Source organism: Pseudomonas sp. MN1F (assembly GCF_009391885.1).
Lineage (GTDB): Bacteria > Pseudomonadota > Gammaproteobacteria > Pseudomonadales > Pseudomonadaceae > Aquipseudomonas.
Map to the genome: position 1 here is coordinate 113,761 of NZ_VZII01000047.1, position 50,490 is coordinate 164,250.

A 50,490-nucleotide genomic window follows, 5' to 3' on the forward strand; every position below is an offset into this window, starting at 1 on the left:
AGCACTGGGATGTTTGTTGATATGGCTGCCTTCACGCCGTGGTCGGCATTGGCAGGCGGAGGACTGATCGGCCTGGCCGCCGGGCTGTTCGTGGTGGCGAACGGGCGCATTGCCGGCATCAGTGGCCTGCTTGGCTCGCTGTTGCAGCGCGAGGGGGAAGGGCGAGGCGAGAAGCTGTCGTTCTTGCTGGGCATCATTGCGGCGCCACTGTTGTGGCGAGTGTTCTCGGCGATGCCGCCGGTGCATTTCAGTACGGGCCCCTGGTTGCTCATGGTCGCGGGGCTTCTGGTGGGCCTGGGTACCCGCTATGGCAGTGGCTGCACCAGTGGCCATGGGGTGTGCGGCCTGTCTCGCCTGTCCCCGCGCTCGGCGGTGGCGACGTTGTGCTTCATGGTGGCCGGCTTTGCCACCGTCTTCGTGGTTCGCCACCTTTTCCAAGGAGCCTGAAATGACCCGCATCAGCGCATTCATCGCGGGGTTGCTGTTCGGCATGGGGTTGTTGCTGTCGGGCATGGCGAACCCCACCAAGGTACTGGGGTTTCTCGACCTCGCCGGGCAGTGGGACCCGTCGCTGGCACTGGTCATGGTGGGCGCCATCGGAGCTGCTTTGCTGCCCATGGCCTGGGCGCGTCGGCACCCTGTGGCCTTGTTCGGCGGCGCAATGCAGTTGCCTGCCCGGCGTGACATCGACCGTCGCCTGGTCGGCGGCAGCCTGGTCTTTGGCATAGGCTGGGGGCTTGCCGGGGTGTGCCCGGGGCCGGCCCTGGTGCTGCTGGCCGGCGGCTTTTGGCAAGGCTGGCTGTTCGTCGCTGCGATGCTGGCTGGGATGGCGTTGTTCAATGGCTTGGAGGCGCTTGGCAAAAGCCGCCAGGCTTGAAACGGCCGGCGTTTGATGTTGATCGATGCGCCCGCGTCTGCAGGCGGCCTGCCTGTATGCATGGGTCTTCAGATTCCCTTCAGATTCGCCACGGATACTCGCCCTGACCAACCCAGTCGGGGGGAGCTTCATGACTCAAACCCTATGGAGCAGCCTGCTCCCATTACCCATCGGCACCCATGCTGAGCACCACGCCCATTTATCCCTGCACCTGCAGGACGATCAGGGGCGTGGCGAGCTGGAGCACTTCATTCATCAGTGTTTCGCCAACGTACACCAGGCCGACGTCCACCACTACCTGCCGGAGCTACTGGCCCTGCGCGACCATCATGGGCGGCTGATGGCGGCGGCCGGGATGCGCCCAGCCAGTAGCGGGCCGCTGTTTCTCGAGGGCTATCTGGATGAGCCCCTGGAAAACGCGGTTTCCAGAGTGGCGGGCGTGACGTTGGGGCGCGAGTGCATGGTCGAGGTTGGCAACTTGGCCTCGCTCAGCGCCGGCAGCGCCCGGATCATGATCACCACCGTGACCTGGCTGCTTGCCACTCGGGGGTTGCAGTGGGTGGCGTTCACCGGCGCATCGACACTGATCAACAGTTTCCAGCGCCTGGGGCTGGTGCCGACGGTGGTGGCCCAGGCCGACCCCGCCCGCCTGGACGAGTCGGCGCAGCATTGGGGGCACTATTACGACCAGCATCCGCAGGTGTTCGTCGGCAATATCCAGCATGGCTTCGAGCGCCTGGAGTCGGCAGGCGTGTTCCGGCGCCTTGGGCTGCCTGCGCTGAACAAGGAGGCCGGCCATGCCGCATGAGCTGGAGCGTTTCAAGCAGTTGCTGCTTGCCCTCGGCCGTGAGCGCGGCGATGCGCTGGCCGTGGAGGGCGTCAATGAGCGGTTCACCTACAAGCAATTGCTGGCCGAGGTCTGGCTGCGCGCCAAGGCCTTGAGCGCGCACCCCCCTGGCGTGTTGGCCCTGGCGCTGGATAACGGCCCTGAACTGCTGTTCTGGGACCTGGCGGCACTGGTTTCGGAGCGCGCCTGCGTGATCGTGCCAACGTTCTTCAGTACGGCGCAGGTGCACCACTGCATCGAACAGTGCGGCGCAAGCCTGGTGCTTTGCCAGCCTGCCTGGGAGGGTGTGTTCAGCCAGCTGGGCTTTGTGCAGCAGGAGGCATTCTGGACGCGCGATCTGGCAGCGCCGGTGGTGCTGCCTGAGGGCACCGCCAAGGTCACCTATACCTCTGGCAGCACGGGTACGCCCAAAGGCGTTTGCCTGGGCGCCGATGCCATGCTGCGTGTCGCGCATGAACTGCAGCTGGCCAGCCGGCCTAGCGAGCCCCAGCGCTACCTGGCGGTGTTGCCGCTGGGCGTACTGCTGGAAAACCTGGGCGTTTACGCCGCACTCATGGCAGGCGCCAGCGTGTTGCTCTACCCGCAGGCGCAACTGGGTATGGGCGGCGCCAGCCAGGTCGATTTCAAGCGCTTGCTCGGGGCCATTGCCTTGAGCGGCGCGCAGAGCCTGATCCTGGTGCCGCAGCTGTTGATGGGCCTGGTCACGGCGATCGAGCGGGGGCTGATGCGGGTTGGCCCACTGCGCTTCGTCGCGGTCGGCGGGGCACGGGTATCGCCCAGCCTGCTGGCGCGGGCCGAGGCCATCGGCTTGCCGGTTTTCGAGGGCTATGGGTTGTCGGAGTGTGCCTCGGTGGTGGCACTGAACCGCCCGGGGGCGATGCGTCGAGGCAGCGTCGGCCGGCCATTGCCCCATGTTCAGGTGCGCATCGCCGAGGATGGCGAGGTACTGGTTAACGGTTCCGTGCTGCTTGGCTACCTGGGGGAAGCCCCTGCCTCGTCGGACTGGTGGGCCACCGGAGACCTGGGTTACTTCGATGACGACGGCTATCTGTATCTGAACGGGCGCAAGAAACACCAGTTCATCACCAGCTTCGGGCGCAACGTCAACCCCGAATGGGTGGAAGCCGAGCTGACCCAGAGTGGCGTGATTGCCCAGGCGTTCGTGCACGGCGAAGGGCTTGCACGCAACCTGGCATTGCTTTGGCCGCTTGACCCCGAAGCCTGCGACGAGGCCATCGAGCAGGCCGTGCAGTGCAGCAATGCCACCTTGCCTGACTACGCCAGGGTGCATGCCTGGCGGCGCCTGCCAGGCCCGCTGACGCCCGGCGAAGGCACCCTGACCGCCAATGGCCGCCCGCGACGCGAGGCGATCCTGCAGCGTTATCACACCCTGTTGTCCGACATTCTGTTGTGAGGTCCGTCATGTCATTTTTCGACACCCTGCAGTTGCAAACCAGCCACGAACGCCAGGCCCTGTTCGCGGTGCCGGTGATTCGTGAAGCCTTGGCCGGCCAGGTCAGCCGGGACAGCTACATCGCCTTCCTGACCCAGGCCTACTACCATGTGCGCCACACCGTGCCGCTGATGATGGCCTGCGGCGCGCGTTTGCCTTCGCGCCTGGAATGGTTGCGCGGCGCCGTCTGCGAGTACATCGAGGAGGAATACGGCCACGAGCAGTGGATCCTCAACGATATCAAGGCCTGTGGCGGTGACTGGGAGGCGGTGCGTGACGGCCGGCCGGCATTGCCGATCGAGCTGATGGTCGCCTACCTGTACGACCTCATTGCCCGGGGCAACCCGGTGGGGCTGTTCGGCATGGTCAACGTCCTCGAGGGCACCAGCATCGCCCTGGCCACCCATGCCGCAGGTTCGATCCAGAGCAGCCTGGGGCTGCCGGACAGCGCGTTCAGCTACCTCAGCTCCCACGGTGCGCTGGACCAGGAGCACATGGTCACCTACAAGCGGCTGATGGACCGGCTGGACGAAGTCGATGACCATCAGGCGGTGATACACGCCGCCAAGGTGGTGTACCGGTTGTACACCGAGATGTTCGAAGGCTTGCCGCGTGCGGGCCAGGCCGAGGTGCAACATGCGCTTGCCTGAGTCGGTGGTGGTATTGACCGGCGCCAGTGGTGGCATCGGGCTGGAGCTGGCCGAGCAACTGTGCGCGGCCGGGGCCAGGGTGCTGGCGGTAAGCCGGCACCTGGGCAAGCTGGCGGGCCTGATGAACCGTTATCCGGACCGCCTGCGCTGGCAGACCGCCGACCTGCGTACCTCGCAAGGCCGCGAGCAGGTCGTCAGCCGGGCCCGGGAGATGGGTGGGTTCAATGTGTTGATCAACGCCGCCGGGGTAAACCGGTTCGCCTTGCTCGACCAGCTGGATGAACACGCACTGGACGAGCTGCTGGACATCAACCTCAAGGCACCCCTGCAGCTGACCCGCGCCTGCCTGCCGCTGCTGCGCGAGCAACCCAAGGCGCTGGTGGTCAATGTCGGGTCCACCTATGGCTCGATCGGCTACCCCGGTTACGCCACCTATTGCGCCAGCAAATTTGCCCTGCGGGGGTTCTCCGAAGCGCTGCGGCGCGAGTTGGCCGACACCACGGTGAATGTGCTGTATGCCGCGCCGCGGGCCACCCGCACAGCCATGAACAGCAGTGCCGCAACGGCGCTCAACCAGGCGCTGAAAGTCGGCATGGACGATCCTGCCGATGTCGCCCGTGCCGTGCTCCAGGCCGTGCAGTCCGAGCGCAGCGAACTGTACCTGGGTTGGCCAGAGAAGCTCTTCGTACGCATCAACGGCATGTTGCCGGGGGTTGTCGACCGTGCGCTGCGCAAGCAACTGCCGGTTATTCGCCGCTACATCGGTGGCCATTCCAAGGAGTCGAACAAATGAAGCGTCTGTTCATCGCCAGCTTGCTGGCATTCGCCCCCTTCAGTTGGGCACTGGACACCGCAGGCACGCAACACCTGAGCGATCTGCAACAGCGCTGGGCGCAGATCCAGTACCAGTTACCCAAGGAAAAACGTGCCGATGCGTTCGAAAAGCTGGCCGCTGATGCCACGGCGTTCGTGCATCAGTACCCCGGCACGCCTGAGCCCCTGATCTGGGAGGGCATCATCAACAGCAGCTGGGCAGGCGCCGTCGGCGGCCTGGGCGCGCTGGGCAAGGTCAAGGCGGCCAAAGCCAGCCTGGAGCAGGCCATGAAGCTGGACCCCAACGCCCTGCAAGGCTCGGCCTACACCAGTTTGGGCACGCTCTACGACCAGGTGCCAGGCTGGCCGATCGGTTTTGGTGACAGTGAAATGGCCGACAAGATGCTGCGCCAAGCCCTGCAGATCAACCCCAACGGGATCGACAGCAACTACTTCTGGGGCGATCATCTGTATCGGCAAAAGCGCTACCCTGAAGCCATCGCCGCCTTGCACAAAGCCTTGCAGGCGCCGCCCCGGCCAGGGCGTGAGCTTGCTGACCAGGGCCGGCGTGCCGATATCGATGCTTTACTCAAGGCCATCAAGGACAAACAGGACTGAACATGCGGCTGCTGCTGGTTGAGGACGATACCGCGCTGGGTGAGGGCATCTGCGACGGCTTGCGCCAGGCGGGCTACACGCTCGATTGGCTGCGTGATGGCGTGAGTGGCTTGCATGCGTTGCAGCATGAGGTGTTCGACCTGGTCATTCTGGACCTTGGCTTGCCGCGCCTGGATGGCATCGAACTGCTGCGCCGGGTGAGGGCAGGGGGCAACAGCCTGCCGGTGTTGATCCTCACCGCGCGCGATAGCCTCGATGATCGCATCACCGGCCTGGACGCAGGCGCCGATGATTACTTGGTGAAGCCTTTCGACCTCAACGAGCTGAAGGCCCGTTTGCGGGCCTTGCTGCGGCGCAGCGCCGGGCGTGCGACGGTGCTGATCGAACATGCCGGTGTCAGCCTCGACCCTGCCACCCAGCAAGTGCACTACAACGGTGTGGAAGTCATCCTGACCCCCAAGGAGTATCGACTGCTGCATGAGTTGCTGGCCCAACCTGGCAAGGTCTTCACCCGCGAACGCCTGACCCAGCTGCTGTACGGCTGGGATGAGGAGCCCGAGAGCAATACGCTGGAGGTGAACATCTACCACCTGCGCAAGAAACTCTTCAATGGCCTGATCCGCACGGTCCGCGGTATTGGCTATCTGGTCGAGGGCAAGGCATGAGTTCGCTGCGCCAACGCACACTCTGGCGGGTGATGTTCCTGTTGTTGGTCGGCACTGGCCTGCTGGTGCTCTACAACTACCACGACAGCCGCCATGAAATTAACGAAGTGTATGACGCGCACCTCGCCCAGAACGCGCGTTTGCTGCAGGGTGTCATGAGCATGCCAGTGCAGGATGACGCGCGTGAGGCCATGTTCCGCGCGTTCAACGAAGCGTTGGGGCAAGCCGGTCGCAGTCGGGTCGGCCACCCTTACGAAAGCAAGCTGGCATTTCAAGTCTGGGGGGAGGGTGGTGTGCTGCTGGTGCATACGCCGAGTGCCCCCCGGCTTGATCCGTTGCCGAGCGCCCCGGGTTTCTACGACTTTGCCAGTGGCGACAAGCAATGGCGCGGTTTCGTCTTGCCGGTACCGGAAAAGAACTGGGTGATCTGGGTCGGCGAGCGTGACGATGTGCGTTACGACCTGATCGACCGGATCGTACGCCACACCTTGTTCCCCTTCCTGCTCGGCAGCCTGGCCCTGGCGCTGTTGGTCTGGGCCGCCATTGGCTGGGGGCTGCGGCCGTTGCAGAACATGGCCAATGTCATCCGTGGGCGGCACGCCAATTCGCTGGAACCGCTGCAACTGGTACCTCTGCCATCGGAGCTTGAGCCCATGCAGGCGGCCATCAACCGCCTGTTGGCGCAGATCGAGGACTTGCTGCGGCGTGAGCATCGCTTCATTGCCGATGCCGCCCATGAGATGCGTACGCCGCTGGCGGTACTGCGCCTGCACGCGCAGAACGCGCTCGAGGCCAGCCACGAGGCGGAGCGTCACAAGGCCTTGGGTTTTGTCATTGGCGGGGTCGACCGCTTGACCCGGGTGGTCAATCAACTGCTGACCCTGGCCCGTGTCGAGCCTCGCCTGGGGCAACGCGCTACCGCTCCGGTCGACCTTGCCGAGGTGGTGACCGAGACCATGGCCGAGCTGACCCCCTGGATACTGGACCGTGGCCTGGAGCCTTCGCTGGATATTGGCGAAGGGGATCATCATCTGGCCGTCGATGCCGGTGCGCTGACGATCGCCCTGCAGAACCTGGTTTCCAACGCGGTGGAGCACTCGCCACCCGGTGGGCGCATCACGGTGCTGCTCAGGCGTCTGGACAATCGCTTCGAACTGATCGTCGAAGATGAGGGGCCGGGTATCGAAGAGGCGCAGTTGTCGCGCGTTTTCGAGCGTTTCTACAGCCGTAACAGCCCCAATGGGGCCGGCCTTGGATTGTCCATCGTGACCACCATCATCGACCGGCTTGGCGGCCACGTGCATCTCGAAAACCGTGTCACTGGCGGATTGGCTGCCACCTTGTCGCTGCCCCTGGCCTGAGGCAACCGGCGCGCTCACTTCTGACTAGACTCACTTGCACCTGCCCTTTCAAATCTGGGCCACCGCACCTCCCCCTGTTGCGAGCGGTGGTACGTGCGCCAGGAAGACTGTATGGAAAATCCGAAAGACAAGACAGCGTCTGACGCAGACCTGGCCCAGATGATCCTGGGTGTGGGGCCGTGCACCAATCTGTTGCTTCTTTTGATTGGCCTGATCCTCGTGTTCCCGCACCTGGAGGAAGGGCTGATAGCGCGTACGCTGCTCGGTGTCATGTTCTCGGGTGTATTGCTCGTGGGCGCTTTCGCTACCCCGCAGACTCAGCGAGCATTCAGCCTCAAACTGGGCCTGGCAGTGCTGGGTATCAGCCTTCAATGGACGGCATTGTGGACGGTGAATCTGACCATCCTGAAGCTTGCCGGGATAACGTATGCGGTGTCTTTGATCATCACGATCGCAGGGGTTCTTCGCTATGTGCTCAAGCGGGGGCAAATTACCGCTGACAAACTGCACGGTGCGCTCGCGGGCTATATCATGATCGCGTTGGCCTGGTCGTTCATTTACGCTGTGACCGAGCTTTCGAAGACCTCTTCATTCGGCCCTGGCCTGCTCGATTTCACGCAGCCCGGCACGCTTTTCAAACTGATCTATTTCAGCTTCACGACCCTGACCACCACCGGGTTCGGTGATGTTGTGCCATTGACCAATAACGCCCGTTCATTAGTCATGGTCGAAGAGTTCACAGGCGTTTTCTACGTTGGCGTCCTTATCGCCCGGCTTGCCGGTCTCTACCCGTCGCCTTCGGTTCAGTAGCGCTTAGCGACTGTCGACCGTTTACGGTAAATCTCACGTTGCAAGTGAGGTGAAGGTCACCGGGATGCCTGGGTTTGCAGCTCGTACGCACTCAGCAGGTCGTCAAACCGCGGAAATATTGCATCCTCACCCAGTAGTTGCTTGATGTTGTATTGCGAACTGCTTGCAACATCCGGCATGACGTTGACGAGCACCATGCGTACGCCCTGAGCCTTCAGCGTGGCAGCGAGGCTGCGGATCATTTCGGCTGCCGAATAGTCGACATCATCGACCGCCGAACAGTCGATGCAGAACCAGCGCAATCCAGATACTGCCTGGGCGACCAGTTGGGTGACTTCTTCAGCCAATTGGCGGGTATTGGCGTAGTACATGCTGTGGGTGAAGCGGTAGATAAGCAGGCCAGGTCGTGCCTGGGCGCCACTGGACAAGACTTCGGGGTGCAGCTTGCCTGCATCGGTAGATGCCAGCAGCACGTTCTTCGGATGATAGCCTCTGCGCAGATGGTCAATGATCGACAGCACCATCGCCAGAATGATGCCCTGTTTCACCCCGACGAACACCACAGTCAAGAGGGTAATCAGGGCAACCCAGAACTCATTGCGGCGCTCCACATAGATATTCTTCAGGCCTTTGAAGTCGGTCAGCTCGATGCCGATCATGAACACGACGGCTGCCAGGACCGATTCCGGCATGTAAGCCAAGGGCGCCGTAAGGAACAGCAGCACCATCAGTACAATCAGCGCGGTCACCAATAGCGACAGTTGGCTGCGCCCGCCTGCGCTATCTACCATCTGCGTCTTGGTCGGGCTGCCATTGACCACGAAAGTCCCCGACAGCGCGGCCCCTACATTGGCCAGCGTCAAACCGACCAAATCGGTGTCCTCACTGAAGGCCTCGTTATAGCGGCTGGCATAGGCGCGCGAGGTGGCAGCGCTTTGCGCAAGAATCACCACGAACATGGCAAAGGCCGTTGGCAGCAGCCGGCTCAGCAGATCCAGGCTCCATGGCACATTGGGTATCCCGATGTGCGGAAGCCCGCCAGGTACCGTGCCAAGGACTGGCATATAGGCGGCGAAGTTCAGCAGCCAACTGAGCGTAATCGCACCAACGACGGCAATCAGCGCTCCAGGAATTTTATGGGACAGTTTCCGGCTCCCGAGAATCACGACCAGCACCAGCAGGGCCACGGCAATTGCCTGTCCGTTGAGCTGATTCAGCCGTTGCAACGTTGACCAGAGCTTACCCAGCACACCATGGCCCGCTTCCTGCAAGCCAAGCATTCCCTCCAACTGTCCGAGCGCGACTTGAATGCCTACGCCTGTTAAAAAGCCTACGAGCACGGTGCGCGACAGGAAGTCCGCCATGAATCCCAGGCGCACCAGTCGGGCCAGAATCAACAGGCCGGCAGCCATCAGTGCAAGCAATTGGGCAAGCGCCAGGTATTCATCCGTGCCAGTCGCTGCGAGTCCGACCAGTGCTGCCGAAAGAATTGCTGCGGTCGCCGAGTCGGCGCCAACTACCAAGTGTCGTGACGAGCCAAACAGGGCAAACAACACCGTCGGGATGAGCATGGTATAGAGCCCGGTAACGACGGGTGTACCGGAAATCTTCGTGTAACCCATGACCTCTGGGATCGCCAGTGCTGCCAGGGTGAGACCGGCGACAACTTCAGCGGGAATCTGCTTCAGGTCTAACGGCAGCAAGCCTTGCAGAACGGGCAGGTGGAATCTTTTGCGCGCAGTGGTTTCGGCCATTTCTCATTCCTCCTCAACCAGCACTTGCACGCGTCCGCTGTGCGCTGCCTTGACCAGTAGCGCATGGTCGCGGGCTGTCTGGTCTGCATACAGCAGGGCGAAGTCGCCCACGGACCGGTCAAAGGCGTCGCCCTTGCCCAGGTAACCGCTGATGGTTGCGGCGTCGCCGGACTTGGCGTGCGCGCGCGCCAAAGTCAAACCGCAGATGTCGGCATAGCGCTCCAGCTGGTGGGCAGTGACGCTCTCGACCGGGACGGACAGCTTCATGTCGCGTAGCTGGCGGACGAAATAGTCGCGTCCGCGGTGGCTGCGCGTCCAGCCGAGGAAGATGTCACTGGAGGACTGCATCAGGCGCTGGCCCATGACCACCCGTTGCCCTTGGTTGTGGTACTGGCTCCTGCCCGCATACGGCGCTAGCACCGAGCGACAGGACTCCTTGAACTGCAGGATCAGTGGGGCATTGCCTTCGGAGAACATCAGCACGATGAAGCAGCGAGTGCCGACGCTACCGATGCCCACGACCTTCAGCGCAGCGTCCACCATGCGGTAGCGGTCGAACAGTACACGGCGTTCATCGGAAAGACTGCCACGGTAGTCGGCCAGGTTCTCCTGCACGCGGTCCATGAAGTCGGCCTCGGCGACATGGTGAATGATCGGCGGTTGGTCGACGATGCGTGGATTGCCGGCGACCTGCTCAGCGATTTTCGGGAAGGTGTTTTCCACCACCCGCTCGTGGGCGCGGTCGATCAACTGCTGGCGGAACTTGCGGACCTTGTCGTCTGGCGCCATCTCCAGCAGCGTCTGGGTGTCCAGGCGCGAATACCAGACCTCCAGCGGGCTCATTTTCGAATAGACGCGCAGATTCTCGCGGTAGGCGCAAACGCAGGCGATGGCCGTGTCGCGTGCAACGGTGTCGGAGATGCCATTGTCGCGCGCGGCCACCGCGAAGCTCACGGCCAGGCGCTTGATATCCCATTCCCAAGGCGCCGGCAGGGTTTCGTCGAAGTCGTTGAGGTCGAACACCAGGTTGCGTTCGGGGGTGGCGAAAAGGCCGAAGTTGAGCAGGTGGCAATCGCCGCAGGCCTGCACCTTGACGCCGATATTGGGGCCCTTGGCCAGGTCATGGGCCATGAGCGCGGCTGAGCCGCGCAGGAAGGTGAAGGGGCTGCGCAGCATGCGTCCGTAGCGGATTGGCACCAGTTCCTTGAGGCGGCCACGGTTGGACTTTTCCAGGATGGCCATGACATCGCGCTGGCGGCCGGGCGATTTCCAGATGGCATGTGTTTCGCGAGGGGTGTCGTTACGCAGCTGTTGTCCGTTGGCGATGCGCTCTTCGCGGGTGCGGAACTGCGAGGCAGGTTCGGCCTTCGCGAGTCGATTGCTGGAGGCCTTTTTGTCGGAGCCCATGATGCTTTCATCCCCGAAGTGATGTGGACGTGGAGGCCGCGCACTCACTGCGTGCTACAGCATTCGCAGAGTGTTCGCTGCTCGCCAACTACCCATGGTTGGAATGGCTCACACTTCAATCATTGAAAAGGACCTGCCTTGCACTAACTTGATCGACATCAAAAAACCGTCGATCAGGCGCCCGTCGACGGGTCACGGTATCAAGGCGGTCAGTGCCGAAGTCATGTTCGGCCCTGAACGCTAACCTGTCGGTAGGCGGCGGGGCGCTCGCCTACCGTCTCCACGCCTACGGATGGGCCGGATAGTCTATGTAGCCGTGTTCGCTGCCGCCGAAGAATGTACTGGGGTCGGGTGTGTTGAGTTGCAAAGCCTCCCGGATACGCCGTGGCAGATCCGGGTTTGCCAGGAACGGCCGACCAAACGCCACGACATCCGCACGCCCGTCCCGAATGGCTTTCTCTGCGGACGCAGCGTCATAGCCGCCGGCGATGACCAACACGCCTTTCCAGGCGTCCCTCAACGTGAGGATGATCTCGTCCCAGCGAGGGTCGTAGTCGTCATCCCTGACCGTACCGACGACTGCAGGCTCCACCAGGTGGAGATAGGCCAGCCCGTACCGATTCAATGATTCCACGATGTAGCTGAAGGTCTCGATGGGCGTGTCGTCTCCCATGCCCATGAAACGCCCCATCGGGGTAAGACGCACACCGACGCGGTCTGCACCGATCTCCTGCGCCACAGCCTGGACGATCGCCAGGAGCAGGCGCGCCCGGTTCTGGTAGGTGCCGCCGTATGGGTCGTTGCGCTGGTTACTGTTGCTGTTGATGAACTGGTCGAGCAGATAACCGTTGCCCGCATGGATTTCCACACCGTCCATACCGGCCTCGATGGCGTTGAGCGCAGCGTTGCGGTAGTCATCGATGATCCCGGCGATTTCTTCGACCTCCAGGGCGCGCGGCACCGGCACATCACCCCAGACCCCATTGCCGGCTTCATCGACGATGAATGTCTTGCCAGGCGCTGCGATGGCACTGGGGGCCACAGGCAGCCCATTGCCTGGCTGAAAGCTGGGATGCGAAACGCGCCCGACGTGCCAGAGTTGCATGAAGATGCGGCCATCGTGTTCATGTACCGCATCGCTTACCCGCTTCCAGGCCTGGATCTGTTCAGGCGTATGGATACCCGGGGTCCATGCGTAACCTTGCCCTTGCTGGGAGATTTGCGTGGCCTCGGTAATGATCAGGGCTGCGCTTGCGCGCTGAGCATAATATTCAGCAGCCATGGATGTCGGCACATTTCCCGGTTGCCCGGCACGCGAGCGGGTCAGTGGGGCCATCGCGATGCGGTGGGGAAGTTGCACAGCGCCCACGCGAATGGGATTGAACAGATAGCCAGTCATTGCTCGGTTCCTTTTAAAGTTGACAGTGAATGCTGCCTGGAGATGAAGCGGCGTCGCGGTTGTTTGCTGAAACGAGGTTAATGGCCAGGGCCGAATCTGATAATCGGCAGAAGCGGAGCAAGTGCATTGCGCAACTCGCAAAACATCGGGCCTGAACCTAAAGCGCGCGTCGCGCTTTACCTCGGTAGACCCGCAGCACATCGGCCATCACCGACAAGGCGATTTCGGCCGGGGTCCTGGAGCCGATATCCAGGCCAATGGGCATGTGCAGGCGCTCTATGTCAGCAGGCGACAAGCCGCCGATCCGCCGCAGTCGCTCTGCACGTTTTTCCGAGGTCCGCTTCGAGCCCATGGCACCGATGTAGAAAGCAGGGGTGTGCACAGCCTCCAGCAACGCGAGGTCGTCGATTTTCGGGTCATGGGTCAGCGCAACCACCGCAGTGGCCTCGTGGCAACCGCCGTTGGCGATATACAGCGAGGGCAACACGGGAATCAGCGTCACCCCCTCGATCGGCATCGCGGCCGCCTCTTCGCGCGGATCGCAAGCGATCACTTCGAAGCCCAGGGCCTTGGCGAACTGCCCGCAAGCCTGTGCCACGGGTGAAAGGCCGGCGAGCAGCAAGCGAAGGGCAGGGCCCAGGTTGATCTCAAGATGGCCTGCGCTGCGCACCACGGTGTCGGCACCGCCAGCGTAGGGCCTGGTGCTGCACAGGCCGCTCTCAAGGTCGATCACCCGTGTCAACCGATGTTGGCCACGCAGCGCATCCAGCAACTGGCCCAAGTGGGCGCGCCATTGCTCGGTGGGCCGTCTGTGCTCGACCAGCACATCCAGGCTGCCGCCACAGGGCAGTTGCAGGCGGCTGCGCTCTTCAGCGGTACGCCCGTAACTGACCACTTGCACGTTGGCAGCGTGCTCGCCACGGCCCAGTGCTTCGAGAAACGCCTCCTCGACGCAGCCGCCGGATAACGAGCCGCTGTGCGCGCCGTTCTGCACCGCCACCAGCATTGCACCGGGTGATCTGGGCGCCGATCCGAAGGTCGACAGGACCGTGCACAGCCATACCGTTTGCCCTTCGTCAGCCCAGGCCAGCGCCTGCTCAAGCACTGTCACATCAAGATGTTGCATCTAACGTTACCCTCTCAAGCGCTGGCCCCGGGTCGTCTGCTGCCCCTGCTCACGCCTTGCGGGCAAGGGGCAAGGCAAGCCGGCGGTGGCCAGTGGCGTCGGCCACCGCATTGCCGAGGGCTGCTGCCATCGGGCCCTGGACGATTTCCGCAGCGCCGAGAAACGGCTGCCCCGGCTGATCGATCATGTACACGTCTACCTGTCTGGGAAGCTGCGGGAAGCGCAGGATCGGATACCCGCTCCAGTCGTAGCTGCGTACCCCACCGGCGTCGTAACTCAGCGCTTCGTAGAGCGTCCAGCTGCTGGACTGGACGATGCCGCCTTCGACCTGGTTGCGAAGCCCGTCGGGGTTGACGATCTGGCCCACGTCCACCGCCGTGACCACCCGCTGGATCTCGATCTCGCCGGTTTGCGGATGCACCTGGATTTCCACCGCCACTGCGCAGTAGCCCATGATGTTCTTGTAGCGGGCGAAGCCCATGCCGATGCCGGTTCCCGGAGCCGGCGACCGGCGTGGCCAGCCGAATTCGTCCCGAGCCCTTGCGACCACCGCTCGAGCCCTGGGGTCGGTGAGGTGGCTGAGGCGGAACGCGACGGCATCAACCCCCGCCTGATCGGCCAGCTCGTCCAGGCAGGCCTCGATGGCGAAGACATTGATATGCGCCCCCAGCGAGCGCATCGCCGAAGTCCGGAACGGCATCTGGGTGATGAAGTTCATGTCGATGCTGGTTGCGCCCGTTTCGTACAGGGGGATCGCGTTGCGGTCGCCATCCCCTTCGGGCTGGGCAATCGGCACGGACGGCATCGAGGTGAACGGCCGGGCCAGCATCCGCGCCGGCACCAGGCGGCCGGCATTGGTGATGCGCTCGTTGTGCGGGGTGGTCCACAACTGGTACGTCCAGTTGTTGATCCGACCGTCGCTGCCCAGGCTGGCCTCCAGTTCTGCGAGCATGGCCGAGCTGTATGGCTCCCAGAGATTTTCCTGTTCACGCATCCACTGCACCCGTACGGGTACGCCTGGCAGGCGCATGGCGATCAGCGCTGCATCGGCCGCAGCGTCATCGGCGCCGTTATGCCCGTAGCATCCAGCGCCTTCAACATGGATGCAGCGGACGGCGGCTGGCGGCAGGCCGACCATCTCGGCGATGCCGGCCCGCAGGGGGAACACGCCCTGGGTATGGGTCCACACCGTCAGCAGGCCGTCCTTGAGCCAGGCAACCGAACAGGACGGGCCAATTGTGCCGTGCATCAGGTACTGCTTGGTGACGCGTGCACGGTAGGTCTTGCCGCTGGAAGGCGCTGCAACGCCGGCATGCTTGATCGGGTAGCGCCTGGACTGCAGCCTTGGCAGCACCTGGTGAATCACGGCCTGGTCGGGGATCACGTCGCCACCGGCCCAGGTCGCGGCCTCGTAGCCCGCTCGCATGGCCTTGACGGCTTGCCACTCATCCTTGGCCACCACGGCGAGGTAGTTGCCGTCCTCGATCACCTTGACCACACCTGGCAGGCCTTCGATGGCCCGCTTGTCGAAGCCGGTGAGCTGGCTGCCTGGGCGCGGGGGGCGGATCAAGCGGGCATGGACCATGCCCGGCAAGCGCATGTCCTGGACAAAGGCTGCGCCGCCGGTGACCTTTGCAGGGATATCCAGCCGCGGCAGCGCATGGCCGATGAGTTTGAACTGTTCGGGTGAAATGTCTGGCGAGCTGGCAGTGGCGTACTGGTGCAGGTCCACCCCGGCCACCGCCTCGGCGTAGCTCATGCGCGCACCGGACGGGGCAGTGACCATCGCATCGCCGGTGCTCAGCGCGGCGACGTCCACCCCCCACGTGCGTGCGGCGGACGCCATCAGCATCTGGCGAACCTGCGCGGCCGCATTGTACAGCGCCGTGCCGCTGTCGAAGATCGTATGGCTGCCGGCCGTATAGCCTTCGTTCGGGGTCAGGGCCGTATCGGCGGTGAGAAAAGTGATAGCGGCAGGGGGAACGTCCAGCCGCTCAGCCGCAATTTGCAGCAGCGCGGTCTTCACCCCGGTGCCCAACTCCACCTTGCCGGTGTACACCGTGATGCCTTCGGCGCCGACCTTGATCCAGGCGTCGAGATAAGGGTTGGTACGCAGGCTCCCCGGCAGGTCGGGGGCGAGCACGACAGTACCTAGCGTATCCACTTCGGTATCGGCCAGAGCCTTGCGTGCTGCCGGCATCAGCGTGAAGGCCATCAGCAGGCTGCTGCCCTGAAGGAACGCGCGGCGGCTGAAGTCGCTGTTAGCCATGCAGGCCACCGTTTTCGATGACGCGGGTGATGGCTTCGATGATCCGCAGGTGAGTACCACAGCGGCACAGGTTGGTCGCCATGTGGGCGCGAAGGGTCTGCTCATCGGGCTGCGGATTTTTCTCCAGCAGGGCCTGGGCGCGCATGATCATCCCGGCGATGCAGTAACCGCACTGGGCGGCCTGGGTATCGATGAAGGCCTGCTGCAAGGGGCCGGGGCGTTCTGCCGTGCCCAGGCTCTCGAGGGTGCGCACCTTGCGCCCTTGCATACCTGCGCAGGGTGTCACGCAGGAAAACACCGGTTTATCGTCGACGATGACGGTGCAGGCGCCGCACTGGCCCAGCCCGCAGCCATATTTGGCGCCATTGAGTGCCAGGTGGTTGCGCAAGGCGTAGAGCAACGGCATGTCCGGATCGATATCCAGGCTGTGCACCTGGCCGTTGACGGTGAGATTGACGTTACTCATGGGGTCTCCTGGCGCAGTGCCCGAACAGTGGCGTCCACATCGAGCCACGGCTGGTCCGGGCTCGCCTGATGGCGGATGAATTGGGCCAGTGCTGCGAGTTGCTGGTCGTTCAGGCTGGCAGCGAACGGCGGCATGGCAGGGCCCGGCTCACCGGGCATGGGCGCGATGCCTTCGAGCACCGTCTTAATGAAGTTGCGTGGTTCAGCGGCCAGCACCGCAGACGTGGCGGTCAGTGCAGGCCTGCTATCGATGGCACGCATCGGCGCTGCGGCGCCGTGGCAGCCGGCGCAGGCACCCTGGAAAAGGTCCTGACCCAAGCGGGCCGATTGCGCCGGTAGCGCAGTGCTGACGCCACCGGCGCTCGGCCTGGCAGCGCCCGCGGGCAGGCTCAGCAAATAGTGCGCGATGGCTTCGACGTCGGTCTGCGGCAGCCGCGCGAGCTCCTGGCTGACCGGGCGCATCGGGCCGGCCGGCGTGCCGTGGCTGTCTGCGACCTTGGCCTGCAGATAATCCACCAGCTGGGCCTCGGACCAAGGCTTCTCGCGACTGGCCAGGCCAAGCAGGGAAGGGGCTTGCCAGCCATCGACCACGCCACCTGAGAGTGCCAGGCTGTCTTTTTCGGCGCCGAGGAAGTTCAAGGGAGTGTGGCAGCCCCCACAATGGCCTGCACCTTCGACCAGGTACCGACCACGGTTCCACGGTTGCGACTGCTCGGCCGTCGGCGCGAAAGGCGCCGAGTGCAGGAACAGCAGATTCCAACCCGACACCAAGGGGCGGATGTTCATGGGGAACTTCATGCGGTTGGGTGTGGCCGGCTCGTACACGGGTGGGCCGCTCATGAGGTAGGCGTAGGCATCGGCCAGGTCTTCTTCGCTGAGCAGGCGGTAGTGCTTGTAGGGAAATGCCGGATACAGAAAATGACCGTCTCTGGAAACCCCGTCGCGCATGGCACGCTTGAATGCCTTGAGCGACCACGTGCCGATGCCGGTGGTGGCATCGGGCGTGATGTTGGTGCTGTAGAGCGTACCGAACGGCGTGACCAGTGGCAGGCCGCCTGCCAGGTACTTGCCGCCAGGGCGCGTATGGCACACTGCGCAGTCGCCGGCTGTTACGACAACGGCGCCGCGCGCTACCTGCGCGGGGTCGAAGGCCGCAGGCCTTTCAATCGCGCCGATCGCAGGTCGCCACATCAGGCCGGTAGCTACAGCCAAGCCGCCGATGCCCAGAGCAACCGCTGCCGCACTCCAAAGCTTCCTAGCCGACATTGATACCCTCCTCGCGCTTGAACCAACGCGCCGACTGGCCCGGACTCATCAGCGTTTTCCTCATCTTTTGCCTCGACTCATGGGTGCCGATTGGATGGTGGGAGCCTAGAGGAGCATGAGCGGTAGGGGTATAAGTACCTCACGCAACGAAGCTTTGCTTGTCACGCAACGCTGCCGGTTTGCGCAATTTGCAACCGGTGCGTGATCGACAGCACACCTGTCATATCTTGAGGCCTTGCAGGAGACTATGATCCAGACTGGCACCTCGATGGGTGGCGGCAAGGGTCGCCATTGCCGATTACCAGCTGAGTCGAATACATGGATAAGTTTCTCGCCTTGAGCATGTTTGTAGAGACCGTTCGTTGCGCAGGATACTCCGCGGCAGCGCGAAAGCTTGGCGTGGCCACTTCGTCTGTAGCGCGGCAGGTCGCCGCGCTTGAATCCGAGCTTGGCACCACGCTCATCACGCGCAGCACGCGCCAGCACAGCCGGACCGACCTCGGCCAAGCCTATTACGACCATGCCGTCGCCATCCTTGATGCGCTTGCCAAGGCAGACAGCATGGTCACCGACAGGGGCAGCGAAGCGAAAGGCAAGCTGCGGGTCAGCGCACCTGTCGAGTTCGGTCGGCGCTTGATTTCGCCTCACCTTGGGCGGTTCCTGGCAGCCCATCCGGAGCTGGAAGTGAGCTTGAACCTGAGCGATGAAATGGTCGATCTCTACAAGGATCGCATCGATCTGAGCATCCGCTTGGGGTCAACGGTCTCCAGCGAAGAGGTTATCTGCACCTCTATCGGTCATTTTCAGCGTTGGCTGGTGGCAAGCCCTGCCTACCTGGAGCAACATGGCGCGCCAGGGCACCCCAGCGAGCTCTCCAAACATTCGTGCATGCGCTTCGATTATGGTGGCCCCATGAGGGACTGGCATTTTGAGGTCGAAGACGAGACTGTGCCCGTTGCGGTAAAGGGCCGGATGCAAAGCAACAACGCCGACATCCTCAGGCATGCGGCGGTCGCGGGACAGGGCATAGCACTGTTGGCTGACTGGTTGGTTGCGCAGGATGTGCAGCAGGGGCGGCTCACCCGCTTGCTGCCGCAATACGAGGTAAACCCGACCTCGGTGAATGCCTCGATCAACATCATCTACCTGCCGATCAATCGCGAGTCGACGCGCATTCGGGTCTTCGCGCAATTCATGAAAGAGCTGCTGAACATTGCATAGCCACTGACGCAACGCTCCCTTGCGTGGCATGGCACTTCTGTCGGCGTGGGCAACTCCCTACCCTTGGAGGAACGAAACCTCAAGGGGCCTGAAATGCACACTCCACCGATATTGGCGTTTGACTTCCTCGATCCCTGGGGATGGGTCGCGTTGCGCCGCCTGGCGATAGCGATGGCCATGGCAGGAAAGGACTTCAATGTCACGTTCCAGCCTTGTCGTTCTGCACAGGGGCAAGCAGCCACAGGAACGGCCTACACCGAATTCCTGGCGCTGCGCTTCGGGACTCACGCAGTGGTTCATCAATCGCTCGTGGCAGCGCAGATGCAAAAACTGGGCGTCGAGCCTGCGTTCAGTGAAATCCGAAGCGTCCCAGACACCCGTCCCGCCCTTGCCACTGTGCTGTGGTTGCAGCATAGCGCCAGGCCTGCCCAGGCGTTCGTGCAACGCGTGTTCGAGGCGCTGTATTGCGAAGGTCAGGACATCGGTGACGAGGCCGTTCTGCAACGGCTGCTGAGCCAGGAGACGGTGTCTTTCGGCGAGCTGAAGGCGTTCATGCACAGCGACGCGTTCAGCGAGGCGCTTCAGCGCAGCGAAAACGCTGTATCAGGCTGGGCAGGGCGGGTGATCCCCTCTCTGCGCATTGAAGGTACCGTGGTATTCGGTGCGCAGCCGCCTGGCATATTGGCCCGTATGTTTGCCTGGCAGCCATTGAGAACCGGCTTTCTGGCACGGCAATCACCCACTTGCGGCCCTTTGAACTGAGCCCCGGCGTCGCACGCTGTGCTGACAGTGTTCGCCCCGAGCATGATGGGAACCGTTCAACCTGGCTACCCTGCCTGCCTGTCAAAGGCGTAATCCTTGAAACCAGCCACCCGATTACATGGAAGCACTGTTCATGCCCATCGACTTCAGACCTGCCCAAGCCTCGGACGCGCACGATATTGCGCGCTTCTTTCAACTGACATCGGAGGGCATGGCCGATTACATATGGAGCAAGCTTGCCGCACCTGGAGAAGCATTGCTGAGTGTCGGTGCGTCTCGCTATGCCAGGGAGCAGGGCGACTTCTCCTATAAGAACTGCCTGATGGCCACGTCCGAAGGGCGCGTGATCGGCATGATGCACAGCTATGCCTTGCGCGAGGCGCCTGGCCGGCCTGTCGAGACAGACCCGGTCCTTGCGCCTTATTCCGACATGGAAATACCCGACACCTTGTACATATCCAGCCTGGCCCTGGATGAGGGCTGGCGCAGCCAGGGGCTGGGCGCCCAGTTTCTTCGCCATGCCCAGCAGCGCGCCGAGGACGCTGGCCTGAATGGGCTGTGCCTGATCGATTATGCAGAAAACCACGGTGCACGCCGCTTCTACGAGCGTCACGGTTTTCAGATTGTGAAAACCTGCCAGATCGTTGCGCACCCCATGCTGGGCGTCACCGGTGACGCCTATTTGATGTACCGCCCTAACCACCACGTGCTCGAGAAAAAACCATGAACCAGAAACTCACCGTGTTCCGCGAACTGGATATCCAACCGGTGCGCGACCTTCCTTTTTTTGCAGAGGTCGTGGAAGGCAGCCCCCATACGCTGACGTCCAAGTACTATCACGATGAACAGCAAGGTCGCATTTCCGGCGAATGGGAAGCCACTACCGGAGCGTGGCGCATCGACTACAAAGTCTGGGAGTTTTGCCATGTCCTCAGTGGCTGCTGCGTCATCGAGCTTGAGGGTTGCGCCCCCGTCACACTGGCCGCTGGCGACACGTTCATCATCGAACCGGGCGCCCAGGGCAAATGGACCGTGCTGGAAGACATGAAAAAGAACTTCGTGATCCTCGTGCCCACGAACTAGGACCGTTCACCTCGGTTGACAGCTGGCTGCATCACGCCAGCTAATAACGGTATGGCCGGCATCTGAATCCTGTATTAGGCCTGCCCGCGCACGGCTGTTTAGCATCGTCGAAGTCTTCCTGTCGACGAGAACAACAACGTGAACCTTGGAACGATCATCACCCGTAGTGCCCACTACTGGCCGGACCACATCGCCGTGGCCGACAGCCACAACCGTGTGACCTACGCCCAGCTGGAACGCCGCAGCAACCGCCTGGCCTCAGGGCTGGGGACGTTGGGCGTGGCCGCAGGCGAGCACGTGGCGATCCTTGCCAGCAACCGCGTGGAGCTGGTTGAAGCGGAAGTCGCGCTGTACAAGGCGGCGATGGTCAAGGTGCCGATCAATGCGCGGCTGTCAGTGGATGAAGTGGTTCGGGTGCTGGAAGACTCCTGCAGCGTCGCCGTGATCACCGACGCCAGCTTTGCCCAGGCCCTGGCCACGCGGCGTGGGCAATTGCCGCTGCTGCGCCAGCTGATCGTGCTGGACGGCGAGGGAGGCGACCTGAGCTATGGCGCGGTGCTCGAGCGCGGCAGCGAAGCACCGCTGCAGCTGGACCCGGCCGACGACGCACTGGCCGTGCTGCACTACACCTCCGGCAGCTCGGGCGTGCTGAAGGCTGCCATGCTGTCGTTCGGCAACCGCAAGGCCTTGGTGCGAAAAAGCATTGCCAGCCCCACGCGGCGTTCCGGGCCGGGCGACGTCATGGCCCACGTCGGGCCGATCACCCATGCCAGCGGCATGCAGATCATGCCGCTGCTGGCGGTGGGCGCCTGCAACCTGCTGCTGGACCGTTACGACGACCGCCTGTTGCTCGAGACCATCCAGCGTGAACGGGTCACGCGGCTGTTCCTGGTGCCGGCGATGATCAACCGGCTGGTCAATTATCCCGGCGTCGAACGCTTCGATCTGTCCAGCCTGAAACTGGTGATGTACGGCGCCGCACCGATGGCGCCGTCGCTGGTGAAAAAAGCCATCGAACTGTTCGGGCCGATTCTCGCGCAAGGTTATGGCGCGGGTGAAACGTGCTCGCTGGTGACGGTGCTGACCGAGCAGGACCACCTGGTGGAAGACGGCGACTATCAGCGCCTGGCCTCCTGCGGGCGCTGCTATTTCGAAACCGACCTGCGGGTGGTCAACGAGGCGTTCGAGGATGTGGCGCCCGGCGAGGTCGGCGAAATCGTGGTCAAGGGGCCGGATGTCATGCAGGGCTACTGGCGCGCACCGGAGCTCACCGCCGAAGTCATGCGTGACGGCTACTACCTCACGGGTGACCTGGCCACGGTCGATGCCCAGGGCTACGTGTTCATCGTCGACCGCAAGAAGGAAATGATCATTTCCGGTGGCTTCAACGTGTACCCCAGCGAAGTCGAGCAGGTGATCCATGGCTTCCCCGAAGTGTTCGAGGTGGCGGTGGTCGGCGTGCCCGACGCGCAGTGGGGCGAAGCGGTGCGTGCGGTGGTGGTGCTCAAGCCAGGCGCGCAGCTGGAGGCCGCTGAACTCATCGAGCGGTGCGCGCGCGCGCTGGCCGGTTTCAAGAAGCCACGCGGCGTCGACTTTGTCAGCGAACTGCCGAAGAACCCCAATGGCAAGGTGGTGCGCCGCCTGGTGCGGGACGCCTATTGGCAAAACAGCGAACGTCGTATCTGACCAGGGAGCATTACTCATGTATCAACCAAGTGCAAAGGCTGCGCAGATCATCGAAGCGATCGAGGGTTTCGTCCGCGACCAGGTTCGCCCGCTGGAACGCCAGGAGCAGCTGGACTGGGCGCGCCCGCACCCGCAGGCGGTGCTGCAAGAGGTGTGGAAGCGCTCCAGCGAGCAAGGCCTGTACACCGTCATGCTGCCCGAGAGCATGGGCGGGGCCGGCCTCAATGTGGCCGACCTGTGCGCAGTGAAGGAGGCAACGGTGCTGACCGGCTCCATGCTCGCGCCACATGTGCTGGGCGAGCTGTCGGGGCCGCCGCGGGTCGGCCATCTGTTCAAGGTGGCCAGCCCCTATCAGGTCGAGACCTTTCTGAAACCGGTGTGTCGGGCCGAAAAAGCCGTGTGCTTTGCGCTGACCGAAGCCGAGGCCGGCTCGGATGCGACGGCCATCGGCACGCAGGCCCGCCGCGACGGTGACCACTATGTACTGAGCGGCAGCAAGCGTTACATCTCCGGCGCCACCTACGCCGACCTGGCGGTGTTGCTGGCAGTGACCGGGCCGGGGCAGGGCGCCCAGGGGATTTCAGCGTTCTTCGTCGACCTCAAGGCCCCCGGTGTGCGAATCGAAAGCGATTATGCGGTGATGTCCGGTGGTGGGGCCCATGCTGACATCGTGCTCGATCAGGTGCGGGTGCCAGTGGCCAACCTGATCGGTGAAGAAGGGCAGGGGTTCAAACTGGCGATGGGGCGCATTACCCTCAACCGCCTGCTGCATTGCCCGACATTGCTGGGCATGGCCGGCCTGGCGCTGAACCTGTCGATCGATCATGCGCGCAGCCGCAAGCAGTTTGGTCAACCGATCGCCATGTTCCAGGCGGTCAACCACATGATCGCCGACATGGCCACCGAACTGCACGCTGCGCGCAGCATGGTGTACGCCACGGCGCAGGTGAACGACGCCGGCGGCGATATCCGCACCCAGGCGCCGATGTGCAAGCTGTTCGTCTCCGAGGCCGCCTTCCGTATCGCCGACAAGGCAGTACAGGTGCATGGCGGCGCCGGGTTGATGCAGGGTCACCCTGTGGAATGGATTTTCCGCGCCACACGGATGATGCGTATCCTCACCGGCACCAGCGAGATCCAGCGCAACACCATCGCCAAAGGCGTGCTGATGCCTGCCTGACCGACAGGCCGCTGTTGCAGCGGCCTTTTGGCACTACCCAAAACAATAACAAGAGTACTCGCCATGACTGCGGATTCCTCCCTGCCCAACCCCCGGACTGCCTGGCTGGTGGCCGCGCTGCTGGCGCTGCTGATGCTGGTCAATTTTCTCGATAAAGTGGTGATCGGCCTGGTGGCGGTGCCGATGAGTGCCGAGCTGGGCCTCACGGCCACCGAGTTCGGCCTGATCGGCGGCGCGCTGCACTGGTTTTTCGCCGTCTCCGCCGTGATCGGTGGCTTCATGGCCAACCGCCGCCCCAGCCGCACCTTGCTGCTGGGCATGGGCCTGTTCTGGGCGCTGATCCAGCTACCGATGCTGTTTGCCACCTCGCTGTGGGCCATCGTCGCCTGCCGGGTACTGCTGGGCATCGGCGAGGGGCCGGCCTCGCCGGTTGCCACCCATGCGCTCTACAAGTGGTTCCCCAACGACCGGCGCAATTTGCCGGTGGCCCTGTTGCATGCCGGCAGTGCCATGGGGCTGCTGGTGGCCGGGGCGATGATCCCCTGGGTCAGCCTGCATTACGGCTGGCGTAGCAACTTCATCATCCTGGCGCTGATCGGCCTGGTCTGGTGCCTGTTGTGGTGGCGGCTCGGACAGGAGGGTACCCTCGAGCGCCTGCGCGCCAGCCAGCACAAGACCGATGACGCAACAGTCCCCTACCGCAGGCTGTTGAGTGACCCCAGTGTGCTGGGCAACTACCTGTGCCACTTCGCCGCCAACTGGTCGTTGGCCTTGACCCTGACCTGGGTGCCCAGTTACCTGCAGGTGGGCCTGGGCATCGACCCGCTGCAGACCGGGCGCATCTTCGTCATGTTCGTGGTCGTGACCACGCCGCTGAGCTTGCTGCTGGCCTGGTTGTCCCAGCGCCTCATGCGTCGTGGCCACCCTTCACGGGTGGCACGCGGCGTGTTCGTTTCGGTGTGCCTGATACTGGGCGGGCTGCTGTCGGCGTCGCTGATACTGCCCGGGCTGAGTACCGCCCTGCGGGTGGCCGCGCTGACCTTCAGTGGTGGGCTGGCCTTGGTCATGTATTCGGTTGGCCCGGCGATGCTCGCCGAGTTCACCCCGGCGGCCCAGCGCGGCGGCATTCTTGCCATGGGCAACGGCATCGCTTCACTGGCCGGGTTGGCCGCGCCGGTGGTGACCGGCTTGCTGGTGCAAGGTGCCGGGGCTGAACACCCGGTGGGTTATGCCCAGGGGTTTGCGGTATGCGGCGCGGTGTTGGTCGTGGCCGGGCTGGTCGGCCTGGCTACCTTGAACCCGCAACGCACGCTGCAGCGCTTGCGTGGGGCGGTTGCAGTTGGCCGCCAGGCGCGTGCTCAGACCGCCAGCTGAACACCCAGTACGGACTCCAGCGGCTCCGCCTCTTTGCCGATCAGCTCGCCACGCCAGCGGCCACTGTTGACCACGTCGATGAGCACCCCGCGCACCAGGTCGCGCAGGCAACCGGCGGCGAACGACAACGGCTTGTGCCGTGAGTGCGCCAACGCGATGGTGCGGCTGATACGCGGCTCGACGATACGCCGTGCTGCCGTGGGTTCGAGCAGTTCGCTCAGCGGCGGCCAGTTGCTGATGGTCGCCGCCAGGCCGGCGCGCACCAGGCTGGCGATACCGGGCGCCGATTGCTGTTCGTAGGCTGCGCTCAGTGGCACGCCAGCTTGCATGGCGGCTTGCTCGATGCGCCGCCGCAAGTGCAGTGCCCGCGGCGGCAGCACCAGCCGGGTGGCGGTGGCTTCGGCCAGGGTGATGGTGTCGGGGGCGTCCGGAGCTGATGCACCCACCCAGTACAGCGCCTCGGTGAAGATCGGCTCGGCCTCGACATGGTCGAGCTCCTCGGCATTGGGCACCACGCCGAAGTCCACCTTGCCCAGTTCGATGGCCTGGCCCCCTTCGCGGCTGAGGCCGTCCCACACCGTCAGGATCACCCCGGGGAAGCGCTGTTCGGCGCGCCTGACGATTTCCGGCAGCAGCAGGTCGGCGGCGGTGGCCGGGATGGAGATGGCCACATGGCCCTTGGGGTCGCCGCGGCTGGATTTCAGCTCGTCCTTCACCGAGTCGAGCTTCTGCACCACCTGGCGGGCGACTTCGTAGAGCTGGCGCCCGGCATCGGTCAGGGCAATGCCGTCGTGCTGGCGGTCGAGCAGCTGCATTTCCAGTTCACTTTCAAGCAGGCTGATCTGCCGGCTCAGCGCCGGCTGGGCAATGTAGGCGCGGCGCGAAGCCGAAGAGAAGCTGCCAGCCTCGACGATGGCGATCAGGTAGCGGAGCTGTTTCAGGGTCATTGCAGCGGTTCCAAGGGTATGCCGAACTGATATGGCACGTATCCGAACACGTTATTTGTGGGGTTCGAAGCGCGGCTCCTAGTATCACCCCGAAAGGGCGGGCCAAGGCAAGCCCGGCCGCGACATCACAACAACAAGAGGCCAAACCCGATGAAACCTGCCGACCTGCTGCGCAGCATCCTGCTCATCAATGCCAGCCTGCTGGCCCTGCACGTGGGGGCCACGCCGATGCTTGCTGGCCTGACGCCGGTGGGCGCCGAACGCGGGCCCAGCAGCGACGGCCGCATTCCGGCCTGGAGCGGCGGTCTGCAGGCGGGGCAGGTGTCGCTGGCGGTCAACGGCACACCCCTGGACCCGTACGCCGATGAGCAGCCGCTGTATGTCATCACCGCCGACAATTACACCCAGTACCGCGAGCAGCTCACGGCGGGGCAGGTGGCCTTGCTCAAGCGCTACCCGCAGTCGTTTCGCCTGCCGGTGTACCCATCGCACCGCAGTGTCGCGGTGCCGCCCCAGGTGGATGAGTGGGCCCGGCACAATGCTGTCAGTGCCCGGCTGGTCAATGATGGCAATGGTGTGCAGGGCTTTTCCGGCGTGCTGGCCTTTCCACGGCCGCAGAATGGCTTGCAGGTGCTGTGGAATCACCTTACCCGTCCGCGCAATGGCAGCTTCAGCCTGGCCTCGGACAGCATTACCCCGCGTGGCGATGGGCGTTACGTCACGATGAGCCTGCAGCAGACATTTGCCCGCCCCGACGTGCTGCACGATGGCCATGCGAGCAATGTGCTGTATTACCTGAGCTACCGCATGACCGCGCCGTCGCGCCTGGCGGGTGATGCCGTGGTGCTGCACGAAACCCTCGATCAGGTGGCGCAGCCACGCCTGTTGTGGCTGTACAGCAGCAGCCAGCGGCGGGTGCGGCGCGCCCCGGCGTTGGCCTATGACAGCATCACCCCGGGCACGGCCGGCCTGCGTACTGCCGACAGCCGCGACATGTTCAATGGTGCCCCGGACCTCTATGAGTGGACCCTGGTGGGCAAGAAGGCCCTGCACGTGCCGTACAACAGCTATCGCCTGGCATCACCGCTGCTCGGTTATGCCGCGTTGATCGGCCCGGGGCATGTCAATCCGCAGCCGACGCGCTATGAGTTGCACCGGGTGTGGGAAGTGGTGGGTACGCTCAAGCCTGGGGCCAGGCATATCTATGCCAGCCGCCGCTATTACCTGGACGAGGACAGCTGGGCCATCGTCGAGGCGGACTTCTTTGACCGGCAGGGGCAACTGTGGCGCACGGCCCAGGCCCACAGTTACTACCACGTCGCGGGGCAGGCGCTGGTCAATGCCATGGAGGCGATCTACGACTTGCGCAGTGGCCGTTATCAGCTGTCGGGCCTGACCAACGAACAGCCAAGGCCGTACACCTTCGATGTGCGCACCAGCGCGTCCTATTTCTCCCCCGGCGCGCTGCGCAGCCAAGGGCTGCGCTGACGACGCGGCGGTGAGGGTGGGGCTGGCCTGGATCAGGGCGTCACGATATTGAAGCGCCCGTCCGCTTCGTCCAGCCCCGCCATGAAGCGCATGAACTGGATGCGCTCGCCACTGATGTCGATATCGCCCACGGTCGCTTCCTTGAGAAAACCGGTCTGCTTGAGCGCGATGCGGTCCAGGGTGGCCTTGCTCATGCTGACCTCGACATCGGCCTGCCCATGGCGCGTCAGGTCGCGGTGGGTAAGCACACCGTTGCGCAGGGTCAAGGCGTAGTCTTCGTTCAGGTCGGTGAAGTGCCAGTTGATGGTCAGATCCTGCGCGGCGGCTTTGTCGGCATCCACGCGTACCCCCAGGTAGTCGAAGAACAGCGTTGGGGTCAGGGCGCGCACCAGGTCATCCGCACTGCCGCCCTTGCTGGCGGCTGGCGCGACACCGTTGCGCAGCTCCTGCGCGCCGGTCAGGTAGGCGTTGCGCCAGGTGGCATTCTCGCTCTGGTAGCCCAGTTGCTCCAGGGCATCGGCCTGCAGCTCGCGCGCCGCGCTGTTGTCGGGCTGGGCGAACACCAGGTGGCGGGTGAGCTCCGCGACCCAGCGGTAATCGCCAGTGCCATAGGCCTCGCGGGCCAGGGTCAGCACCCGCTCGGCACCGCCCAGGGCCTTGACATAGTGCGCCCCCGCGTCGCTCGGCGGCAGCGGGTTGAGGGTCGCCGGGTTGCCGTCGTAGAAGCCCATGTAGCGCTGATACACCGCCCGCACATTGTGGCTGAGCGAGCCATAGTAGTCGCGGCTGTACCATTTGCTGGCCAGCCGTGGCGGCAGGGTGGTCAGCTCTGCGGCAATCTCGGTGGGGCCCAGGCCGCGGTTGATCAGGCGCAGGGTCTGGCTGTCGATGAACGCGTACATGTCGCGCTGATCGGCCAGGTACTCGCGGATCGCCGCGCCGCCCCAGGTTGGCCAGTGGTGCTGGGCAAACACCACTTCGGCCTGCTCGCCATAACGCAACAGCGACTGGTCCAGGTAGTGCGCCCACACCTTGGCATCGCGCACCTGGGCGCCGCGCAGGGTCAGCACGTTGTGCTGCACGTGGGAGGCGTTCTCGGCCATGCACAGGGCCTTGAACCGGGGCAGCCACAGGTTCATCTCGGCGGGGGCTTCGGTTCCGGGGGTGAGCTGGAATTCGATATCGACGCCGTCGATGCGCAGGGTCTCGAAGGGTTGTTCGATCAACCGGGTCGGGGCAATCAGGCTGACCGTCGCATTGGCCGGCACACCCTTGCCCAGCCCGGCATCCACCTGGCCGCGGGGCCCGCGTGGCAGCGGTGCGCCATACATGTACTGGGCGCGGCGCTTCATGGCAGGGCCGGCCAGCACGTTCTCGCTGACGGCATGCTCGAAGAACCCCTGCGGGGCAATGACCTGGACCTTGCCGGCCTTGACCTCGGCTTCGTCGATCACCCCGCGCACGCCACCGAAGTGATCGACGTGCGGGTGGGTATAGATCACCGCTACCACCGGCCGTTGCGGGCGATGGCGGAAGTACATCGCCAACCCGGCCCTGGCGGTTTCCACCGACAGCAGCGGGTCCATCACGATCAGGCCATGCTCGCCTTCGATCAGGGTCATGTTGGCCAGGTCCAGGCCGCGAACCTGGTAGATGCCGTCGGTGACCTTGAACAGGCCGGCAATGCTATTGAGCTGGGCGATACGCCACAGGCTCGGGTTGACCGTGGCCGGCGCCTCGCCGCTGAGGAAGGCATAGCGCTGCAGGTCCCAGACGGTCTTGCCATCGGCATTGACGACGGCGTGGTCGACGGCTTCCAGCAGGCCCCGGCGGGCATTGTCGAAGTCGCTGCGGTCGGCGAAGGGCAGGCGCTGTAACCATTGCTGATTGCTCTGGCGGGTGAGCTCGGTGGCGTCCTTGGCCGGCGCTTCGGCCAGCGCCGGGAAGGGCAACGCCAGGGCCAGCAGGTAAGGCAGTGTTCGTAGGCGCATGGAAAGGTCCTTGTTGTTCTTAGGGCGAACACTCTAAGGACAGAGCTTGCCGGCGAACCAATACCACTCTTGCATGGCTGGCCATGCTGCAATGCGATGGCTCAGCCGCCGCCAACGTCCATGATCCGCGCCACCAGCCAGGCCAGTGCCGGGTCGTGCTGGCGATGGGCAAGGTACACCAGCTCCAGCCGGAACGGCTCCAGGGCGAACGGCAGGTCGAACACCTGCAGTGGCAGCAGCCGGGCGAAATGGCGCGCCAGGGCAGTGGGCAGCACCACGCAAAGGTCGGAGCTTGCCGCCAGGTGCGCAGCCTGCAGGTAATTGGGCGTGGTGTAGGCGATGCGCCGGGCCAGGCCTTGTTCGCCCAGCCATTGATCGACCATGCCCCGGGTCTGGCCACCGTGCACCCACAGGTGGCGCAGGGCGAGAAAGGCCTGCAGGTCGAGCGTGCCCGCCACGTCGGGGTGCCCTTGGCGTACGGCCACGTGCAGGGTTTCGCTGCGCCAGTGGCGCCGCTCGTAGCGCGCGGGCACTTCGTCGAAGCGCCCCAGCACCAGGTCGAGCTCGCCACGGTCCAGGGCTTCGGCCGGCAGGTTGGGTGTCAGGTGCTGCACGTCCACGCGCAAATGGGGCGCCTGGGTTTGCAAGGTGGCCAGCAAACCGGGCATGCACAGCTGTTCGGCGAAGTCGGTGAGGGCGATACGCAGCTGCCGGTGGCTGAGCTGCGGATCGAAGCGGTCGCCGCCGCCGAGGGTCTGCTCGATCTGTTGCAGGGCCGCGCGGATCGGGCCTTCAAGGGCCAGGGCGCGCGGGGTGGGGCGCATGCGCCGGCCCACGCGCACCAGCAGTGGGTCGCCCAGCAGGTCGCGCAGGCGCGCCAGGGCATTGCTCACGGTTGGCTGGGTCAGGGCCAGGCGCTCGGCAGCACGCGAGACGTTCTGTTCACGCAGCAGCATGTCCAGCACGCGCAGCAGGTTGAGATCGAAGTTGGCTATATTCATGCGAAAAATACATGGGATGGAAAATGAGAATTTCAAAAATAGTAGGCGCCTGACTAGGGTGGGGGCAATGCCTTCCCAACATCGATCAGGAGCGTCACCCGTGAGTACTCCCTACAACCTTCAGCAGGCGGCGGTGATCGGCGCCGGCACCATGGGCCGCGGCATCGTCATCAGCCTGGCCCGAGCCGGCCTTGCGGTGCTGTGGCTGGATAACGACCCCAGCGCCACCGAAGCCGGCCTGGCGCTGCTCGCGCAGACCTGGGCACAGCAGGTGGCCAAGGGGCGTATCGACCAGGCCGAGGCCGATGCCTGCCTGGCCCGGGTGCGCCAGGTAAAGGCCTTTGCCGACCTCGCAGAAGTAGACCTGGTGATCGAAGCGGTTTATGAGAACCTGGCGCTCAAGCAGCAGATCTTCCGCACGCTGGATCGCACCCTCAAGGCCGAAGCCATCCTTGCCAGCAACACCTCGGCCCTGGACATCGATGCCATCGCCGCCCTGACTCGTCGGCCAGAACAGGTGCTGGGACTGCATTTCTTCAGCCCGGCCCATGTGATGAAGCTGTTGGAGGTCGTGCGCGGGGAGCGTACCTCGCCTGCCGTGCTTGATGCGGCCCAGACCCTCGGCCAGCGCATGGGCAAGGAAGTGGTGGTGGCCGGCAACTGCCCGGGCTTCATCGGCAACCGCATGCTCGCCACCTATGTGGCCGAGGCGCGCAAGCTGCTGCTCGAAGGCGCAACGCCACGGCAGGTGGACGAGGCGCTGCAGGCATTCGGCATGGCCATGGGCCCGTTTCGCATGTATGACGTGGTCGGCATCGACCTGGAGTGGCGTGCGCGCCAGTTGGCCAGCAAGGGCATGGAAGCACCGCTGGCCCAGGTCGACAATGCTCTGTGCGCGCAGGGGCGTTTCGGGCAGAAGAGCGGCCAGGGTTACTACCGTTATGCCCCTGGCAGCCGCGAAGCCGAGCATGACCCCGAGGTCGATGCGCTGGTGCTCAAGGTCGCTCAGGACCTGGGCGTGCGCCGGCGCGACATCGACGACGAGGAAATCCGCGAGCGCTGCCTGCTGGCCTTGGTCAACGAGGGGGCGAGGATTCTCGAGGCGTCCGTAGCCAGCTGCAGCGCCGACATCGACCGGGTCTACCTGCATGGCTATGGCTTCCCGGCAGCGGTTGGCGGGCCGATGCGCTGGGCCGACCAGCAGGGGTTGAGCCTGCTGCTGGCGCGGCTCGAACGCCTGCAGGGCCTGTTCGGCGAGCATTGGCGGCCAGCCGGGCTGCTGGTGCGTCTGGTGGCCGCCGGCAAACAGCTGGCGGATGTCCGTGAGGGCCGCGCATGAACTACCGAGCCCCCCTGCGTGACATGCATTTCGTGCTGCACGAAGTGTTCGATGTAACGGCGCATTGTGCTCGTCTGGGCAATGAGCTGGACCGCGAAACCATCGATGGCATCCTTGAGCAAGGTGCACGTTTTACTGGCGAGGTGGTTGCGCCGCTCAATCGCCAGGGCGATGAACAGGGCTGCCGCCTGGAGCAAGGTGGCGTGCGCACGCCCGATGGCTTCCCTCAGGCCTACCGCCAATACGTGGAGCAGGGCTGGGGTGGCATGACCGGCCCATTGGACCACGATGGCCAGGGGCTGCCGCAAATGGTCGCGGCGTGCTTCCACGAAATGCTGATGGGCGCGTCGCTGTCGTTTCGCATCTATTCCGGCCTGACCGAAGGCGCCGTGCTGGCCTTGCATCGTCATGGCAGCGCGGCGCTCAAGCGCGACTACCTGGGCAAGCTGGTCAGCGGCGAATGGGCCGGCACCATGTGCCTGACCGAGCCACAGGCCGGCACCGACCTTGCGCTGCTGCGCACCCGCGCCGAACCGCACGGCGACTGCTACCGCATCAGCGGCAGCAAGATCTTCATCAGCGGCGGCGACCAGGACCTGACCGACAACATTGTCCATCTGGTGCTGGCGCGCCTGCCGGATGCGCCGGCCGGGGTGCGTGGCATCAGCCTGTTCCTGGTGCCCAAGTTCGAATGCACCGGTAACGGTGGCCTGGGTGCGCGCAATGCGGTCGAATGCGGCGCGCTGGAGCACAAGATGGGCATCAAGGGGGCGGCGACCTGCGTGCTGAACTTCGATGGCGCTCGCGGTTGGCTGGTGGGGGACGCCAACCAAGGCCTGGCCTGCATGTTCACCATGATGAACGATGCGCGCTTTCAGGTTGGCTTGCAGGGGCTGGGCATTGCCGAGGCGGCCTTTCAGGGGGGGCTGGCCTATGCGCGCGAACGCTTGCAGTCACGTAGCCTGGCCGGGCCGGTAGCGCCCGAGCGCAATGCCGACCCGATCATCTGCCACCCGGATGTGCGGCGTATGTTGCTGACCCAGAAAACCCTCAGCGAGGGCTGCCGGATGCTTGCGGCCCTGGCTGCCCAGGCACTGGACCTGGAGCACGGCGCTGCGCAGCCTGAGGTGCGGTCGTCTGCCGGGCGCCGGGCGGCTGTGCTGATTCCCATCGTCAAGGCGTTTCTCACCGATGTCGGTCAGGAGGCTGCCAGCCTCGGTGTACAGCTCTACGGCGGGCATGGCTACATCCGCGAGTGGGGCATGGAACAACTGATGCGCGACAGCCGGATCACCCAGCTGTACGAGGGCACCAACGGTATTCAGGCACTGGACCTGATCCGCCGCAAGCTGCTTGGCGACGGCGGCGAGCAGTTGCGCCTGCTGATCGATGAGTTGCTCGATGCGGCACGCAACTGCCGCGCCGAGGCGTTGGCCGGGATGGCCCAGGCGGTTGTCCAGCGGCTGCAGGAGTGGCGAAACCTGAGCGCCGAGGTCATTGACGCCTGCCGCTGCGACCCGCAGGAGATCGGCGCAGTGTCGGTGGATTTTCTCGCTTACTCAGGCTACGTGCTGCTGGCCGCCCTGTGGCTGCGGGCTGCCGAAACGGCCAGTGCGGCATTGGCTGCAGGCAGCCAGGACAGCGCCTTCTACCAGGCCAAGTTGCACGCCGCCGCGTTCTACTGGCGGCGAGTGCTGCCGCGTGCCAGTGCCCACTGCGAGGCGTTGCGCGGCGGCGCCCAGTGCCTGATGAGTCTCGATGAAGCGCACTTCGCTTTCTGAGCTTGCCCCGTCGTTCACCCACAAGAACAAGAGGAACATGAACATGCAGCCCTTCAGTTTTGCCACCACCCCCCAGCTGCTGTGCGAAACCGGCGCCGCTGGCCGCCTGGCCCAGCTTTGCCAGCAACGCGGCGTGCGCCGCGTGCTGATCGTAACCGACCCGGGCATCGTCAACCTGGGCATGCTCGACGATGTGTTGCCTGGCTTTTCCCAGGTGCACCTGAGCGCGGCGATTTTCAGCGAGGTCAGCGCCGACCCCAGCCACGCCTGTGTGCTCGCGGCGGTCGGACGGGCGCGCCACATAGGCGCCGAGTTGATCGTCGGCTTCGGTGGCGGCAGCTCGATGGACGTCGCCAAGCTGGTGGCGCTGCTGGCACACCCTGCCTGTGACCAGCCCCTGGAGGCGGTCTACGGCATCGACCAGGCGAGGGGCCAGCGCTTGCCGCTGATCCAGGTGCCGACTACCGCCGGGACCGGTTCGGAGGTCACCCCCGTCGCCGTGATCACCACCGGCGAGGCGGCCAAGATGGCGGTGATTTCACCGCTGCTGTTGCCTGACCTGGCACTGCTCGACGCCGAGCGAACCTTGGGCCTGCCGCCCGCGATAACGGCCGCCACCGGTATCGATGCCATGGTCCATGCCATCGAGGCCACCACCAGCAAGTTCAAACGCAACCCACTGTCCAGCCTGTTGGCCCGCGAAGCCTTGGCGCTGCTGGCCGGCAACCTTGACCAGGCGGTGCACAACGGTGGCAACCTGGCGGCGCGCCAGGCCATGCTGCTGGGGGCCTGCCTGGCCGGGCAGGCTTTCGCCAATGCGCCGGTGGCGGCGGTGCACGCGCTGGCCTACCCGCTGGGGGCGCGTTACCACGTACCGCACGGGCTGGCCAACGCCCTGGTGCTACCCCATGTGATGCGCTTCAACCGGCCTGAGGCCTTCGCCGATTATGCGGCGCTGGCGCCAGCACTGCTGGGCGAGCGGCTGGTGCCTGGCGATCCGCACCAGCTGTGCAGCCAGTTCATCGATGAGCTGGAGCAACTGGCACCACGCTGTGGCCTGCCCAGCCGGCTGCGTGATGTCGGTGTGCCGCGCCACAGCCTGCCGCTGTTGGCCGAGGACGCCCTGCAACAGCAACGCTTGCTGGTCAACAACCCCCGCAAGGTTACCCTCGCCGATGCCCTGGCCCTCTACCAGGCGGCGTTCTGAGATGGCCAGGGAGCGCCCGCTGCGCGGCGCCTACCGCCACTTCCAGCCGATCACCACGCGCTGGCACGACAACGACTTGTATGGGCATGTGAACAACGTTGTCTATTACGGGTTTTTCGACAGCGCCGTGAATACCTGGTTGATCGAGCATGCCGGCCTGGACATCCACCGCGACCCGGTGGTGGCATACGTGGCGGGGTCCGCCTGCGACTATTTCGCCGCCGTCGCCTTCCCGCAACGCATCGAAGTGGGCATTGCCGTGGAGCGGCTGGGCAACAGTTCGGTGCAATACGCCCTGGCCGTGTTCGTCGAGGGCGAACCTCAAGCCTGCGCGGCCGGCCGTTTCAATCACGTATTCGTCGACCGCAGCAGTAATCGCCCGGTCGCCATTCCCGTCAAGTTGCGCAGTGCCTACGAACAGCTGCTGTCGGTTTGACTGCCCCTTACCGCGCCATAACGAATCGGCATGGCGTTGATCTGAAGACGCTATTTGTGAGGGCCGTAACCGCTACCTGATACTCCTCATCACCGACACCGCCGGCCTGGGCGGCCGGCGCTTGCGCGCTGAACCCATCATTTCCCTCTCTAATAAAACAACAAGAGGTTAAGAGTGAGCGCAACCCTTATTTTCTGCCGGCGCCGCGCGCCGTTGGCGGCGCTGTGCTGCCTGCTTGCCACACCGGTTGCCGGTGTGCAGTTCGAGGCCGGACCCTTGCAGGGGCGCTTCGACTCGGCCCTTTCGTTCGGTACTGCCGTGAGCACTGCCAACCCCGACAAACAGCAGTTGCAGAATGCCAACGGCAACGACGGCCGGCGCAACTACCGCGCAGGCGATGTGTTTACGGCAGTCTTCAAAGGTACCCACGACCTGGATCTGCAACTCGACAACGTCGGTGTGTTGCTGCGCGGCAGCTACTGGTACGACACCGCACAGCGTGACCACAGCCAGCGGGCGGTCGATATCGACGACCGCAACCGCCTGGTATCGGCGAAAACGGCTGGCGCGGAGCTGCTCGATGCTTTTGCCTATGCCCTCTATGACATCGACGGTGAACCCGGTTCGCTGCGCGTGGGCAAGCAGGTGGTCAACTGGGGCGAAAGCCTGTTCATCCAGGGCGGGCTGAACGTGATCAACCCCTTCAACCAAGCCGCGCTGCGCCGGCCAGGTTCGGAGGTCAAAGACGCCCTGGCGCCGGTCAACCTGGTGTATGTCACCCAGAACCTCAACCCGGCGCTGTCTGTCGACGCCTTCTACCAGCTGGATTGGGAGCAGGCTCGGCTGGAGAACTGCGCGACGTTCTTTTCCGGCAACGACTTCATGCCCGAAGGCTGCACGGGCCTGGATGTTGGCGGGCAGATGGTGACCAACCCGGCGGTTTCGCAGGCCCTGGCCCCCTTCGGTGTGATGCTGGCGGAGGAGGGCGTGCGAGTGCCCCGGGGGGCCGACCAGGATGCGCGCAACAGCGGCCAATGGGGCTTTTCGCTGCATTGGTACGTCGAACCGCTGGATACCGAGTTCGGCTTGTTCGCCGCCAATTACCACAGCCGCTCTCCCTACCTGGGTACGGTCAGCAGCCGCTACTACGCCAACGCGGGCTTCGCCAGGCAACTGTGCGGCAATGTCGGCGTGGCGCTGGCCAACTGCGGCGCCTTTCTGGCCTCCAGTAATGGGCAGACCCTTGCCGGTGCCCTGCGCATGGGGACATCGCAGTATCGAGCGCAATACCCTGAAGACATCCGCCTGTATGGCGTCACCTTCGCCACCACCTTGCGCAACGGTACCGCTGTGCAAGGTGAGCTGAGTTACCGCCCGAACATGCCGGTGCAACTCAACGGCAACGACATCTTGCAATCGTTGCTCAACGCGCCCGGTCGCAGCCCGCTGAACGCCGATGGCCTGCGCCCGGCAACCGACAACACGCCGTTCGACGGTTACCGGCGCAAGGAGGTGACCCAGGCCCAGGTGTCAGCCGTGCAAGCGTTCAGCCAGGTCATGGGCGCCAACCAGCTGGTGCTGATGGGCGAGGTGGGGGCCACCTATGTCGGCGGGCTGGAGGGGCGCTTCGGCCCGCGCTACGGGCGCTCCGGTGCCTACGGCAACGGTGAACTGGCTGACAACAGCCTGTGCCTGGCGATCTCGAGAAGCCCGGGCGACTGCAACGGCGAAGGCTTCGTCACGCCCTTTTCCTGGGGCTACCGGCTGCGCGCCACCTGGAGCTACCCGACCCTTGTACCGGGCCTCGACATCCGTCCAAACCTGGCTTGGGCCCATGACGTCAAGGGTTATTCGCCTGCAGACGGCTCGGCCTTCAACGAAGGCTCGCGTTCGATCAGCCTGGGTGTGGACCTCAGCCTGGCCAGCCAGTACTGGGCGAGCCTGGCCTATACCGATTTTATCGACGGCGATTACGGCACCCGCGGTGACCGCGATTATGTCGCGTTCAGCGTGGGCGCCAATTTCTGAGCCAAGAAGAACGATGGCAATGAATCGATCGAGGCTAGCGGCGCTGGCGGGTTGAGGTGCAGGGGGCTCTGCTGTGGAGCGCTTTGTCGGGCATGCTTAGCCAGGTAACTTGGCCGCAAGGACATCAACCTTCTCAATTGACGGCGGTTCGGCAAACAGCTCGGCAGCCTTCGCCATAAGTGCCGCTGCGACTTTGCCCGAAAGATGAGCCTGCCGGCCTGCTTCATCCGGGAAGGCGTCAAAGATGCCAAAGGTGGAAGGCCCCAGGCGGATTGCGAACCAGGCCGTGGTGGCTGGCTCTTCCTCCACTATTGGCAGGCCGTCCAAGAGAAAGCGCTCTACCTCTTTCTCTTTTCCGGGTTTTGCTTGCAGTCGAACGAACAACGCGACATTGACCATGACCTGTCTCCTGTTGTTACGACGACATCATTATGCGCCGTGCTTGGCAGTAAGCCCAACGCGATGAAGAACGTTAATGATCTTTCGGCCCAGTGGCGCATCCCCAGTCCAGGCTGGCGGCGACACTCATGCGGCGCCGTCATCAGAGGAGAATATAGTCGCTGTACTGCCGCAAGCCGTCATGGGCGCCTTCCGTCAAATGCACGTAGCGGCCATTCACCCAGTCAATCGCCAAGCAGTCGTCGACATCCAGCACCGCATCGGTATGCGGCTTGAGCCAGCTTGCCTGCAGGCGTTGTTTACCCTGTTGCCTGGCCTGGGCCTTATCCCTGGCCACCAGCAGCAGGTAGCGGTGGGCCTCGCCAAATACCCCTTCCTCGTAGCCACCCAGGTTGATGAAGAACAGACGTGGGTCACCTGGGCCTGGCGCCACATCACTGAATTCGACACGGTAGCGGTCAATACCGTTGACCTCCATCCACGAGTCGACATGCAGGCCCGTAAGGCTACCGAACCACGCCTGGCGCAATTGCGGGTACGCCTGCTCAAGTGACTCGGCTTGGGCGAATACCACATCGTGCACTTCGATACTGGCGCGTGGATGGCGGCCACCGAGCATGACTACGTACAGCATGATCATTCCTTCGAGGTTAAAATCTATACAAGATAAGTAAAATATCTGTACATTGTACTAGTGTTGTACAGTATTTCCGCGTGTTCGAGGTCAGTATGGCGCACCCTGCTCGTTGGACCGCGCTTTGCCTGCTACTGGTCGCCCTGTCTGCGGCGGCGGACTGGCGGGCGGAGCTGCCGGCGGCAAAACGGCTGGGTGCCGGTGAGTTCACCTGGTTTGGCCTGCGTCTTTACACAGCTCAATTGTGGGCAGTAGGCCCTGTTCATGACTGGAACCAGCCTTTCGCCCTTGAGCTGCTCTACCACCGCTCGCTGTCCAGGGACACCTTGGTGCAGGCCAGCCTCCAGGAAATGCGCCGCCTCGACGCGGGCAGCATGACGCCGCAGCAACGTGCCGCGTGGACCCATGCGATTGAGCAGGCATTCGTCGACGTGCATGCCGGTACGCGCATTACTGGCCTGTACCTGCCGGGGCAGGGCTGTCGCTTCTACGTCGACGGCACGCTCAGCCGCGAAATTGCCGACCCGGTCTTTGCCCGCCAGTTCTTCGCCATCTGGCTTGACCCACGCGCCAGGGATACCCAACTGCGCCAGCGCCTGCTTGGGCTGACTGGCAACGACCGAGGGCCATGAACATGTACAAGGCGCTGTTGCTGGCTTTCTGTGTGCTGCTGGGCAGCTGTGGCAATGTCGGTGTCGAGCAGTATGCCCAGCAGCAACCCAAACTGGACCTGGCTGCGTTCTTCTCGCGACCGGTGCAGGCCTGGGGCATGTTCCAGAAGCGTTCCGGGGAGGTGGTCAAGCGCTTCCACGTGCGCATCGACAGCCACCGCGAAGGTGAGCGTCTGATTCTCGACGAGCAGTTTGTCTATAGCGATGGCACACGCCAGCAACGTACCTGGACGCTGGTGCCTGACGGCCCCGGCCGCTGGCGCGGAACGGCGGGGGACGTGATCGGTGAGGCGCGAGGCGAAGTGGCGGGCAACGCGCTGCGATGGCGTTACCAGCTGGACCTGCCGGTTGACGGAAAGCACTGGCAAGTAGACCTGGACGACTGGATGTACCTCATGGATGACGACACCCTGATCAACCGCTCGAGCATGAGCAAACTGGGCGTGGAGATAGGGCAGATCACCCTGTTCTTCCGCCGTCTGCCGGAGGGCACACCATGAACTTGATCGCGCTCACTCAACTGGTTTCGACCGGCGAGGCAAAGGAACTTGAACTGCTGTCGCTGGAAGGGGGCTTCTACCTCCTGCGCGCCTTGACTGACGTAGGCCCCGTGACCTTGAGCGATGCCCTCGGGCAGCCCGTTCGCGTGCGCTCCACTACTGAGCTGAGGCATTTGCTCGGCGGCCTGCCCCCCGTGCCGTGCATGCTGGTACAACAGGTGGTGCATGATGAGATGTGCGGGCAACGTGACGGCCCGATTGCGCCGCTGCGCCTGCCAATATCGCTCGCCAGCCAGTGGTAGCCTGAGCGATGCGTCTGGGCCTGGTGCTGGGTGACCAGCTGTCGTTCGACCTGGCAAGCCTGGCCACGCTTGACCCTGCCTGCGATGCGATCCTGATGGCGGAAGTTGAGGGTGAGGCCCGGTACGTGCCGCATCATCCGCTGAAGATCGTGCTTATCTTCAGTGCCATGCGGCATTTTGCCCAGGCCCTGCGGGAGCGGGGTTGGCAAGTGCATTATGTCGAGCTCGATGCTGACGGCAACAGCGGTAGCATCGTTGGCGAGTTGCGGCGCTGGCAACACGCCTTGGGCGCCACCCACATTCACCTGACCGAGTGCGGGGAGTGGCGCCTGGAGCAGGCTTTGCGCGATGCCGGCTTGCCCCTTGTGTGGCATCGGGATACGCGTTTTCTATGCTCCCGCGAAGCCTTCGCGCGCTGGGCCGACGGGCGTCGCCAGCTGCGTATGGAGCACTTTTACCGTGGCATGCGCAAGCGAACCGGCCTGCTGATGGAGGCCGATGGCAGCCCGGCAGGTGGGGCCTGGAATTTTGATGGCGACAACCGCAAGCCGTTACCGCGCCAACTGCGCGGGCCGTTCGCTGCGCATTTCGCGCAGGACGGGATCACGGCAGCGGTGGTCGCCCTGGTACGTCAGCGCTTCAGCGACCACTATGGAGCCATCGACGGCTTCGACTACCCGGTGACCCATGCCGAGGCACGTCAGCTCTGGCAACATTTTCTGGACTTCGGGCTGGCGGCCTTTGGTGACTACCAGGACGCTATGGCCGAAGGCGAACCCTACCTGTTCCATGCGCGCATCAGCGCGGCGCTCAACATCGGGCTGCTGGATCTGCGTGGCCTGTGCCAAGAGGTCGACAACGCCTGGCGCGAGGGGCGGGTGCCGCTCAATGCAGCCGAAGGTTTCATTCGCCAGTTGATCGGCTGGCGCGAATATGTGCGGGGCATCTATTGGCTGCGCATGCCGGAATATGCCGGGCTCAACCACCTGGGCAACGAGCGTGCGCTGCCGGCATTCTACTGGACCGGGCGCACCCGCATGCGCTGCATGGAGCAAGCTATCGGGCAGACCCTACGATTGGGGTACGCTCACCATATCCAGCGGCTGATGGTGACCGGCAACTTCGCATTGCTGGCCGGTATTGTGCCTAGCGCGATTTGTGAATGGTACCTGGCGGTTTACATGGATGCCTTCGACTGGGTGGAGTTGCCCAACACGCTCGGCATGGTAATGCATGCCGATGGTGGCTACCTGGGGTCCAAGCCCTATTGCGCCAGTGGTCGTTACATCCAGCGCATGTCCGATCACTGCAAGGCGTGCAGCTACCGGGTCGACCAGGTGATCGAGGAAGATGCCTGCCCGTTCAATGCCCTTTACTGGCATTTCCTCATTCGTCATCGGCCTCTGCTCTCGGCCAATCCGCGCCTGGCACTGGTCTATCGTAGCCTCGATCAGATGTCGGCCAGCCGTCGCGATGCGGTGTGGCAGCGTGGCCAGGTACTGTTGGCCCGGCTCGATGCCGCGCAACTGATATGAAAAAGCGAATTGGCCTGACCGGGTAGGGATGTTCAGTCAGCGCTCAGCCTGCCCCAGTTGCCGGCGCAACTCAGCCACTTCGGCCTCCAGCTCGCGTACCTTTTCCTCAGCGAAAATCTGTGCTGTGACGTCGCGCTGAATGCCGATGTAGTACGTCAGCTGGTCCGCCTCGTTGCGCACGGGCGTGATCGATAATTCGTTCCAGAACAGGCTTCCGTCCTTGCGGTAGTTGCGCAGCACCTGGCGGCAGGGCTTGCCTTCGCGGATTGCCTTGCGGATGACTGCAAGGCTCTCCTGGTCATGATCCTGGCCCTGAAGAAAGCGGCAGTCCTGATAGAGGATGTCGTCCGCGTAGTACCCGGTGAGCTGCTCGAAAGCGGGGTTGACGTAGATAAGGATGCTGTCATCGCCTTCCTGCTCGGCGACGACGATGCCATCGTTTGAATGCTCAACCATCAGTTGCAGGAGTTTCGCGTTTATCATGGGGCCCACCTACAGGCGTTTCGTATGCGATATGCGCAGCGTAGCTTCTATGCAGAAGGTTTCGGCGACGTGTGTTGCATCATGAACCAAGGCGGCTCAGCGCAGAAGGCGCATATGGGTTTAGAATGTTTCACCCTCTGGATGCCCCTGGTTATGACTGACGCCATTTCACCCGACCTGCTACCGATGCGCGATGTGGTCAGCTTGACCGGCGTCAACCCGGTGACCTTGCGTGCCTGGGAGCGGCGCCATGGCTTGATCAGCCCGCAGCGCACCGAGGGCGGCCATCGCCTGTACACGGCGCGGGATGTCCAGCGCATACGCGACATCTTGCGCTGGACTGGCAACGGCGTGCCGATCAGCAAGGTCGGTGAAAGGCTCGCAGGCCAGCCTGAGGTCTCTGCCCAGCAGCTCTCGGCCTTTGACCAATGGCGCGCCAGCGTGGCGCGCGCCGCCAAGGCTTTCGATGCAACGGCGCTTGAAGGCATCCATGGACAGTTGTGTACACTTTTCCCCACGGCCATCGTCCTGCGGGAAGTGCTGATGCCGGTTTGGCACGACTTGGCTGCAGGGGCTGCGCCAGGCGAGCGCAGCCAATGGGTGTTTCTCGACACGTTCTTGCGCGCACGCTTGCTGCTGCGTCTGCACATGAACCAGGCCGATGCGCCGCGCGTGTTGCTGGCCGCTACCGAGGGGCAAGCCGAACTCAAGGTGTTGTGCGCCGGGCTACTGTTGAGCAGTGCGCAGCAGCGTATCGAAGTGCTCGGTTGCGGGCAGCCGCTGGAAGAGCTCCCTATCGTGTGTGCGGCGATGCGGCCTGCGGCACTGGTGATAAAAGTCCAGGCCCCGTTGAGCCCCGCCTTGATCAGGCGCTTGCGCGCGTTGCAGATGGAAATCGAATGCCCGCTGGCCTTGGTTGGCGAGGGGCTTGCCGATACTCAACCCGCCTTGAGTGAAATCCCGCTAGCTCTGCTGGACGAGGCTAGCGCTGACGCCGCGCGCATGCTGAACGCCTTGCACCGTGGTGCCCTCGACCTTTGATCGATGGCCGTGCGGCGCCCATGGCACTCACTCCTTACCCATTGCGGGCACTCAGCCTTCAACCACCGGAACTACCACCACCTGAGCCACCCGTGCCGGAGCCGCTCGAGCCGCCAGCGCCACCGCCAGGGTTCGTTCCTGTACCGTTGCCGCTTCCGCTATCCGTCCCTGAGCCATTGGTGGTGCCATCACCGCCGGTATTGTCGGTGCCATTGCTACCGGTATCGCCAGAGCCGGTACCCATGCCATCCCCAGGCGTGCCTGCGCCTGTAGCGCCGCCATTGCCATTCATGTGGCTGCTGTCTTGCATTTGCGTGCCTGGAGCGCGCTGGTCGTTCATGTCTGTGGCCGCCAGCACAAGCGGCGCGCTGGCGCCAAGGCACAGTGCCAACAACAACGAGTGGGGTTTGATGATCTTCATGGTGTATCTCCGTTGGGATGTTCACCATTTCTTTGTCCTGCCTGGGTGGCGACCTGTGCGATGGCGCTGACGAGCGGAACGAACGGACTAGGCGCCACATTTTGCGGCGCACATAGGCACGCCCCATTAGCCCGGCTCCATTGCGGTGTTTTTCTTCCAGCCCCGCAGGTTCATGACGCACAGGCAGACCTGCAGAATGATCAGCGCCCAGGCCTGCGCCTGCCATCCCCACAACCCCCACAGCACGTTGCTGCCTATGAAGCAGCAGAAGCCCAGCTTGCGTCTGTCCGGGCGCCTTGAACCGATGCACCAGGCGGCCAGCACGGTAAGGACCATGGCGGGCCATTCGAGAAAGTCGATCCAGTCATTCATCACGCGATACCCAAACTGATTGCGTTTCGATGTGGGACTGGCGAGCGCACACTCAGGTTCACATCGCTTTACCGACAGTCACGGTGGCCAGAATCATGGTAGAAGGAATATCGGATTGGCATGGAAATCTCATGTAACGCGAAAACTATAGGATCCTCCTGATCCCTCTACCCACCCTCAACTGAACAAGAACAAAGGGGGCTTACATGAGTTGTTTAATCTGCGCCGGACAGGCTGAGTCCGTCGAATGCGACAGCGGCTGGGAAGAGCGGCGCTGCCCCCAGTGTGGTTGTTACCGGATGTCCCAATCGCTCATTCTGCGAATGATGGAAGAGGGTCAGATTTTTGATGCCGAGCGGATGCGGCAATGGCTGACGTCCCGGCGCGATGTGATACCTGTTCCCTGCATTGATCATGGCCAGGCGATTTTGTTGCTGTAATCGGACGATGCTCATCGTCCGATGGCTCGTCCGGAACTCAGGATTCAGCGGCGCAAAAAAAAACAGCGCGTACTCAATAGAACTTGATCACAGACTATCGGGATCGCCGAAGAACATTTGGATTAGCCTTTAGGGCGGTGTTTTCAGCTAGAAAAACTAAAAATATACCCGTAAAAATACCCTCGATACCCTCACATGGATCCGCGATCTGGAACGGCGATTTCTGACGGCTGCCGAGATGGAACCAGATGGAGCTCAGTGTACCTCCGTGGCGAGGGCGGCGGAACCGAGATGGATCCTGTTCGTATGCGATCGCTTGGCCGGGGCAGGCTACCATCGCTGGTAAAGTGTTCCGTGCGGGGGGACAGAAGCTGCCAACGGATGTGTGATGGTTTCTGGGTTCGAATCCCTACGCTTCCGCCACTAATTCTCATTAAAGCCCTGATTTTTTGGGGCTTTTTTGTGCCTGTGTGTTTTTGGTCCCCCATCTGGTCCCCCATTTTTAGTGTGGCTTATGCTGGTTTGCTGCGGATTGTGATGGACATATGGCCTAACAACTCACGTTTGGAAGGGAGCGATTTTTCCAAGGCAGCCTAGGTATGCTTGGCTCTTGCCGGCAGCTATCGACCCGGCGCCTGAATATTGGGGTCGCTTCGCGACACATCGCCGATACGCGCGGCTCTCACAGAGGCTGGCGCAGGTCTGGAAGCTGGTGATATTCCTATGGGAACCGGTTTGCCGCGATGAGGCCTGAACTGCTAAACACAAGGCCTTGGATCGATGCCGGCCATCAGACCGTCGCTATCGTCCTATGATGGATCAACATAGCAGAATGGGCAGAGCATGAAGCGAACCTTGGAAGGCATGGCCAAAGCCGGCGAGCCGCTACTGCGCGAAGCCCTTGATGCGATAAGGGCGCATCAGGCCGCGCAAGATAACGGGGCATCTCCAGAGACAATCGAGCGGCTTAGAGTGTTGGCTGACTCCGTTTATCACGCGGTAGTGGATTTCCAGGTGCTTGAAGCCGGCAGTTTGTCTGAATCAATTCACTGATATCGAGGCACTGATGCCCAAACAGTCGAAGATTTTGCCGCCCGACCACCCAGCCTACACCGAGGCAATTGAGGCAATGCGCCGCTACCACGAAGCGCAGGATACCGGCGCGCCTGCGATAGAGGTGGAAAGATTACGCCTGATAGCTGAGTCTCTGTTCCAAGCTGTAACCGACTATCAAATGAAAGCCTTTGGCCACGGCGGCGGAACTATTCACTGATTGGCAGTTGCGCGGAAGATGGTACGTCCTGAGAAAGTCTGCTTTCGACCCAAAGCAAACATGCCGCTCGAATGTTACGGGGTGGGTAACCCAACGCGGTGTGCTTCAGCGCTTCCACTCATCGGTTTCCCTTTAGCACCGGCTTATACCCGAGCAGGGCAATGGCCGGTTCAAGGCTCTCGTCCAGAGGTACCAGCAGGTCGTGAAGGCTATCAACGCTTGCCCTGCTGCGCTCGGCTAGCAGGCCCTGCGCCGCGTAGAGAACGTCGTGATGATTCAGGCGGCCGGGCAGCGATCATGCCAGAGGCCTCTGATGGTCAAAGGCGTGCCAGCTAGCGTAGCGACATGACTGCGTTTTGCACGGGTAACCGGGATTGCTCCGGGTGCTGCTGCATGAAATGCTTGATCGCTTGGCCCTGCCGGTCCACGACGCACACGTTCACGGTAGCGTGAGGGACCGTGCATTCGTCCAGTGCGAGAAATCCGCAGTTCATCACGCCGTAGAGCGCGACCGGCTGAGCGACGGATGAGCAGTCATACACCATCTCCCCAAGGTAGTTGAGCTTCCCTTGATTAACGGTGAACCGCAGCGGGCTGGAATACGGGCCCATGACCCCGCGGCGGTGCCCCAGGCGAGTGACTTCATATTCCCCGGCGGGCAACCACGCCGAGTAATCGTCCTTGGGCCCCCAGCCATAGGTCTTGTGACTATTGATGTCCTGGAATTCCAGGTAGGTGCCATAAGGGCCACCTCCTATCAGCGCGCCGATCACAAGGCCGGCATTTTGCGCGTTATAAGTGGTTGAATCCAATGCCATCTCAGTGGGTATTTGCGAGCAACCGGCCAATAGTCCTATCAGGCCGATTGCGACGATGTGGTGCGAGCAAAGCATTCCATTACCTCGGTGAAAAAAAGGAAACGCTGTTGGAATAGGCGCGCTAGACGGCCGCTACCGCCTTCACTAGGATGGCGGCCTTTCGCTTTCCTGTGGAATCAAGGACGATACATCAACATGTTCGATCTCTACCAATGGCGCATGTTTGGCGCCGTCAGCATCGCCGCCCTTTCCCTCAGCGGGTGCAGTATCAACGGTACCTATCCAGACGCCACCGAGCCCGACGCGGCAAAGCTGCGCTTCATCAGCAGCAATCAAAATTCGACGATGGATGTGTTCGACGCTGCCCATTGTGGCGGACAGACCACAGGGCTGCTCAACAACCTGTTCACCGCCAACACCCGACGTCGCGCAGCCATGAGTATCCCCGCGCCAAACGACGCCAAGGCTTATCTGGAGGTGCGGCTACAACCGGGCCGCGAGTTGTTTGTTCGTGCCAATACATTGGGCTCCGCCAGTGTCTGCACCGTCGCGTTCAACTTCACGCCTCAGAGCGGTGGCGAATACGAAGCGAACTTCCGCTACGTGGGTAACAATTGCCTGGTCACGCTTAACCGGCTGCGTGAGATCGACGGGAAGGCGGTGCGTTCGCCCATCGCGCTAACCAACAAAGGCCTGCCCGCCTGCTCCGGCAGCAACCCGATTTTCCCCAAACCCACCCAGGCACAACCGCAGTCAGCAGAGCGTATGGCCTTGATCAGTCAGATCGTGGACGCCAGCGTCATAGCCAAGATGAAGTACGCTCCTGCCGACACCACTGCGCAGACAGCGTTATTCGATAAGGGAACTGAGGAGCGCAAGCGGCGCCTGGGCTTCACCCTGCCGGATGCCTACTGGACCGAATACCGCCTTAACCTGGAGCAATCGGCCAACGACATGGCGAGTAGCCATGCGCGCTCGTTGCAGCTGTACAAGGATTACTACAGCAATAAACTGGGCCTGCTCGACACCCCGTCGATCAAGGAACTGCTTCCGGACAGTGAGACCGCAGACCGCAGCAAGGCGATGATCACCAATAACACTATGCTGGAATATTACTACCGGACCCTGCGGGAACTTCAGAAAGAAGCATTCAGCGCACATCAAGCACGCATGGCCGATCTGGACCAGCGCTTTGAAGTATGCAAACGTTACCCGGCGTGCTGGCAGAACTAGGTCGGGCCCAAAACGCACGATACGTGTGTTTCTGGAGCGGTCGGTCATTTGAGTGAGTCTATTGGATAGTCGCGGCGAGTATCGCCTTGGCCAGCATGTCCTGCTGCTCTTCTGGCTCAATGAGCTCCAGGCTGACCTGACGCTTCGCTTAGAGCATCTGCCATAGCTGCTGATCGATGTTGTTCTCGACAAGGGGGATCTTCACGATCACGGTTCGAAGCTACCCATTCCGGTACGCCCGGTCCTCAGCCTGATCCTGTTGCGTGACCTACCCAAAATCGCCAAGCTGATGGAGCAGTTCGGCGAGGGCCTGCTGTCCGCGGAAGCTATCGAGGATGCCTCTGCGGCGTTCAAGAAGGCCCACATCGAACGCGCTTTGAGTGCCGCACTTGGCCACCCACCTGGGTTAACCGCCGGGCGCGCAGCGCCCAGAGGATGAAACCAACCAGCGTAACGGCAAGAGTGGGAAGACGGTTTTGACGGGTTATGGCCCGTTGCGACTGGAAATACCTCGCGATCGAGACGGCAGTTTTGAGCCCATTCTGATCCCCAAGCATGAGCGCCGTTACACCGGATTCGATGACAAAATCATCGCCATGTACGCCCGTGGCATGACGGTCACCTGTTTGCATCCGACTTGACCAGCCATTCGCATCGAATGTGACCTGTGCACGGGCACGTCTTGACCGGCGGAATCGACCCAGAGCAGCCGCTGAAAAACAACTGATTTCGTGAGCGCGACGCGCACTCTGTGGGAGCGGGCGTGCCCGCGAACACCGGCGCAGCAGGTGCCAGGCTCCGCGTTGGATTCTTCGCGGGCGCGCCCGCTCCCACAGGGATTGCTGTGCGGCTCACCAGCAGTAATGGGTCAGTAGCAGCCAATCGGGACTGACCGCCATCGACCCATTGCGGCCCGTCGGCATCGGCAGAAACCGGTCAGAATTAGCCGGCCTGCAGGGAGTTAAGGGCCATCGATTTAAGGCTGAAGGTATCTGCCAAACCGTGGGCGATTCAGTCCAGCCCACTTGGAATCGTCGCAATCCCCTCGCAACGAGCGCTTTTTCACCCCCCTTTCTGTACTCGACACCTCACGGATCGTCTCAGAGCTGCTGGCGATGCTGACAGTACGCTCCAAAATGAGGGGAGTTGAAAGTTAGAGCAAGCATTCAAAATAATACGCAGAAAGATTTCGGGCGAAATTTATTGTGAGCCCTCTTGCGTCTATGTATGAGCCTGGCTATTACTTAGGTCTCCAAGGGGGAGATGGCAAAATGCAACCAAGATTCGTTATCGTTCCAGCAGTACCTATAGAAAACGAATCATTTCAGATTGGAAGTCGGTTTTACGCCGCTACCACTTCGGGAGGGTTCGACATCTACGACAATCAAGAAAAAATAAGAATAAAGCGGAATTTTCCGAATAAATCGCTAGCCATAACAGAATGCGAAAAGATGATTTCTGATTCGCGCAACCCGTCCGAGCCATTTCCAATAATGCGAACGGAATGACTTTCTACCGGAGATAGCCCCATGGCCCCATCCACGGACAAGACATTTTTTTATTACGGCGCTATCGCAATCGTAGCTGCCTTTGTATTCATATGCATGGCTTATGAATTTTCGGAGGCACATCTGATATGGGCAATCATACGTCAATATTGGAGTGGCTGATGATTCTGACAGGGTCAATAGTAGGTGCCGGGCTGGCAGCACTTCTATTTGACTGGGTCATATAGCTACCGAGCATTGAGCACCTTGTGCCACCCATTTTTTACCCTTCCGCTGCAGCACTGGAGTTTTCACATGCCTAGCAAGCAGATTGCAAACGAGCAGGCAAAACAATACAGCGATGATGAGCGTGTGACCCTTGTAAGAAAATTCTGGAGCTCAGGCCGACCACTAAATGATTTCTGCACAATCAAAGGCCACCCTTCTTATCATGAAAGCGACCACTTTCGAGAGTTCCAATAGTGCGAGCTTAAGCCGCAATACACTCATGGCAAACCAGTTTGATCACGAGCAATTGAATTCAATTGTCAGCACCCTAGCGCAACTGCACATCCGCCTAAGACTGATCATGGAAGAAACCGAGTCACTTATGAATGGATTGCGCGCTACGCGACCTAATAAATAGTTATCACCCTTTATTTGCAGGAGCGCCCCATTTAACCGCGTAGCCGACCAACAGGGATAAAGAGGAGCTTAACTGTGATCAGCCGCGCTGTTAAACGCTCATTATATTCTGGGATTCACGATTCGCGCACAAAAATTTAGACAAGCCAATTCATCAGAACTTATACGGCTTTTATTTTTTGTACAAGCAAATCCCCGGCAGTCGGGTTAGATGCACATCATGCAGAAAACCGTTGCACGCGCCGTTTCCTCCGCTATGGTGGAGTGACAACACAAGACTAAAGTCGTAGGAGGACGGGCATGCGCATTCGCGGCGATGTGTTTTGGAACTGGGCTGATCCTACGCTCCATCATCGGACACATGACGAGACGCTGGACCAAGGCATCACGATTGACGTTCAAGTGCGTCTCTCACGGACGGGCAGCACACAAATGTTCATCGGTGTGTATGCAAGCTCCGGCATGGCCCTTCACGAAGAAGCATTCGACTCCCGCCCAGGTGAATCCATGACCCGAGCGTTAGCTTGGGGTGTGGGGCGCGCACGCCGCCTAGCGTCAAATCGGGTGAGCGCCCAATCCGTGGCCTGATGCCCAACTTCTACCTCAAGGGTCAATGAAGGTTGTGGCATCGAAAGCCACGGCCACATCGATCCGTGGGCGTACATAACGGCCCTCAACGCCTCCCCCTACTCCAGCGTCCTTACGGTGTCCGGCACCACGTAAGCCGTGATGTAGCCCCCGGATGAACGTCTCCGTCATCCTATTGTGGTAGACGGCTAAGCTTCCTACCCCAAATCCTCATGCCACGTTAAAGCGTCCCAGTGAGTTTAGCTGTCTTTCGCGAAAGGCAGCTATGGGTCCAGGCTGTGTGAAAACGCAGTAAATACATCGAAAATTCAGAGTCGAGCTGACTGCCTGTGGAATCAGCACGC

50 protein-coding genes and 1 pseudogene are annotated in these 50,490 nt (G+C 62.7%); 34 read left to right on the top strand and 17 right to left on the bottom strand.

From position 1 onward, the window contains the following. The first annotated feature begins 9 nt into the window (after nt 1-9). From F6X59_RS22800 to F6X59_RS22845, 10 genes are all read left to right on the top strand, one after another. Nucleotides 10-447, top strand: a complete 438-nt coding sequence (locus F6X59_RS22800) for a YeeE/YedE family protein (RefSeq protein ID WP_152958243.1) — start codon at nt 10-12, stop codon at nt 445-447. Between the two features lies 1 nt (nt 448). Further along, nucleotides 449-877, top strand: coding sequence for a DUF6691 family protein (locus F6X59_RS22805; protein WP_152958244.1), 429 nt, complete (start codon nt 449-451; stop codon nt 875-877). 130 nt (nt 878-1,007) lie between these two features. Beyond that, complete coding sequence (locus tag F6X59_RS22810; protein ID WP_152958245.1) at nt 1,008-1,685, top strand: thermostable hemolysin; 678 nt, start codon at nt 1,008-1,010, stop codon at nt 1,683-1,685. Beyond that, nucleotides 1,675-3,138 carry an AMP-binding protein gene (locus F6X59_RS22815; RefSeq protein ID WP_152958246.1) on the top strand — a complete coding sequence of 488 codons (1,464 nt, stop codon included), beginning with the start codon at nt 1,675-1,677 and terminating at the stop codon, nt 3,136-3,138. The genes F6X59_RS22810 and F6X59_RS22815 overlap by 11 nt, the downstream gene beginning before the upstream one ends. Nucleotides 3,139-3,146: 8 nt before the next feature. After that, nucleotides 3,147-3,827 carry a TenA family transcriptional regulator gene (locus tag F6X59_RS22820; protein ID WP_152958247.1) on the top strand — a complete coding sequence of 227 codons (681 nt, stop codon included), beginning with the start codon at nt 3,147-3,149 and terminating at the stop codon, nt 3,825-3,827. Next, complete coding sequence (locus F6X59_RS22825) at nt 3,814-4,620, top strand: SDR family oxidoreductase (RefSeq protein ID WP_152958248.1); 807 nt, start codon at nt 3,814-3,816, stop codon at nt 4,618-4,620. The genes F6X59_RS22820 and F6X59_RS22825 overlap by 14 nt, the downstream gene beginning before the upstream one ends. After that, nucleotides 4,617-5,258: a hypothetical protein gene (locus F6X59_RS22830; protein ID WP_152958249.1), complete on the top strand. Its 642-nt coding sequence runs from the start codon at nt 4,617-4,619 to the stop codon at nt 5,256-5,258. The genes F6X59_RS22825 and F6X59_RS22830 overlap by 4 nt, the downstream gene beginning before the upstream one ends. Before the next feature lie 2 nt (nt 5,259-5,260). Further along, nucleotides 5,261-5,923: a response regulator gene (locus F6X59_RS22835; RefSeq protein ID WP_152958250.1), complete on the top strand. Its 663-nt coding sequence runs from the start codon at nt 5,261-5,263 to the stop codon at nt 5,921-5,923. Further along, a complete protein-coding gene (locus F6X59_RS22840; RefSeq protein WP_152958251.1) occupies nt 5,920-7,284 on the top strand; it encodes an ATP-binding protein in 1,365 nt (454 codons plus the stop codon). Before F6X59_RS22835 ends, F6X59_RS22840 begins: the two co-directional genes overlap by 4 nt. Before the next feature lie 111 nt (nt 7,285-7,395). Next, nucleotides 7,396-8,094, top strand: a complete 699-nt coding sequence (locus F6X59_RS22845; RefSeq protein ID WP_152958252.1) for an ion channel — start codon at nt 7,396-7,398, stop codon at nt 8,092-8,094. A gap of 56 nt (nt 8,095-8,150) precedes the next feature. Here the strand turns inward: F6X59_RS22845 and F6X59_RS22850 are convergent, their stop codons facing one another. From F6X59_RS22850 to F6X59_RS22880, 7 genes are all read right to left on the bottom strand, one after another. Next, nucleotides 8,151-9,848, bottom strand: coding sequence for a SulP family inorganic anion transporter (locus F6X59_RS22850; protein WP_152958253.1), 1,698 nt, complete (start codon nt 9,846-9,848; stop codon nt 8,151-8,153). 3 nt (nt 9,849-9,851) lie between these two features. Beyond that, entirely contained in the window at nt 9,852-11,255 is a 1,404-nt protein-coding gene (locus tag F6X59_RS22855) for a DUF2252 domain-containing protein (RefSeq protein ID WP_152958254.1), read from the bottom strand. 286 nt (nt 11,256-11,541) lie between these two features. Continuing rightward, nucleotides 11,542-12,654: an alkene reductase gene (locus tag F6X59_RS22860; RefSeq protein WP_152958255.1), complete on the bottom strand. Its 1,113-nt coding sequence runs from the start codon at nt 12,652-12,654 to the stop codon at nt 11,542-11,544. A 157-nt stretch (nt 12,655-12,811) separates the two neighbouring features. Then, nucleotides 12,812-13,780 (bottom strand): XdhC family protein, encoded by a 969-nt coding sequence (locus F6X59_RS22865; protein WP_152958256.1) that lies wholly within the window; start codon nt 13,778-13,780, stop codon nt 12,812-12,814. Between the two features lie 49 nt (nt 13,781-13,829). After that, complete coding sequence (locus F6X59_RS22870) at nt 13,830-16,049, bottom strand: molybdopterin cofactor-binding domain-containing protein (protein WP_152958257.1); 2,220 nt, start codon at nt 16,047-16,049, stop codon at nt 13,830-13,832. Further along, nucleotides 16,042-16,515: a (2Fe-2S)-binding protein gene (locus tag F6X59_RS22875; RefSeq protein ID WP_152958258.1), complete on the bottom strand. Its 474-nt coding sequence runs from the start codon at nt 16,513-16,515 to the stop codon at nt 16,042-16,044. Before F6X59_RS22875 ends, F6X59_RS22870 begins: the two co-directional genes overlap by 8 nt. Next, on the bottom strand, nt 16,512-17,780 hold the full coding sequence (locus F6X59_RS22880; RefSeq protein ID WP_152958259.1) for a cytochrome c: 1,269 nt from the start codon (nt 17,778-17,780) through the stop codon (nt 16,512-16,514). The genes F6X59_RS22875 and F6X59_RS22880 overlap by 4 nt, the downstream gene beginning before the upstream one ends. Nucleotides 17,781-18,098: 318 nt before the next feature. On the opposite strand from F6X59_RS22880, the gene F6X59_RS22885 reads away from it, so the two are divergent. From F6X59_RS22885 to F6X59_RS22915, 7 genes are all read left to right on the top strand, one after another. Then, entirely contained in the window at nt 18,099-19,001 is a 903-nt protein-coding gene (locus F6X59_RS22885) for a LysR family transcriptional regulator (RefSeq protein WP_152958260.1), read from the top strand. 93 nt (nt 19,002-19,094) lie between these two features. Further along, nucleotides 19,095-19,763: a DsbA family protein gene (locus tag F6X59_RS22890; protein ID WP_152958261.1), complete on the top strand. Its 669-nt coding sequence runs from the start codon at nt 19,095-19,097 to the stop codon at nt 19,761-19,763. Nucleotides 19,764-19,896: 133 nt separating this feature from the next. Further along, nucleotides 19,897-20,490, top strand: a complete 594-nt coding sequence (locus F6X59_RS22895) for a GNAT family N-acetyltransferase (protein WP_178120126.1) — start codon at nt 19,897-19,899, stop codon at nt 20,488-20,490. Beyond that, the gene (locus F6X59_RS22900) at nt 20,487-20,846 is read left to right on the top strand and encodes a cupin domain-containing protein (protein WP_152958263.1); all 360 of its coding nucleotides are present in this window, start codon (nt 20,487-20,489) and stop codon (nt 20,844-20,846) included. The genes F6X59_RS22895 and F6X59_RS22900 overlap by 4 nt, the downstream gene beginning before the upstream one ends. A 138-nt stretch (nt 20,847-20,984) precedes the next feature. Next, nucleotides 20,985-22,532 carry an AMP-binding protein gene (locus tag F6X59_RS22905; protein ID WP_372240496.1) on the top strand — a complete coding sequence of 516 codons (1,548 nt, stop codon included), beginning with the start codon at nt 20,985-20,987 and terminating at the stop codon, nt 22,530-22,532. 16 nt (nt 22,533-22,548) lie between these two features. Further along, nucleotides 22,549-23,712: an acyl-CoA dehydrogenase family protein gene (locus F6X59_RS22910; protein ID WP_152958264.1), complete on the top strand. Its 1,164-nt coding sequence runs from the start codon at nt 22,549-22,551 to the stop codon at nt 23,710-23,712. A 63-nt stretch (nt 23,713-23,775) separates the two neighbouring features. Continuing rightward, a complete protein-coding gene (locus tag F6X59_RS22915; protein WP_152958265.1) occupies nt 23,776-25,086 on the top strand; it encodes an MFS transporter in 1,311 nt (436 codons plus the stop codon). Here F6X59_RS22915 and F6X59_RS22920 read toward each other — a convergent pair. Further along, complete coding sequence (locus tag F6X59_RS22920) at nt 25,071-26,033, bottom strand: LysR family transcriptional regulator (protein WP_152958266.1); 963 nt, start codon at nt 26,031-26,033, stop codon at nt 25,071-25,073. The genes F6X59_RS22915 and F6X59_RS22920 overlap by 16 nt on opposite strands. Nucleotides 26,034-26,183: 150 nt before the next feature. On the opposite strand from F6X59_RS22920, the gene F6X59_RS22925 reads away from it, so the two are divergent. Next, complete coding sequence (locus tag F6X59_RS22925) at nt 26,184-27,521, top strand: DUF1329 domain-containing protein (RefSeq protein ID WP_152958267.1); 1,338 nt, start codon at nt 26,184-26,186, stop codon at nt 27,519-27,521. Nucleotides 27,522-27,553: 32 nt separating this feature from the next. On the opposite strand, the gene F6X59_RS22930 is transcribed toward F6X59_RS22925, so the two are convergent. Then, nucleotides 27,554-29,512 carry an alkyl/aryl-sulfatase gene (locus F6X59_RS22930; RefSeq protein ID WP_152958268.1) on the bottom strand — a complete coding sequence of 653 codons (1,959 nt, stop codon included), beginning with the start codon at nt 29,510-29,512 and terminating at the stop codon, nt 27,554-27,556. A gap of 101 nt (nt 29,513-29,613) precedes the next feature. Further along, the gene (locus tag F6X59_RS22935) at nt 29,614-30,513 is read right to left on the bottom strand and encodes a LysR family transcriptional regulator (protein WP_152958269.1); all 900 of its coding nucleotides are present in this window, start codon (nt 30,511-30,513) and stop codon (nt 29,614-29,616) included. Nucleotides 30,514-30,580: 67 nt separating this feature from the next. Here F6X59_RS22935 and F6X59_RS22940 point away from each other — a divergent pair, with 67 nt between their 5' ends. The 5 genes from F6X59_RS22940 to F6X59_RS22960 all read left to right on the top strand — a co-directional run bounded on the left by F6X59_RS22940 (nt 30,581) and on the right by F6X59_RS22960 (nt 37,304). After that, a complete protein-coding gene (locus tag F6X59_RS22940; RefSeq protein WP_152958270.1) occupies nt 30,581-31,852 on the top strand; it encodes a 3-hydroxyacyl-CoA dehydrogenase in 1,272 nt (423 codons plus the stop codon). Further along, nucleotides 31,849-33,633, top strand: coding sequence for an acyl-CoA dehydrogenase C-terminal domain-containing protein (locus F6X59_RS22945; protein WP_152958271.1), 1,785 nt, complete (start codon nt 31,849-31,851; stop codon nt 33,631-33,633). The genes F6X59_RS22940 and F6X59_RS22945 overlap by 4 nt, the downstream gene beginning before the upstream one ends. A 43-nt stretch (nt 33,634-33,676) precedes the next feature. Continuing rightward, nucleotides 33,677-34,840, top strand: a complete 1,164-nt coding sequence (locus tag F6X59_RS22950; RefSeq protein ID WP_152958272.1) for an iron-containing alcohol dehydrogenase — start codon at nt 33,677-33,679, stop codon at nt 34,838-34,840. A 1-nt stretch (nt 34,841) separates the two neighbouring features. After that, nucleotides 34,842-35,276, top strand: a complete 435-nt coding sequence (locus F6X59_RS22955) for a thioesterase family protein (RefSeq protein WP_152958273.1) — start codon at nt 34,842-34,844, stop codon at nt 35,274-35,276. A 174-nt stretch (nt 35,277-35,450) separates the two neighbouring features. Then, the gene (locus tag F6X59_RS22960) at nt 35,451-37,304 is read left to right on the top strand and encodes a DUF1302 domain-containing protein (protein ID WP_372240497.1); all 1,854 of its coding nucleotides are present in this window, start codon (nt 35,451-35,453) and stop codon (nt 37,302-37,304) included. 96 nt (nt 37,305-37,400) lie between these two features. Here F6X59_RS22960 and F6X59_RS22965 read toward each other — a convergent pair whose 3' ends face one another. Then, on the bottom strand, nt 37,401-37,703 hold the full coding sequence (locus F6X59_RS22965; protein ID WP_152958274.1) for a putative quinol monooxygenase: 303 nt from the start codon (nt 37,701-37,703) through the stop codon (nt 37,401-37,403). 142 nt (nt 37,704-37,845) lie between these two features. Next, on the bottom strand, nt 37,846-38,337 hold the full coding sequence (locus F6X59_RS22970; protein WP_152958275.1) for a DUF1543 domain-containing protein: 492 nt from the start codon (nt 38,335-38,337) through the stop codon (nt 37,846-37,848). Between the two features lie 95 nt (nt 38,338-38,432). Between F6X59_RS22970 and F6X59_RS22975 the strand changes: the two genes are divergently transcribed. From F6X59_RS22975 to F6X59_RS22990, 4 genes are read left to right on the top strand one after another with little or no spacing between them, the layout of a single operon-like run. Then, nucleotides 38,433-38,969 (top strand): chalcone isomerase family protein, encoded by a 537-nt coding sequence (locus F6X59_RS22975; protein ID WP_152958276.1) that lies wholly within the window; start codon nt 38,433-38,435, stop codon nt 38,967-38,969. Nucleotides 38,970-38,971: 2 nt separating this feature from the next. Continuing rightward, nucleotides 38,972-39,508 (top strand): DUF3833 domain-containing protein, encoded by a 537-nt coding sequence (locus F6X59_RS22980; RefSeq protein ID WP_152958296.1) that lies wholly within the window; start codon nt 38,972-38,974, stop codon nt 39,506-39,508. Next, nucleotides 39,505-39,810, top strand: a complete 306-nt coding sequence (locus F6X59_RS22985) for a DUF6482 family protein (RefSeq protein ID WP_152958277.1) — start codon at nt 39,505-39,507, stop codon at nt 39,808-39,810. Before F6X59_RS22980 ends, F6X59_RS22985 begins: the two co-directional genes overlap by 4 nt. 8 nt (nt 39,811-39,818) lie before the next feature. After that, on the top strand, nt 39,819-41,345 hold the full coding sequence (locus tag F6X59_RS22990; RefSeq protein WP_152958278.1) for a cryptochrome/photolyase family protein: 1,527 nt from the start codon (nt 39,819-39,821) through the stop codon (nt 41,343-41,345). A gap of 36 nt (nt 41,346-41,381) precedes the next feature. Here F6X59_RS22990 and F6X59_RS22995 read toward each other — a convergent pair whose 3' ends face one another. After that, the gene (locus tag F6X59_RS22995; protein ID WP_152958279.1) at nt 41,382-41,828 is read right to left on the bottom strand and encodes a PAS domain S-box protein; all 447 of its coding nucleotides are present in this window, start codon (nt 41,826-41,828) and stop codon (nt 41,382-41,384) included. 153 nt (nt 41,829-41,981) lie between these two features. Here F6X59_RS22995 and F6X59_RS23000 point away from each other — a divergent pair, with 153 nt between their 5' ends. Continuing rightward, on the top strand, nt 41,982-42,869 hold the full coding sequence (locus F6X59_RS23000; RefSeq protein ID WP_152958280.1) for a MerR family transcriptional regulator: 888 nt from the start codon (nt 41,982-41,984) through the stop codon (nt 42,867-42,869). A gap of 58 nt (nt 42,870-42,927) precedes the next feature. Here the strand turns inward: F6X59_RS23000 and F6X59_RS23005 are convergent, their stop codons facing one another. The 3 genes from F6X59_RS23005 to F6X59_RS23015 form a co-directional block, all read right to left on the bottom strand. Then, nucleotides 42,928-43,290: a hypothetical protein gene (locus F6X59_RS23005; RefSeq protein WP_152958281.1), complete on the bottom strand. Its 363-nt coding sequence runs from the start codon at nt 43,288-43,290 to the stop codon at nt 42,928-42,930. 126 nt (nt 43,291-43,416) lie between these two features. Then, nucleotides 43,417-43,662, bottom strand: coding sequence for a hypothetical protein (locus tag F6X59_RS23010; RefSeq protein ID WP_152958282.1), 246 nt, complete (start codon nt 43,660-43,662; stop codon nt 43,417-43,419). A gap of 215 nt (nt 43,663-43,877) precedes the next feature. Beyond that, entirely contained in the window at nt 43,878-44,117 is a 240-nt protein-coding gene (locus F6X59_RS23015) for a hypothetical protein (RefSeq protein ID WP_152958283.1), read from the bottom strand. 828 nt (nt 44,118-44,945) lie between these two features. On the opposite strand from F6X59_RS23015, the gene F6X59_RS23020 reads away from it, so the two are divergent. Further along, nucleotides 44,946-45,155 carry a hypothetical protein gene (locus F6X59_RS23020; RefSeq protein ID WP_016488107.1) on the top strand — a complete coding sequence of 70 codons (210 nt, stop codon included), beginning with the start codon at nt 44,946-44,948 and terminating at the stop codon, nt 45,153-45,155. A 13-nt stretch (nt 45,156-45,168) separates the two neighbouring features. Beyond that, the gene (locus F6X59_RS23025; RefSeq protein WP_038409440.1) at nt 45,169-45,375 is read left to right on the top strand and encodes a hypothetical protein; all 207 of its coding nucleotides are present in this window, start codon (nt 45,169-45,171) and stop codon (nt 45,373-45,375) included. 332 nt (nt 45,376-45,707) lie between these two features. Here the strand turns inward: F6X59_RS23025 and F6X59_RS23030 are convergent, their stop codons facing one another. Next, nucleotides 45,708-46,268 carry a hypothetical protein gene (locus tag F6X59_RS23030; RefSeq protein WP_038409441.1) on the bottom strand — a complete coding sequence of 187 codons (561 nt, stop codon included), beginning with the start codon at nt 46,266-46,268 and terminating at the stop codon, nt 45,708-45,710. Between the two features lie 120 nt (nt 46,269-46,388). Between F6X59_RS23030 and F6X59_RS28755 the strand changes: the two genes are divergently transcribed. The 4 genes and pseudogenes from F6X59_RS28755 to F6X59_RS28765 all read left to right on the top strand — a co-directional run bounded on the left by F6X59_RS28755 (nt 46,389) and on the right by F6X59_RS28765 (nt 50,146). Then, nucleotides 46,389-47,426, top strand: coding sequence for a hypothetical protein (locus F6X59_RS28755; RefSeq protein WP_235208038.1), 1,038 nt, complete (start codon nt 46,389-46,391; stop codon nt 47,424-47,426). Nucleotides 47,427-47,715: 289 nt separating this feature from the next. Continuing rightward, nucleotides 47,716-48,046: pseudogene (locus F6X59_RS23045) on the top strand (transposase); the annotation flags it as partial. 651 nt (nt 48,047-48,697) lie between these two features. After that, nucleotides 48,698-48,934, top strand: a complete 237-nt coding sequence (locus tag F6X59_RS28760) for a hypothetical protein (protein WP_256669398.1) — start codon at nt 48,698-48,700, stop codon at nt 48,932-48,934. 924 nt (nt 48,935-49,858) lie between these two features. Further along, nucleotides 49,859-50,146, top strand: a complete 288-nt coding sequence (locus F6X59_RS28765; RefSeq protein ID WP_256669399.1) for a hypothetical protein — start codon at nt 49,859-49,861, stop codon at nt 50,144-50,146. Nucleotides 50,147-50,490: the final 344 nt, after the last annotated feature.

Bases quoted from the DNA above. Each gene is read 5' to 3' on its own strand.
- F6X59_RS22890 (WP_152958261.1), top strand. From the start codon at position 19,095: ATGCACACTCCACCGATATTGGCGTTTGACTTCCTCGATCCCTGGGGA.
- F6X59_RS23000 (WP_152958280.1), top strand. From the start codon at position 41,982: ATGACTGACGCCATTTCACCCGACCTGCTACCGATGCGCGATGTGGTC.
- F6X59_RS22980 (WP_152958296.1), top strand. From the start codon at position 38,972: ATGTACAAGGCGCTGTTGCTGGCTTTCTGTGTGCTGCTGGGCAGCTGT.
- F6X59_RS22825 (WP_152958248.1), top strand. From the start codon at position 3,814: ATGCGCTTGCCTGAGTCGGTGGTGGTATTGACCGGCGCCAGTGGTGGC.
- F6X59_RS22915 (WP_152958265.1), top strand. From the start codon at position 23,776: ATGACTGCGGATTCCTCCCTGCCCAACCCCCGGACTGCCTGGCTGGTG.
- F6X59_RS23010 (WP_152958282.1), bottom strand. From the start codon at position 43,662: ATGAATGACTGGATCGACTTTCTCGAATGGCCCGCCATGGTCCTTACC.
- F6X59_RS22975 (WP_152958276.1), top strand. From the start codon at position 38,433: ATGGCGCACCCTGCTCGTTGGACCGCGCTTTGCCTGCTACTGGTCGCC.
- F6X59_RS22820 (WP_152958247.1), top strand. From the start codon at position 3,147: ATGTCATTTTTCGACACCCTGCAGTTGCAAACCAGCCACGAACGCCAG.
- F6X59_RS22850 (WP_152958253.1), bottom strand. From the start codon at position 9,848: ATGGCCGAAACCACTGCGCGCAAAAGATTCCACCTGCCCGTTCTGCAA.
- F6X59_RS28765 (WP_256669399.1), top strand. From the start codon at position 49,859: ATGCGCATTCGCGGCGATGTGTTTTGGAACTGGGCTGATCCTACGCTC.
- F6X59_RS22855 (WP_152958254.1), bottom strand. From the start codon at position 11,255: ATGGGCTCCGACAAAAAGGCCTCCAGCAATCGACTCGCGAAGGCCGAA.
- F6X59_RS22930 (WP_152958268.1), bottom strand. From the start codon at position 29,512: ATGCGCCTACGAACACTGCCTTACCTGCTGGCCCTGGCGTTGCCCTTC.
- F6X59_RS22845 (WP_152958252.1), top strand. From the start codon at position 7,396: ATGGAAAATCCGAAAGACAAGACAGCGTCTGACGCAGACCTGGCCCAG.
- F6X59_RS22955 (WP_152958273.1), top strand. From the start codon at position 34,842: ATGGCCAGGGAGCGCCCGCTGCGCGGCGCCTACCGCCACTTCCAGCCG.
- F6X59_RS22810 (WP_152958245.1), top strand. From the start codon at position 1,008: ATGACTCAAACCCTATGGAGCAGCCTGCTCCCATTACCCATCGGCACC.
- F6X59_RS23005 (WP_152958281.1), bottom strand. From the start codon at position 43,290: ATGAAGATCATCAAACCCCACTCGTTGTTGTTGGCACTGTGCCTTGGC.
- F6X59_RS22865 (WP_152958256.1), bottom strand. From the start codon at position 13,780: ATGCAACATCTTGATGTGACAGTGCTTGAGCAGGCGCTGGCCTGGGCT.
- F6X59_RS23015 (WP_152958283.1), bottom strand. From the start codon at position 44,117: ATGAGCATCGTCCGATTACAGCAACAAAATCGCCTGGCCATGATCAAT.
- F6X59_RS28755 (WP_235208038.1), top strand. From the start codon at position 46,389: ATGTTCGATCTCTACCAATGGCGCATGTTTGGCGCCGTCAGCATCGCC.
- F6X59_RS22985 (WP_152958277.1), top strand. From the start codon at position 39,505: ATGAACTTGATCGCGCTCACTCAACTGGTTTCGACCGGCGAGGCAAAG.
- F6X59_RS22900 (WP_152958263.1), top strand. From the start codon at position 20,487: ATGAACCAGAAACTCACCGTGTTCCGCGAACTGGATATCCAACCGGTG.
- F6X59_RS22910 (WP_152958264.1), top strand. From the start codon at position 22,549: ATGTATCAACCAAGTGCAAAGGCTGCGCAGATCATCGAAGCGATCGAG.
- F6X59_RS22965 (WP_152958274.1), bottom strand. From the start codon at position 37,703: ATGGTCAATGTCGCGTTGTTCGTTCGACTGCAAGCAAAACCCGGAAAA.
- F6X59_RS22860 (WP_152958255.1), bottom strand. From the start codon at position 12,654: ATGACTGGCTATCTGTTCAATCCCATTCGCGTGGGCGCTGTGCAACTT.
- F6X59_RS22885 (WP_152958260.1), top strand. From the start codon at position 18,099: ATGGATAAGTTTCTCGCCTTGAGCATGTTTGTAGAGACCGTTCGTTGC.
- F6X59_RS22925 (WP_152958267.1), top strand. From the start codon at position 26,184: ATGAAACCTGCCGACCTGCTGCGCAGCATCCTGCTCATCAATGCCAGC.
- F6X59_RS22880 (WP_152958259.1), bottom strand. From the start codon at position 17,780: ATGTCGGCTAGGAAGCTTTGGAGTGCGGCAGCGGTTGCTCTGGGCATC.
- F6X59_RS22935 (WP_152958269.1), bottom strand. From the start codon at position 30,513: ATGAATATAGCCAACTTCGATCTCAACCTGCTGCGCGTGCTGGACATG.
- F6X59_RS22815 (WP_152958246.1), top strand. From the start codon at position 1,675: ATGCCGCATGAGCTGGAGCGTTTCAAGCAGTTGCTGCTTGCCCTCGGC.
- F6X59_RS22940 (WP_152958270.1), top strand. From the start codon at position 30,581: ATGCCTTCCCAACATCGATCAGGAGCGTCACCCGTGAGTACTCCCTAC.
- F6X59_RS22840 (WP_152958251.1), top strand. From the start codon at position 5,920: ATGAGTTCGCTGCGCCAACGCACACTCTGGCGGGTGATGTTCCTGTTG.
- F6X59_RS22805 (WP_152958244.1), top strand. From the start codon at position 449: ATGACCCGCATCAGCGCATTCATCGCGGGGTTGCTGTTCGGCATGGGG.
- F6X59_RS23025 (WP_038409440.1), top strand. From the start codon at position 45,169: ATGCCCAAACAGTCGAAGATTTTGCCGCCCGACCACCCAGCCTACACC.
- F6X59_RS22970 (WP_152958275.1), bottom strand. From the start codon at position 38,337: ATGCTGTACGTAGTCATGCTCGGTGGCCGCCATCCACGCGCCAGTATC.
- F6X59_RS28760 (WP_256669398.1), top strand. From the start codon at position 48,698: ATGCAACCAAGATTCGTTATCGTTCCAGCAGTACCTATAGAAAACGAA.
- F6X59_RS22950 (WP_152958272.1), top strand. From the start codon at position 33,677: ATGCAGCCCTTCAGTTTTGCCACCACCCCCCAGCTGCTGTGCGAAACC.
- F6X59_RS23030 (WP_038409441.1), bottom strand. From the start codon at position 46,268: ATGCTTTGCTCGCACCACATCGTCGCAATCGGCCTGATAGGACTATTG.
- F6X59_RS22895 (WP_178120126.1), top strand. From the start codon at position 19,897: ATGCCCATCGACTTCAGACCTGCCCAAGCCTCGGACGCGCACGATATT.
- F6X59_RS22990 (WP_152958278.1), top strand. From the start codon at position 39,819: ATGCGTCTGGGCCTGGTGCTGGGTGACCAGCTGTCGTTCGACCTGGCA.
- F6X59_RS22870 (WP_152958257.1), bottom strand. From the start codon at position 16,049: ATGGCTAACAGCGACTTCAGCCGCCGCGCGTTCCTTCAGGGCAGCAGC.
- F6X59_RS22945 (WP_152958271.1), top strand. From the start codon at position 31,849: ATGAACTACCGAGCCCCCCTGCGTGACATGCATTTCGTGCTGCACGAA.
- F6X59_RS22835 (WP_152958250.1), top strand. From the start codon at position 5,261: ATGCGGCTGCTGCTGGTTGAGGACGATACCGCGCTGGGTGAGGGCATC.
- F6X59_RS22920 (WP_152958266.1), bottom strand. From the start codon at position 26,033: ATGACCCTGAAACAGCTCCGCTACCTGATCGCCATCGTCGAGGCTGGC.
- F6X59_RS22800 (WP_152958243.1), top strand. From the start codon at position 10: ATGTTTGTTGATATGGCTGCCTTCACGCCGTGGTCGGCATTGGCAGGC.
- F6X59_RS22995 (WP_152958279.1), bottom strand. From the start codon at position 41,828: ATGATAAACGCGAAACTCCTGCAACTGATGGTTGAGCATTCAAACGAT.
- F6X59_RS23020 (WP_016488107.1), top strand. From the start codon at position 44,946: ATGAAGCGAACCTTGGAAGGCATGGCCAAAGCCGGCGAGCCGCTACTG.
- F6X59_RS22875 (WP_152958258.1), bottom strand. From the start codon at position 16,515: ATGAGTAACGTCAATCTCACCGTCAACGGCCAGGTGCACAGCCTGGAT.
- F6X59_RS22830 (WP_152958249.1), top strand. From the start codon at position 4,617: ATGAAGCGTCTGTTCATCGCCAGCTTGCTGGCATTCGCCCCCTTCAGT.